The 57,671-nt window shown below is 63.8% G+C and carries 50 protein-coding genes and 2 pseudogenes (2 of these 52 running past the window's edge); 35 read left to right on the top strand and 17 right to left on the bottom strand.

Features of this window, described 5'->3' with window-relative positions; genetic code table 11:
* The 8 genes from F6X39_RS19505 to F6X39_RS19540 all read right to left on the bottom strand — a co-directional run.
* Positions 1-225, bottom strand: the beginning of a protein-coding gene (locus F6X39_RS19505) for a polysaccharide biosynthesis tyrosine autokinase (protein WP_187617767.1). Its footprint begins 2,022 nt before the window's first position; only the first 225 of its 2,247 coding nucleotides appear in the window; its start codon is at positions 223-225; its stop codon lies beyond the left edge, outside the window.
* Positions 226-736: 511 nt separating this feature from the next.
* Entirely contained in the window at positions 737-2,809 is a 2,073-nt protein-coding gene (locus tag F6X39_RS19510; protein WP_187617768.1) for a hypothetical protein, read from the bottom strand.
* A gap of 24 nt (positions 2,810-2,833) precedes the next feature.
* Complete coding sequence (locus tag F6X39_RS19515) at positions 2,834-4,261, bottom strand: lipopolysaccharide biosynthesis protein (protein ID WP_187617769.1); 1,428 nt, start codon at positions 4,259-4,261, stop codon at positions 2,834-2,836.
* Between the two features lie 141 nt (positions 4,262-4,402).
* The gene (locus F6X39_RS19520; RefSeq protein WP_222945261.1) at positions 4,403-5,554 is read right to left on the bottom strand and encodes a glycosyltransferase; all 1,152 of its coding nucleotides are present in this window, start codon (positions 5,552-5,554) and stop codon (positions 4,403-4,405) included.
* Positions 5,555-5,604: 50 nt separating this feature from the next.
* Complete coding sequence (locus F6X39_RS19525; RefSeq protein ID WP_187617770.1) at positions 5,605-6,474, bottom strand: glycosyltransferase family 2 protein; 870 nt, start codon at positions 6,472-6,474, stop codon at positions 5,605-5,607.
* Positions 6,437-7,075, bottom strand: coding sequence for a putative colanic acid biosynthesis acetyltransferase (locus F6X39_RS19530; protein ID WP_222945262.1), 639 nt, complete (start codon positions 7,073-7,075; stop codon positions 6,437-6,439). Before F6X39_RS19530 ends, F6X39_RS19525 begins: the two co-directional genes overlap by 38 nt.
* Positions 7,076-7,141: 66 nt before the next feature.
* Complete coding sequence (locus F6X39_RS19535; RefSeq protein WP_187617771.1) at positions 7,142-8,692, bottom strand: GMC oxidoreductase; 1,551 nt, start codon at positions 8,690-8,692, stop codon at positions 7,142-7,144.
* Entirely contained in the window at positions 8,682-9,497 is an 816-nt protein-coding gene (locus F6X39_RS19540; RefSeq protein ID WP_187617772.1) for an aldo/keto reductase, read from the bottom strand. Before F6X39_RS19540 ends, F6X39_RS19535 begins: the two co-directional genes overlap by 11 nt.
* A gap of 638 nt (positions 9,498-10,135) precedes the next feature.
* Between F6X39_RS19540 and F6X39_RS19545 the strand changes: the two genes are divergently transcribed.
* The 6 genes from F6X39_RS19545 to F6X39_RS19570 all read left to right on the top strand — a co-directional run bounded on the left by F6X39_RS19545 (position 10,136) and on the right by F6X39_RS19570 (position 15,030).
* Positions 10,136-11,389 carry a glycosyltransferase WbuB gene (locus F6X39_RS19545; protein ID WP_187617773.1) on the top strand — a complete coding sequence of 418 codons (1,254 nt, stop codon included), beginning with the start codon at positions 10,136-10,138 and terminating at the stop codon, positions 11,387-11,389.
* A gap of 93 nt (positions 11,390-11,482) precedes the next feature.
* Positions 11,483-11,698, top strand: coding sequence for a hypothetical protein (locus F6X39_RS19550; RefSeq protein WP_187617774.1), 216 nt, complete (start codon positions 11,483-11,485; stop codon positions 11,696-11,698).
* A 424-nt stretch (positions 11,699-12,122) separates the two neighbouring features.
* Positions 12,123-12,335 (top strand): hypothetical protein, encoded by a 213-nt coding sequence (locus F6X39_RS19555; RefSeq protein WP_187617775.1) that lies wholly within the window; start codon positions 12,123-12,125, stop codon positions 12,333-12,335.
* Between the two features lie 120 nt (positions 12,336-12,455).
* Positions 12,456-13,361, top strand: coding sequence for a GlxA family transcriptional regulator (locus F6X39_RS19560; RefSeq protein ID WP_316251702.1), 906 nt, complete (start codon positions 12,456-12,458; stop codon positions 13,359-13,361).
* A 224-nt stretch (positions 13,362-13,585) separates the two neighbouring features.
* Positions 13,586-13,888, top strand: a complete 303-nt coding sequence (locus tag F6X39_RS19565) for an ArsR/SmtB family transcription factor (RefSeq protein ID WP_090806305.1) — start codon at positions 13,586-13,588, stop codon at positions 13,886-13,888.
* A gap of 83 nt (positions 13,889-13,971) precedes the next feature.
* Complete coding sequence (locus F6X39_RS19570; RefSeq protein WP_187617777.1) at positions 13,972-15,030, top strand: alkene reductase; 1,059 nt, start codon at positions 13,972-13,974, stop codon at positions 15,028-15,030.
* 91 nt (positions 15,031-15,121) lie between these two features.
* On the opposite strand, the gene F6X39_RS19575 is transcribed toward F6X39_RS19570, so the two are convergent.
* Positions 15,122-15,649, bottom strand: coding sequence for a GNAT family N-acetyltransferase (locus F6X39_RS19575; RefSeq protein ID WP_187617778.1), 528 nt, complete (start codon positions 15,647-15,649; stop codon positions 15,122-15,124).
* Positions 15,650-15,799: 150 nt separating this feature from the next.
* Between F6X39_RS19575 and F6X39_RS19580 the strand changes: the two genes are divergently transcribed.
* The 4 genes from F6X39_RS19580 (at position 15,800) to F6X39_RS19595 (ending at position 19,045) form a co-directional block, all read left to right on the top strand.
* Positions 15,800-16,447, top strand: coding sequence for a VTT domain-containing protein (locus F6X39_RS19580; protein WP_187617779.1), 648 nt, complete (start codon positions 15,800-15,802; stop codon positions 16,445-16,447).
* A 120-nt stretch (positions 16,448-16,567) separates the two neighbouring features.
* Complete coding sequence (locus F6X39_RS19585) at positions 16,568-17,020, top strand: MarR family winged helix-turn-helix transcriptional regulator (protein ID WP_187617780.1); 453 nt, start codon at positions 16,568-16,570, stop codon at positions 17,018-17,020.
* Positions 17,021-17,065: 45 nt separating this feature from the next.
* Complete coding sequence (locus tag F6X39_RS19590) at positions 17,066-17,632, top strand: isochorismatase family protein (RefSeq protein ID WP_187617781.1); 567 nt, start codon at positions 17,066-17,068, stop codon at positions 17,630-17,632.
* A gap of 63 nt (positions 17,633-17,695) precedes the next feature.
* Entirely contained in the window at positions 17,696-19,045 is a 1,350-nt protein-coding gene (locus F6X39_RS19595; RefSeq protein ID WP_187617782.1) for an MFS transporter, read from the top strand.
* A gap of 40 nt (positions 19,046-19,085) precedes the next feature.
* On the opposite strand, the pseudogene F6X39_RS36890 reads toward F6X39_RS19595, so the two are convergent.
* Positions 19,086-19,350: pseudogene (locus F6X39_RS36890) on the bottom strand (LysR family transcriptional regulator); the annotation flags it as partial.
* A gap of 230 nt (positions 19,351-19,580) precedes the next feature.
* Between F6X39_RS36890 and F6X39_RS19600 the strand changes: the two are divergent.
* Together F6X39_RS19600 and F6X39_RS19605 are read left to right on the top strand one after the other, a co-directional pair.
* Entirely contained in the window at positions 19,581-20,984 is a 1,404-nt protein-coding gene (locus F6X39_RS19600; protein WP_187617783.1) for an MFS transporter, read from the top strand.
* A gap of 149 nt (positions 20,985-21,133) precedes the next feature.
* Positions 21,134-21,250: pseudogene (locus F6X39_RS19605) on the top strand (type II 3-dehydroquinate dehydratase); the annotation flags it as partial.
* 37 nt (positions 21,251-21,287) lie between these two features.
* Here F6X39_RS19605 and F6X39_RS19610 read toward each other — a convergent pair.
* Positions 21,288-22,367, bottom strand: coding sequence for a hypothetical protein (locus F6X39_RS19610; protein WP_187617784.1), 1,080 nt, complete (start codon positions 22,365-22,367; stop codon positions 21,288-21,290).
* Between the two features lie 119 nt (positions 22,368-22,486).
* On the opposite strand from F6X39_RS19610, the gene F6X39_RS19615 reads away from it, so the two are divergent.
* The 3 genes from F6X39_RS19615 to F6X39_RS19625 all read left to right on the top strand — a co-directional run bounded on the left by F6X39_RS19615 (position 22,487) and on the right by F6X39_RS19625 (position 25,348).
* A complete protein-coding gene (locus F6X39_RS19615; RefSeq protein WP_187617785.1) occupies positions 22,487-23,392 on the top strand; it encodes a LysR substrate-binding domain-containing protein in 906 nt (301 codons plus the stop codon).
* A 98-nt stretch (positions 23,393-23,490) separates the two neighbouring features.
* Positions 23,491-24,165: an HAD-IA family hydrolase gene (locus tag F6X39_RS19620; RefSeq protein ID WP_187617786.1), complete on the top strand. Its 675-nt coding sequence runs from the start codon at positions 23,491-23,493 to the stop codon at positions 24,163-24,165.
* 34 nt (positions 24,166-24,199) lie between these two features.
* On the top strand, positions 24,200-25,348 hold the full coding sequence (locus F6X39_RS19625; RefSeq protein ID WP_187617787.1) for a DSD1 family PLP-dependent enzyme: 1,149 nt from the start codon (positions 24,200-24,202) through the stop codon (positions 25,346-25,348).
* 9 nt (positions 25,349-25,357) lie between these two features.
* Here the strand turns inward: F6X39_RS19625 and hpaR are convergent, their stop codons facing one another.
* The gene (hpaR, locus tag F6X39_RS19630; protein WP_018424961.1) at positions 25,358-25,765 is read right to left on the bottom strand and encodes a homoprotocatechuate degradation operon regulator HpaR; all 408 of its coding nucleotides are present in this window, start codon (positions 25,763-25,765) and stop codon (positions 25,358-25,360) included.
* Positions 25,766-25,956: 191 nt separating this feature from the next.
* On the opposite strand from hpaR, the gene F6X39_RS19635 reads away from it, so the two are divergent.
* The 7 genes from F6X39_RS19635 to hpaI all read left to right on the top strand — a co-directional run bounded on the left by F6X39_RS19635 (position 25,957) and on the right by hpaI (position 31,972).
* On the top strand, positions 25,957-26,730 hold the full coding sequence (locus F6X39_RS19635) for a fumarylacetoacetate hydrolase family protein (protein WP_187617788.1): 774 nt from the start codon (positions 25,957-25,959) through the stop codon (positions 26,728-26,730).
* Positions 26,727-27,485 (top strand): fumarylacetoacetate hydrolase family protein, encoded by a 759-nt coding sequence (locus F6X39_RS19640; RefSeq protein WP_187617789.1) that lies wholly within the window; start codon positions 26,727-26,729, stop codon positions 27,483-27,485. The genes F6X39_RS19635 and F6X39_RS19640 overlap by 4 nt, the downstream gene beginning before the upstream one ends.
* A 40-nt stretch (positions 27,486-27,525) precedes the next feature.
* Positions 27,526-28,983 carry a 5-carboxymethyl-2-hydroxymuconate semialdehyde dehydrogenase gene (gene hpaE / locus F6X39_RS19645; protein ID WP_187617790.1) on the top strand — a complete coding sequence of 486 codons (1,458 nt, stop codon included), beginning with the start codon at positions 27,526-27,528 and terminating at the stop codon, positions 28,981-28,983.
* Positions 28,984-29,065: 82 nt separating this feature from the next.
* Positions 29,066-29,929, top strand: a complete 864-nt coding sequence (gene hpaD / locus F6X39_RS19650; RefSeq protein WP_187613085.1) for a 3,4-dihydroxyphenylacetate 2,3-dioxygenase — start codon at positions 29,066-29,068, stop codon at positions 29,927-29,929.
* A gap of 19 nt (positions 29,930-29,948) precedes the next feature.
* Entirely contained in the window at positions 29,949-30,347 is a 399-nt protein-coding gene (locus F6X39_RS19655; RefSeq protein ID WP_187617791.1) for a 5-carboxymethyl-2-hydroxymuconate Delta-isomerase, read from the top strand.
* A gap of 7 nt (positions 30,348-30,354) precedes the next feature.
* A complete protein-coding gene (gene hpaH, locus F6X39_RS19660) occupies positions 30,355-31,158 on the top strand; it encodes a 2-oxo-hept-4-ene-1,7-dioate hydratase (RefSeq protein WP_187617792.1) in 804 nt (267 codons plus the stop codon).
* A gap of 10 nt (positions 31,159-31,168) precedes the next feature.
* Positions 31,169-31,972 (top strand): 4-hydroxy-2-oxoheptanedioate aldolase, encoded by an 804-nt coding sequence (gene hpaI / locus F6X39_RS19665; RefSeq protein WP_187617793.1) that lies wholly within the window; start codon positions 31,169-31,171, stop codon positions 31,970-31,972.
* Positions 31,973-32,008: 36 nt separating this feature from the next.
* Here hpaI and F6X39_RS19670 read toward each other — a convergent pair whose 3' ends face one another.
* Positions 32,009-34,330, bottom strand: coding sequence for a bifunctional diguanylate cyclase/phosphodiesterase (locus F6X39_RS19670; RefSeq protein WP_187617794.1), 2,322 nt, complete (start codon positions 34,328-34,330; stop codon positions 32,009-32,011).
* A gap of 998 nt (positions 34,331-35,328) precedes the next feature.
* Here F6X39_RS19670 and bcsD point away from each other — a divergent pair.
* The 10 genes from bcsD (at position 35,329) to F6X39_RS19720 (ending at position 52,519) form a co-directional block, all read left to right on the top strand.
* The gene (gene bcsD / locus F6X39_RS19675; RefSeq protein ID WP_090806351.1) at positions 35,329-35,784 is read left to right on the top strand and encodes a cellulose biosynthesis protein BcsD; all 456 of its coding nucleotides are present in this window, start codon (positions 35,329-35,331) and stop codon (positions 35,782-35,784) included.
* Between the two features lie 146 nt (positions 35,785-35,930).
* A complete protein-coding gene (gene bcsP / locus F6X39_RS19680; protein WP_187617795.1) occupies positions 35,931-36,668 on the top strand; it encodes a cellulose biosynthesis protein BcsP in 738 nt (245 codons plus the stop codon).
* Positions 36,665-37,453 (top strand): cellulose biosynthesis protein BcsQ, encoded by a 789-nt coding sequence (gene bcsQ, locus F6X39_RS19685; protein ID WP_187617796.1) that lies wholly within the window; start codon positions 36,665-36,667, stop codon positions 37,451-37,453. Before bcsP ends, bcsQ begins: the two co-directional genes overlap by 4 nt.
* Positions 37,450-39,657, top strand: a complete 2,208-nt coding sequence (bcsA, locus tag F6X39_RS19690) for a UDP-forming cellulose synthase catalytic subunit (RefSeq protein WP_187617797.1) — start codon at positions 37,450-37,452, stop codon at positions 39,655-39,657. The genes bcsQ and bcsA overlap by 4 nt, the downstream gene beginning before the upstream one ends.
* Positions 39,658-39,660: 3 nt before the next feature.
* Positions 39,661-42,225: a cellulose biosynthesis cyclic di-GMP-binding regulatory protein BcsB gene (gene bcsB / locus F6X39_RS19695; RefSeq protein ID WP_187617798.1), complete on the top strand. Its 2,565-nt coding sequence runs from the start codon at positions 39,661-39,663 to the stop codon at positions 42,223-42,225.
* A 19-nt stretch (positions 42,226-42,244) separates the two neighbouring features.
* Positions 42,245-43,432, top strand: a complete 1,188-nt coding sequence (gene bcsZ / locus F6X39_RS19700) for a cellulose synthase complex periplasmic endoglucanase BcsZ (protein WP_187617799.1) — start codon at positions 42,245-42,247, stop codon at positions 43,430-43,432.
* Positions 43,423-48,141, top strand: coding sequence for a cellulose synthase subunit BcsC-related outer membrane protein (locus F6X39_RS19705; RefSeq protein ID WP_187617800.1), 4,719 nt, complete (start codon positions 43,423-43,425; stop codon positions 48,139-48,141). Before bcsZ ends, F6X39_RS19705 begins: the two co-directional genes overlap by 10 nt.
* 573 nt (positions 48,142-48,714) lie before the next feature.
* Complete coding sequence (locus F6X39_RS19710; protein ID WP_187617801.1) at positions 48,715-51,375, top strand: response regulator; 2,661 nt, start codon at positions 48,715-48,717, stop codon at positions 51,373-51,375.
* Positions 51,376-51,770: 395 nt separating this feature from the next.
* Positions 51,771-52,097 (top strand): transposase, encoded by a 327-nt coding sequence (locus F6X39_RS19715; RefSeq protein WP_090806367.1) that lies wholly within the window; start codon positions 51,771-51,773, stop codon positions 52,095-52,097.
* A gap of 155 nt (positions 52,098-52,252) precedes the next feature.
* On the top strand, positions 52,253-52,519 hold the full coding sequence (locus F6X39_RS19720; protein ID WP_184036397.1) for a hypothetical protein: 267 nt from the start codon (positions 52,253-52,255) through the stop codon (positions 52,517-52,519).
* Between the two features lie 28 nt (positions 52,520-52,547).
* On the opposite strand, the gene F6X39_RS19725 is transcribed toward F6X39_RS19720, so the two are convergent.
* From F6X39_RS19725 to F6X39_RS19735, 3 genes are read right to left on the bottom strand one after another with little or no spacing between them, the layout of a single operon-like run.
* Positions 52,548-53,921 carry an ATP-binding protein gene (locus F6X39_RS19725; RefSeq protein ID WP_187617802.1) on the bottom strand — a complete coding sequence of 458 codons (1,374 nt, stop codon included), beginning with the start codon at positions 53,919-53,921 and terminating at the stop codon, positions 52,548-52,550.
* Entirely contained in the window at positions 53,918-54,631 is a 714-nt protein-coding gene (locus F6X39_RS19730; protein ID WP_187617803.1) for a response regulator, read from the bottom strand. The genes F6X39_RS19725 and F6X39_RS19730 overlap by 4 nt, the downstream gene beginning before the upstream one ends.
* A gap of 27 nt (positions 54,632-54,658) precedes the next feature.
* Positions 54,659-54,952: an EF-hand domain-containing protein gene (locus F6X39_RS19735; RefSeq protein ID WP_187617804.1), complete on the bottom strand. Its 294-nt coding sequence runs from the start codon at positions 54,950-54,952 to the stop codon at positions 54,659-54,661.
* Positions 54,953-55,200: 248 nt separating this feature from the next.
* On the opposite strand from F6X39_RS19735, the gene F6X39_RS19740 reads away from it, so the two are divergent.
* Positions 55,201-55,491 (top strand): hypothetical protein, encoded by a 291-nt coding sequence (locus F6X39_RS19740; protein ID WP_187617805.1) that lies wholly within the window; start codon positions 55,201-55,203, stop codon positions 55,489-55,491.
* A 316-nt stretch (positions 55,492-55,807) separates the two neighbouring features.
* The gene (locus F6X39_RS19745; RefSeq protein ID WP_187617806.1) at positions 55,808-56,086 is read left to right on the top strand and encodes a hypothetical protein; all 279 of its coding nucleotides are present in this window, start codon (positions 55,808-55,810) and stop codon (positions 56,084-56,086) included.
* Here F6X39_RS19745 and F6X39_RS19750 read toward each other — a convergent pair.
* Entirely contained in the window at positions 56,075-57,325 is a 1,251-nt protein-coding gene (locus F6X39_RS19750) for an arsenic transporter (protein WP_187617807.1), read from the bottom strand. The genes F6X39_RS19745 and F6X39_RS19750 overlap by 12 nt on opposite strands.
* 276 nt (positions 57,326-57,601) lie before the next feature.
* Between F6X39_RS19750 and F6X39_RS19755 the strand changes: the two genes are divergently transcribed.
* Positions 57,602-57,671, top strand: partial view of a cytochrome b gene (locus tag F6X39_RS19755; protein ID WP_187617808.1) — the 5' end (the start) only. The gene runs 494 nt beyond the window's last position; 70 of the gene's 564 nt are visible here — the first part of the coding sequence; its start codon is at positions 57,602-57,604; the stop codon falls past the right edge of the window.

The following is a 57,671-nucleotide window of genomic DNA, read 5'->3' on the forward strand; positions in this document are numbered from 1 at the left end:
TTCGGCTTCGGGAGAACTGGACGCGGGTGTGCCAATCTGTATGAGCGCATCGGCCCGGTACAAGGTCGGATGCATCAGGCCGTACAACAATCCCAGCGCGAGAACGCCGAGCGCAATCATGCCGATTAGACGCCAGCTCTCGCCGATTGTGCGAAGGTAATCCGAGATGGAGATCTCGTCGCCCTGCAGCGGATCATCGCGCGTGATCTGTTTCCTTGAGGCCATGGTTTCTCGGGTGGAGTGCTTTGCGCCCGCCAGCGGGATAACGCCAGGGGCAACCAGTTACGGAAGCGACGACGCATTGACCGTGCGTCCATTTAGACAGGTACGCTGCTACTACTTCAATGACTGAAATTCGAGAACGCGGAACATTCGCCGCCGTAGTCTATTTTAGATAAGCCTGCTGCTTGCGCCGTGTCGAGACCGAAATCGCCAAGATGTTGTCGGGCACGATAGGACGGTCGTTTAGAATGAAACGATCCACTGGCCAGTAGCGTGCCCCCTGGTGTCGTGAGTTGGAAATTCGTTTCATTAATTGGTTTTGCTGCCAGCGGTGACGAAGTGCTGCTTGAAGAGGCGTTCAGATTCTCGCAGGCCGTCCTCCGTCAGCACCACGGATTTTTCGCCAGCGTCTGCTGCTTCATTTTGTTCTGCCTTCCTTATTCACTCCGATCTATAACGCTCGGAGTAGCTCTGCGGTGGACTTGATCAGCTTTGCCCCAGATGCGGGGTCCGTCTAAGTCTCGAACGGCCGGTTGCCGATCATCACGACGTGGTGTGCGCCATGGACAGTAGCTCGTAGTTCCAGCATGTTCCGCGGACTTACAGCAAAACGCAGGACATCGCTTCCCGACACGAGCGTTCCAACCGGAGCGCTCGTACTATTACGCGAAAGCTGCAGCAGATAGAGACCGGACGACGCGCTCTCTACGTGGTTCGCATCGCGTGACACCAGCACCATGACTGCATGCCCTTCTTCGTTCTTCGGGCAGGAAATCTCAGTGTCGAAACTGCCGCCATCGAAATGCACGGTGTAGAGGCCCAATCCACCGATCCGATGCCTGGCATCCTCCAATGCGCGAAGCGCTCCACTGCGTATCGTCACATCGTCGGTGAAAGTGGTGGCAGGCAGGGTGTAGCGAGGCTGCGGTTCTTTGAAAACACAGTCCGATGACTGGACGGATCCGACAGGGCCGTCAGATCGAACGACCGAAACGCCGAAAGACTGCTGGATGTTGACACCGGAAACGCAGGATGAGACGTCGAGTTCTCCTATGAACGCCGGGACGAGGACATCATGACCAAGGTAAGGATCGTCCCATCCAGCGCCAACGGCACCGGTTCGCTTGCGATGGTCGCGATAGCCGACGCGTTCCATATAAACGCCGTTGAAGACAGCCGATTGGCATGCATCAACCAGCACCGCTGGACGCGGCGAGTAAGCGTGCGTTATTTGCATGAAGACATTGCTATTCGAAGGGCGCGCATAGCGCGCCATGACGCGTATGCAGAATCCGCAAATGCCCCGATAGGGATACGCCCTCGCCGGTGACGCGGCATTGGTCGGCGCGCTGAGTCTGCGCTCGTTGTTGATTGACTTGAAGAACGTGGCATCGAACCATTGATCGATCTTGCGCTCATCGTCGCCATAGACGCGGTCATAGATGTTACGTACGTTGATGATGGTGCACTTGTCCGCGAAGCCGCCTCGTTCGTTGTAGTCGTCGTTGCGATCGACCCATTGCCCTCCGACAAGAACAGGGACGCCCGTGCGCAGCGCCTCGATATTGCTGAACGTGCACTGTTCCAGCACAGCCGCATAGATACCCACCCCGCAGCCGACAAAGTGAAGTCTGTCAAAGATGCAGCCTGCGAGCGTCGCGGACAGGGCGCCAAAAGCCATGAAGCAATCCACGCATGTCAGATTCTCGAGCCCTGCATTCATCGCCGTGTCGAATTGATCGAGCAAGCCGAAAGTGACTGGCTGCGACGCGTCCGCCATGCCGTACCGATAGTTGCCCTTCACCACGGCGTTATGCCCATATAGTTTGACCCCCGGCCATACGCCTACGCAATAGGGCTGTCGCATGGGAGGCTCAGACGGGAGTCTCCCGCCTTTTCCCTGCTTAACCGTGCCATCGTCGTGACAAGGGATGGCCAGCGTTCCGCGCGCGGCGGCAAGGTAGAACGTGCCGTTATCAAGCACAACGCACTGAGTCCGACCCGTCGATGCATAGAGCGATCCTGCGAAAGCGACGGCGCGATTGATCGCGTCACCGTCATCCGTCGTGCCGTCACCGCGTGCACCGAACCATCGGGCATGGATGTCGCCCTCGAATACGCGCTTCCAACGCTTTCCGCTCTTCGAAACCAGCACTGTGCCACCATTGTCCCGGCTCAAGACGTCGGTAGGATCGAGCCAATAATATGCAGCATCCAAATCGCGTTCGCCCGCAGCGTGCTGAAAAACGAGCAGTCTCGTAAGCGGTCCGCCGTAGTCACGCAAGCTGGCGTAGCCCTGAATCGGACCTTTCGCAAGCACAAATTCAGCGAGGTGTCGGATTTCGGTGTATGCGAGCGAAGACCTGGTGACTATCACCCTGTCGTCGGGCGACAAGTCGCTCACGGGCTGCATCGAGGTCGAACCGCTCTGCGTGTGCGACGGCTGCAGTCCCGATGCCTGCCGCTGCGCCGCTTGTGCAGATGCGCCAGACAGGCCGAAGCACGCGGCCATGATTCTCCTCAAGGCTCCACGTCTGTTTTTGAGCGCGTCCCCCGCCAACCGCAACTTTTCCTGGAAGTCGGCCATACGTTCAGAAGGTGGGTGTGACAGTCACGAAAGCGGACCGAGCGACGCGTGCGCAAGAATCCGCTTCCTGCAGAGGCCGACATAGACGCCATAGTCGGCGATGATGCTCGCAATGATGGACGACCAGACCACCCATTCCACTGTGCCGAACTTCAAGAGCAGACATACCTTGAGCGGAATGGATACCGCGCTAAAGATCAGCACGGCAAGCAACTGGGGGCGTAATTCGCTCATTCCATTCAGAAAGATGGTGAAAGCGTTTCCCATTGCTTCGACCACCGCCAGCATCCCCGCCGCGCACAGCAATGGGAAAGGTACAACCAGGTGATTGCCCGTCCAAACCTTCAGAAGCCAGGGGGAAGCCGCCAGAATCAGCGCGCTTGTCAGCACCGCGATGCCGCCCGTGACGCCCATGGACACCTTCAGCGTGTGCCTGATGAACATCTTCTCACCGCGCGAGTGGGCGTCGGCATAGAGACCCCAGAGCGGCCCCGACAGCATGGCCATCCCGACGGTGATCGCCTGGAACAAGCGCTGCGCAACGGCCAGTCTCGCCACTTCCTTCGCGCCGAGAATGTTTGAAACGATCAGGGGATCGCATGCGCTGCCGCATATCATGCCAAGTTGAAGAATAAGGAACATGCCGCTCGTCCGCAGTAGCAGCCTCGAGTCTTGCCACCCCGTTCCCAGCCATATGCCGCGATGAACTCTAAAAATCCGCTCCCGGCGAAGACGCCAAACGAGAATCAACGTCGTGCCGACCTGCATGCCATAGGTAGAAAGCACGAGATACGGCAACGGTGCGCGATAGCGGTTGCAGAGATAAAGAAGCGGTAGCGAGAAAAAGTATCCGATCGCAGCAGCGATATGTGGCTCCCATGCTCGCTGAAGACCATAAAAAACCTTTCTCACGCCGCTTAGTGGGATGTTCACGCAAAACAGCGTGATGAAAACCACGGTTGACTCCACCGCTTCTCTTGTGACGTCTGCCGATTCGATCTTGAGCAGCCTTTGGAAGTCCAGCAACCTCACGGCACCAACGAGCACAGCCCCAGCGGCTGCGCCGATCACCACGAGCAGCAGTACGCCGCGAGTCGCAATCGTCTGCAGTTTCTCTTGATCGCCGCTCGTTTTCGCGTCCGCAACCAGGTTGACGAGGCCGTTCGCCACGCCAAGGTCAAGCACCGACAACATCACTGCGAGGCTTGATATTGTCATCCAGATGCCAAAGCGCTCTTGCCCGAGATACGGAAGCGTCAAAGAGACCGAGAGCAGCACTACCGCAAAGCCCATCGCGGCACTCACCGCATTGCATGCAGCGGAACGCGCGGCGCGCACATAGCGATCCCTGTCGCGCCCTTCCGAGGCTCCGATACCAAACGGCAAGCGACGAAAACAGAGCCGCAGGATGGAGACCGGTGCGCGCACGAAAAAATTATCTGCAAGCGGCATTGGAGCGTGTGATCCTCTGACGCTGCTCTTCCGCGAATGAGATGTCCTGGAAGGGGCAGCAACGGTTGAGCGTAAAATCGCGCTGACGAACTCAACTTCCTGCGACAGCCATCCTGCACGCGTGTGTTAAAGCAGAAATGCTTACGCTACCTGCTTGTTCATCAACGCGATATAGTTCTGCGCGACTCTGGAGATATGAAACCGATTGTTGAAACACTGCTTTGCCGAACATTGCATCGCAACCTTCTCGTCGTCCGGCAGCATTGCCCATTGCGTCAGAAGGCGGGTGATACCCTCTCGCGTGTCGTCGTCCACGAACCCGGCTCCATCGGCAACGACCTCTTGCCAGATTCCAACCTTGTCGGTCAAGAGCACCGGCACGCCGCACGCTAGTGCTTCGGCCACCACGACGCCGAAGTTTTCCTGATGCGAGGGCAAAACCATGACGTCGGCTGCGCGCAGCAGGGACCACTTGTGCGCCCCCGTTACCATGCCTGGCCAGCTAACACGATCCGCGATGCCGAGCCGCACGGCCTCGCGACGCAATCTCGCCCCGAGTCCATGATCATCGGGGCCTGCGACGACGAGGCGATAGTCGGTGCTCAGGTTCTGGAGATCGTGAAACGACTGGATTAGCAAGTCGCAGCCCTTCTTCTCGTGAATTCGCCCGAGAAAGAGGATAATCTTGCCCGGCGTCGCTAGCGAATGCCGCTGCGCAACGTCCAACGTTTCCGTCGAAGGTGGCGGTGCCGTGCCAATCATCATCATCAGCTCCTTCGCCCTGTACAGCGGAAACGCCAAGCGCGCCAGTTCGCGCTCACTGTCGGTGGTGAAGAGAACCCCCTTCGCATTGCTGATGACATGACGCTCCACAAATATCCAATAGACTAGCTTCTTGGCATGTTTCAACGGGCGGCCGATGTTGAACCATGGATCGAGCATGCCGTGCGGCATCACGAAATATGGGATCTTTTGCGGAAGAAGCGAGAGAACGGCCGCCGCGCTGTGGAACTGCCATATGCCGTCTACGATAATTGCATCGTACTGGTTCGCATGCTGTCTCAGCCACCCGACAAGCCTGAAGTTGAGCGCGTATTTGCCAGCGTGGTGGCCTAGCCTCACAACCAGATCGAAAGCATTGTCGTCCGATTTGTCAGCATCAATAGATGAGTCAAGACAGACAATGTCGATAGTGTGTCCGGAAAGCCGGAGCTCCGTCGCGAGCCGTTTGAGCGCCTCAGCAGGACCACCATATCTTCGCTCGATTGACGAGATAATGTGAAGGGTTCTCAAGGCGAAATCTCCGGCTGACACTGAGATTCATCATAACGCGCATGTGCGGTTCAACTCTTCAATTCTTCGCTTAACGTAGGGCGATCGACTTGCGTTCTCGCCGCCCTCATCTTCTCCCTGACTTTCAGAACGATAAAGTACTCATAGACCGACTGCAGCGTCGCATACACCAAGCCAGGGTGTCCGTCGAGGAAGCCTCGACGAACGAAGTAAAGTAGAACGAACTTGATCACCGGGCGGCATGGAAGTTGGTAGAACAGGCGCTTTTGATGATAGCGGCGAGTCTGGAAATCGGCCGCAAACAGCGCCTTGGAAAGGCTGAACTTGTTGCCGTTCGCCTTATTGCGAAGGAACTGATCTGCTTCCAGCGAACTGTAGGCGTTATGCCGTGAAAGCCAGTGCGATAGCCCCTTGCTGAAAGGGAAGTGATCGAGATAGCCGTCGAGCCGGCCAGTCTTGCCATCCACCACGGTGACGGGATTGACGAGCCGTTCATAGTGGATATGCTGGGGCCTGAAAAGCCGAACGAAGTACGGAGAAGCCTGCACGTGCCTGAGCCACCTGTCATTGAAGAAGTCGCGGCGTCTAATCTGAAACGCCACCGCATCGCCGGCGTTCGAAACCGCCGTTTCAATCTCCGGTACGAGCAATGGGGGAACGCGCTCGTCGGCATCCAGATACAGCACCCATTCGTGCTTGAATGGGATGTTTTTCAATCCCCAATTCTGGTGAGTGGACCAGTCGTCAAATGGTCTGGAGATCACGTTCGCGCATACCGAGCGAGCGTACGCGACGGTCCCGTCTGTGCTGAGCGAATCAAATACGTGGATGTCGTCGGACCACCCGATGACGGTCTCAAGACAACCAGGCAAATCCTGTTCTTCATTCTTCGTCAGCACTAGTACAGACACTTTGCTCATTGGGCTCTCCGTGCTTGACTCTAAGAGAAATCTTCCTTGCTGGCATGCCGGCATACACAGTCCATTCATCCAGCAGACTCCGCGTTACCACTGATCGCGCGCCTACAACCGCTCCCGGCGCGATACGAATGCCAGGGCAAACGAAGACTTCAGAGCACACCCACGCGTCCGATCCCACAATAATCGGCTTTGCAGTTAGCTGAAACATCGGATGGTTGTAGTCGTGACTTCCTGTACAGAGCTGCGCGCCCTGCGATATCGTGCAACGCTCACCTAACGTGATGCGTTCGATCGAATACAAGTTCACTCCATTGGCAACGCCTGTAAAGTCGCCGATCGAAAGATTCCATGGCGCCCAGATGCGCACACGCGGATAGACGTGAACACCTGCGCCTATAGTGGCCCCGAATAGTCGCAGAATCCAGCGACGCCACGCATGAAAGACACGCGGCGTCGGCACAAAGAAAACGATGTAGATGACGCCCCAAAGAACCCTCAGAAATCTGTTCGACAACGAAAATGAAGGTCCCTGTCTCGAATTCACGCCTTTCAGGATGATGCTGGGATGAACGCCTTCCCGGTTGATTGCATCTTTAGGCATAGACTCCTCTCTCAACGGACCATCGTAGCGTCCACACGGCTCAATACCCGCGGTTGGCGGAAAGCATCAAGCTTTTGGCGGCGTGCTGCCGGCAGCGTGCTGATTGACACATCGCATCCCCAGCAGCAGGAGCATCATAGTCGGATTCGCCCCACCTCCCGTCGGCAAGACTGACGTGGCAAGCAGCTGGACATTCGCGACACCGAAGAGGTTGAGGTTTTTGTCCACCACGCCATCGGCGGGGCAAGCACCCATGCGAGTCGAACCTGTCGGATGGAAGATGCCTTCTGCGTTATCGATGTTGGCCCAGATTTGCTGTGGCTCGATCGATTTCCATACGCCAAGCGAGGCGAATTTGCTCGTTCTCCAGGTTCTTTTAAATAGTTCCGATGTCTCGATTACGTTTTCTTTGTCTTCCGTGGACAACCTCCAGTTGATCTCAGCGAGTGGCAAGCCGAAGCGGTCGCAGCACGTATCGCTGAGAGTGATACGATTGTTGGGAGATGGAACCTGCTCAACCACCGCATGGACAATCAGGCGCGAGTGGGCGGGAAACAGTAGACGTTTATTCACGAGCCTCCACCACATGGCGCGCGCAAGCCAGGGGGTATTCGCAATCAAATCGAACATTACTCGTGGCGGCGGTGACTTACGACGCTGTACATTCCGGAATATGTCCCGTAGCACATCAAAGCCACCGGGTTTCTCAACCTCGAACCCGATGTGGCAGAAACCTGGCGGCAGATGCCGCCGCGCCTCCGCTTGTGGCGCTAGCTCGAAACGAATATTGCGCATTGAACCGGCGGCGCCGAATCGAAAGCCGACGATCTTGTTTAGCAAAGCGCTTTCGGAGGCGACGATTTCCGCTACTTCTGCGGAAATATGATCCGTGAAGTTATGACCGAGCGCAGACGTAAGGGCGGAGACGGCTCCATTGTTCTGACGGTCGATGAGCAATGCCAGACGGGTTGTTTCGATCGCGCCAGCGGCGACGATGAGCTTCCTCCCCGAGATAGCTAGCCTGTCACCATTTTGCGATACCGCTTCCAGTCGGACGCCTTCAGTCTGAGTTTTGATTTTGACGACATGAGCATTCAACCAGACCTGAAGGTTGGCTGCCGCAGCGACGTCAGCGTCCAACAACGCCGCTACATTGCGCTTCCGGAATTCTGGCCACTTGGCGAGACGATTGACATGGGTGCCACCGAGTTCGAACGGAAAGGAGACGTCGGAATACGGACCCGGTTCCAGGGAGAATAGCCGCTCGACGTCACCGATGAAAGGAGTTAGTTCATCGAGTGAGATCGGCCAGTGGGCATTGCAGAGATCAGAGTTTTGGAAGGGAATGAGGGCACCGCCCCATCGCATCGAGGTACCGCCCAGGCATCGGAAACGTCCGTGCGAGGCACCCTTGTAGAACATCCCCTGCTGGACGACTTCATTGAGCGGATGCGTGTCCTCTTCCTGGCGCAATCCGCCGGTTTCCAGGCAGATGACGGTTGCGCCTGTCTTCCGCGCCAGTAGTACGCTGATCGGTAGGCCGACGGTTCCCGCGCCGATGACTATGAAATCGGCTGCCCGCGATATCGCGCCCTGCCCGCCCAGGTCATTGAGCATCGGCCGTTTCCTCCACGAGCCGGGCATATTGCTGCAGCCTGGCCAACTGCTTCGTGCTCACGATGATTGCGCCATTGGTATTGCGAAGTAGTGCCCGACGCAGAACCTCTGTCACGGACAGCGGCGACCCCTCCTTGCGGGACGCGGAGACATAACCATAAGTGATCTGGAAGGGCTTGCGGTAGCAGGTCAGTACATCAGCCTCGCGACCGGTGAGACTGTCGTGGACCTGAATGAAACGGGTCAGTTCGGAGCCGGCAGCGAGGAACGGTTCGACCTTATCCGTAGTTAGCGCGAGGCCGAAAGTACGGACCGTTCCGTCGCGTAGGAGACTCTCGAGCCATTTCAACCATTCATCAGTATTGAGCAGGGAAAGTTCAGGCTCGTGCAGCGCGTAGATGTCGATAGAGTCACGCTTCAGACGACGCAAACTGCCCTCGAGTGTTCTCTTCGCTCGGGCGACTGAGAAATCCACCGTTGGACCCGAGATGGTCTTTATGAAGCGCCCTGTCGCCTTGCGAACAAAAACAGCGGCCCCGCTTTGCTCCTCGCCGCCGGGCGAATAGATACCGACTTTGGTGGTGACAGAGACCTCCGGTCGTGCTTTGAGAACGTGGCCAAGATCGCGCTCGGCCAAGCCAAAGCCATAGTAGGGGGCCGTGTCGAAATGGGTGAACCCGGCGTCCACCGCAGAGAATAATAGTCGTCGTCTTGCTTTTTCTGAGCCACTGTTGAAAAGACTGGCGGTGCCGAATATGAATCTCGAAAGTACGATGGGAGTCCCGGTCAACTGAACGCTTTGCACGATTAGCTCCCGCTAAATGCACGTCAAGCCCGCGCCTTGAATTGAATGACGAGAATGTTCTACCGACGATCAGCGTTACCGCGGCGATAAGACGTCAGTTCCTTAGTAAGGTCTGTGCGTAGTCCGCCAGAATAACCGTGTCAGTATCCATGGCATGGTTGTACGAGCTCTCCGTCAAGGCCGCTGTATATCGAGCACTGGATGGGTTAGCACAGCGTGTTCACGCGATCGCATGTGGCGAACTTGAATCTCGTCGACGTGAAAGGAATATAAGCGCCGCGCCCCTGATGCCCCCCGGTCAAGACGGAAATTGGCAAGAAGTTGTCGGCTTTCGCCCACCGCGAGTGGGAAGAGACCGGCACCAGGCCTCCTGCGCCCACACGACTTGCGATCATATGTCCTGGCTGGCGAAGCCCATCTAGGCGAGGCACGACAAGCATTTGTCCGACCGGGCAATTGGATATCTGCGATCTTCGAATCAGGAAGGCGAACGCGCAGCTTTGACACAACGCGAATACGAATGCGACTGCGAGCAAGCCACGGAACGATAGCCTCCATCAGAGTCCGAACGCATGGGTCGTACATTCCCGTGCCCAACGCAGACTTGATCCTCTTTTTCCCAAGATGTGGATTACTCAATGAAAGTGCTGATAATCTCGCTCAACTATGCCCCAGAGGTGACAGGGGTGGGAAAGTACTCCGCGGAGCTTGCGGAGTGGCTCGCATTACAGGGGCACACGATACGCGTGATAACCGCGTCTCCATACTATCCTGAGTGGCGCATCAAGGCTGGCTATAACGCGTTGACGTACTCGACTGAGCAAATCAACAACGTTTCCGTCATACGTGTTCCCTTCTGGTGCCCCAAGCGCCCGTCGGGTCTGAAGCGCGTGCTACATCTGATGAGCTTCGCGGTCTTCGCGAGTCCGGCCGCTCTGTGGCAGATCGCGTGGCGTCCGCACGCCGTGTGGCTCGTAGAGCCACCTTTGTTCGCGTCTCCCGTCGCGTTGTTCGCCGCCCGCGTCGCCAGCGCCTCATGTTGGCTTCATGTACAGGACTACGAAGTCGACGCAGCGTTTCGACTGGGCATACTGAAAGGCCATGTCGCAAGAAAGCTGGCTTTGCGCGTGGAAAGATGGTTGATGTCACGCGCCGACGTCGTCTCGACACCCTCCGCAGCGATGACACGGCTCGCCGTGCAGAAGGGGGTCTCCTCGGAAAAAGCTTTCACCTTTCCCAACTGGGTCGATACTCAACACGCGCATCCAAACAGCTCGGACAACCCCTATCGCGCGCAGCTCACCATCGGCCACGGAGCGCTGGTCGTCCTCTACTCAGGCAATCTCGGACTTAAGCAAGGTCTGGAAATCATTGTCGACGCTGCAAAGCTTCTCACGTGGCGCGCGGACATCATGTTCCTGATCTGTGGCGCTGGACCAGCAAAAGATGTCCTGCTCGAAAAGGCCCGTGACGTACCGAACGTCAAGTTTCTCGGGCTGCAACCTAAAGAGCGGTTCAATGAATTGCTATCGCTTGCGGACATACACGTCCTTCCGCAGCTTGCGGGCGCCGCGGATCTCGTCATGCCTTCGAAGCTTGGCCCAATGCTGTCGAGCAGCCGACCGGTAATTGCGACTGCGAATGAAGGTACCGAGTTATGGAGCGTCATCAACTCGGTCGGCGTCGCAGTCGAGCCCGGCTCTTTCACGGCATTGTCACACGCCATCCTTCGTCTCGCCGACGACCCGTCGCTTCGTGAGCGCCTTGGCACCCTCGGACGGCAATACGCCGCATCCAATTTCTCGAAAGAAACGATTCTTCTCCAGTTTGAGGCACGGCTTCGCAGCTCAGTTCTCGGCAAACGAGACCTCGGAGACCGCGCGACGACGTAGGCCCACTTAACAGTCTTCGGATCCGGTGCTAGCGCAAATGAGCGAGATCCAGCTTGCTTCGTAAGCCTCACAAGGTATCGTAAGGAGGCAGGGATGAATTCAGAAGGGCTTAGTGCTGACCTTCCCGTAGACTGGACGGATGAGGAGTCGGAGTTCTTTATGCGTGCAGTGGAGGCGATCGCACTGGCCTACAAAGAACAGACCATCACGCTTGAAGAGGCCGGAGACCGGATTTGTATGGTTGCGGTCACGAGACTCGGTGAAGCCATGGGCATGAATGATTCAATCAGATGTATTAGCCGGGACTAGATCTGGAGCGGCTTCGCCTTGCAGCGCTTTTCGTCCACCCAGACGTCAATACCAAGACTTTTGCAGACCTTCCCTACTAATTCACCAAGGTAGGCGGCCAGTTGAACGCGCCGTAGTTTCATTAAGTCAAAACTTAGCCCTGTCCGGCCGATAAACGTTGAAAGTAATTGGTGGGATTTTTTTTCACGCGGTAAGTTATGGCGTGTAACGATATTTACGTGGCATACCTCCTCATTATCTCGCCAGTTTATCTTCAAAGTCTAATATATGAAGAATACACTTGAACCAGGAATACCGATATATGGGAATCCCGATATCGTTATACGAAACGGGAAGTCGATGCTTGTTATTACTATTTTATTTCTGATTACCGGGGTTGCTGCCCATATTGCAGTGACGCCTCCGCTATTTTGAAGCGGACACCTTGCATCTCGACATTGAGGCAAGGCCGCTGCATTTTCCGCTGACAGTCGTTTTTATCGCGCGCCGCAACCTGGATGCCGGGCTTGCACCACCGCCCTTCGGCAACGTATTTTTCTCGCCTGAAACCTTGTCGATTAAACCGGCGAGAATAAATCTGAAAACGAGAGAATCAAAGTCCGACGACACATGGAAATCCTGTCGTCTTTCCGTGTGACCAATAGAAACCTGCCGAACTGGAGGCCGCATGACGCCAACCTTATCTGACGCGCTAGCACCGCTTGATTGTCCGAGACAGGACATTCGGTCTGTTCAGTGTTCGACAATCGTGAAGCACGTGGCGATTATTTTGTATGACGGATTTTCGTTGCTGGACGCCGGTACGCTCGCCGAAGCTCTGCATGTCGCTAATGAATTACAATCTCAAAGTTCGAATCATTCCGTGACATATCGCGTGAACCTCATCTCGGCTGGCGGTGGAGGGGTTGCGTGCTCGTCATCGATGATGGTTTGGACAGAGCATTTTTCCACGCGCGATTTCGATCGTCTCGACAACCTCTTCATTCCCAGCGGAAGTGGTGTCGCGCACGCCTCCGTCGACGACAACCTCATTGATCTGTTGCGACTGGTTTGTGCAAGAGGCGTCAGTGTCACCGCGATCGGGAATGGGCACATGGTTTTGTCGGCTGCCGGCGTGGCGCGGTGCGATTGGCCTTCGATGAAGCATGATATCCGTCTCCGATCGTTATCCGCGAGCGCTGCGGAGCATGATCGCGATCAGGCCTTGGTGACCTCGCTCGCACTGCTCAAGACGGATCTGGGAGCGGAGTTGGCCGCGCGCGTGGCGGACCGTCTCGGTTCGGATGGCGGGCGTACATTGGCCCCCGCGTTCGAAGAGATGGATGCAAAGACGCTCGCCGAGAAAGCACGTGCGTCGGCGCGTTGGATCGTCCAGAACTGCGCGAAGCCCATATCGGTGGGCGATGCGGCGCGCACGTCTTCGATGAGTGAGCGCAATTTCCTGCGTCTGTTCAAACGGGAGCTCGGTGTTACGCCTTCAAAGTACCTTCTTGGTGCGCGGCTCGATCTTACGTGCAAGCTGCTCGCCAACAGCGATCTTCCGGTGGACAAGATCGCTCGTAGAACCGGTCTTAGCAACGGAGAGAGACTGTCGAAACTTTTCCGTAAAGAGCTCTCGATGTCGCCTACTGAGTTCCGGACGCAGAGTCGACGAAAGAGTTGACGTACGAACAGCAATCCAGATGCGCAAGTGTGGAGTCACGTCAAGCGCAGTTTAGAGCGTTGCTCCGAAAATGCGGACTTTTTGTATGTCGATACCTATCGCCCCACCCGCAGTAGTGTTTTCACCCATATCGTTAAATTCCGATATATGATTCGTTCTGTAGCGATGCATGTCGCGCACGCCATGCGGCGTGCCGGTTGCCGAATCACCTGAAAACCATCCACATGACGCCCGATTTCGACGCGATCCACAAAGCGCTGGCCAACCCGGTCCGCCGGGAGATTCTCGGCTGGCTGCGTGAGCCGCACGCGCATTTTGCCGATCAGGAGTTGCCGCTCGACCACGGCGTGTGCGCGGGCAAGATCGACTCGCGCTGTGGTCTGTCGCAGTCCACCGTGTCGGCGCACCTGGCCGCGTTGCAGCGCGCGGGGCTCGTCACGTCGAAACGGGTTGGTCAATGGGTGTTTTTCAAACGCAACGAGCCCGTCATTCAGGCGTTCCTCGAATACATGAACGCGAAGCTCTGAGCGCCGCATTCGCATCGCCGCGCTTCCTTTTTCACGCAGTTTTTTGAGGCTCGGGCCTTGCCCGCCGCCAAAGGTGAACTCTTATGCCGACTCTTTTCGATCCGCTGCAAATTGGCGATATCACGCTGCCGAACCGCATCATCATGGCGCCGCTCACGCGTCAGCGCGCCGAGGAAATCCGCGTGCCGAACGCGTTGATGGCGCGCTACTACGCCGAGCGCGCGAGCGCCGGTCTGATCCTCAGCGAAGCGACATCGGTCACGCCGCAAGGCGTCGGCTACGCCGAAACGCCGGGCATCTGGTCGCAGGAGCAGGTCGAAGGCTGGAAGCTCGTCACGCAGGCCGTGCACGACGCGGGCGGCAAGATCTTCTTGCAGCTCTGGCACGTCGGCCGTATTTCGGATCCGGTGTTCCTGAACGGCGAGCTGCCGGTCGCGCCGAGCGCGATCGCGGCGGGTGGTCACGTGAGCCTCGTGCGTCCCGAGCGTCCGTTCGTGACGCCGCGCGCGCTCGAGCTCGATGAAATCGCCGGTGTCGTCGAAGCGTTCCGCAAGGGCGCGGAAAACGCCAAGGCCGCGGGCTTCGATGGCGTCGAAGTGCACGGCGCGAACGGCTATCTGCTCGACCAGTTCCTGCAGGACAGCACCAACAAGCGTACCGATGCCTACGGCGGCCCGATCGAAAACCGCGCGCGTCTGCTGCTCGAAGTCACCGACGCGTGCATCAGCGTGTGGGGCGCAAACCGCGTCGGCGTGCATCTCGCGCCGCGCCGCGACGCGCACACGATGGGCGATTCCGATCCGGCCGCAACGTTCGGCTATGTCGCGCGCGAACTCGGCAAGCGCAAGATCGCGTTTATCGCGGCACGTGAAGCGCTCGGCGACGACCGCCTCGGCCCGCAGTTGAAGGAAGCGTTCGGCGGCCCGTATATCGCGAATGAGAAGTTCACCAGGGAAAGCGCGCAGCAGGTGCTTGACTCCGGTGAAGCGGATGCGGTGGCCTGGGGTCAGCTGTTCATCGCGAATCCGGATCTGGTGCGCCGCTTCGCTGAAGATGCGCCGCTGAACAAGCCGGTCCCGGCGACGTACTATGCGCGCGGCGAAGTCGGCTACACCGATTATCCGGCGCTCGAAACGGTGTAATCGGTAGCGACAGCGGGCTCATGTCCGCTGTATGAAATGACAAAGCGGCGGGCGTGACTGAATTCCAGTCACGCCCGCCGCTTTTGGTGCGCTAGACAAGCTCGCGCCGCATAAACACCCGTTTCGATTCATCGAGTCCGCGCGCGATATGCGCGTCGCGCCGCGCGAGCAACGCCGCGTCGAGCTCCGACGTGTCGAGATCGCGAAACCCGAGCCGCCGGTAATACGGCGCATTCCACGGCACGTCGCGATACGTCGACAGCACCAGCTGCGTCACTTGTCGCGCGCGCGCGATTCGCGCGACCTCTTCGATCAATGCCGCGCCGATGCGCCTGCCCGCGTGCGAGCTCAGCACATCGAGTTCCTGAACGTAGATGCGCGTCGGCTGCGGCTCGAACATCACGAAGCCCGCGCAGATCGTCTGCTGGTCCAGCGCGACGATGATCTCGCGCGCTTCGATCTTGCGCTCGACGACCTCGCGCGCCATGGGCGGCGCGTCGGCAATCCCGGTCATGCCGACGCTGACGAAACGCTGGCCCGCTTCGAATTCGATGGCACGAATCGTTTCGGCATCGTGCAAAGCGGCAAAACGGAAGGTGATGGCGGAATCGTGCGACATGGCGTTGCGTCCGATGAAGACCGCCCGAGTTTGACATCGGCACCGCAACATCGACAAGCGGCATATGGCATAAACTCGCGCAGGCGCCCTGCACGCACGCTCGCGGGACTACACTCATCACATCCGAACGCCACCCGAGGCCACGCCAAGATGAACCTGATGAACGTGCTGCAGATCGCGCTGCACCTCGACCAGCACCTGAGCGCGCTGATCGTGCAGTTCGGCACGGCAATCTACGCACTGCTGTTTGTCGTCGTGTTCGTCGAATACGGTTTTCTGCCGCTGTTCTTTCTGCCCGGCGATCCGCTGATCTTCATCTGCGGCGCGCTCGCGGCCACCGGCGCATTGAACGTGTGGGTCATCGCGCCCGTGCTGTTCGTCGCGACGGTGGCCGGCAGCAGCGTCGGGTACGCGATCGGCCATGCGGTCGGCGACAAGGTCTATACCCGCAACTACTACTGGCTCAATCGCGATGCGCTGCGCCGCGCCCACGTGTTCAGCGAGACGCGCGGCCGCCTGACCTTCCTGCTGTCACCGTACATCGCCGTGGTGCGCACGTTCGCACCGTTCGCCGCGGGCGTGTCGCGCATGACGTTCTCGCGCTTCGTCACGTTCGTCACCGCCGGCGCGGCGCTGTGGGTCGTCTCGCTGATCGCGGGCGGCTATCTGTTCGGCAACGTGCCGGTGGTGCGCGAGCATCTGAGTTCGCTGGTGTTGCTAGGCCTCGCGCTCGGCGGTGCGATGCTCGTCGGCGGAGCGGTATGGCGCTTTTTCAACCGGCGCGTGCGGGCGCGCTGAGGCCATCGCGGCGACGACCCGGCGTACGGCCTCCCGCCACCTCAAAACTTGACCCGAGCGAGATACGAAGGTAACCTTATCAGGAAACCTTCACATCATGACATCGCACGAGTTCACCGCATGACCCAATCCCCTCCCTCAGTTACGCCGGAAGACCTTCATACGCTCGCCGAAGATCTGCGCGTATTGGCGAGCAAGCTGCGCCGGCGTCTGCGCGAAGAATCGCATGTCGGCGACTTCACGCCGTCGCAGGTGCAGGTGCTGAACTTGCTGGAACGCGAAGGCCCGGCCACCGTCACCTCGCTCGCGCGTGCGCACGGCATGCGGCCGCAGTCGATGGGAGAAACGCTCGCGGTACTGAAAGCCGCGGGGCTCGTCAGCGGCACGCCCGATCCTAACGATGGACGGCAGACGGTTCTGTCGCTGACACCCTCCTTTCGCAAGAAGGTCAAGGCAAGCCGCGCGGCACGCGAAGACTGGCTGTACCGCACGATTCAAACGCGTTTCACGGCAGCCGAACAGCAACAACTCGCGACGGGCGTCGATCTGCTGAAACGCCTCGTCGATTTGTAACTCGCGATTCGCGCACACGCGTCTCGCCACTCGCAGGAGCACTTCATGGCACTCACGACTCTCGACGCCAAAACCGCACTGGTCGTCGTCGACCTGCAGCGCGGCATCGTCGCGCTGCCCACCGCCCCCCATCCGGCCAGCGAAATCGTCGAACGCTCGGTTACGCTGCTCGATGCGTTCCGCCGCCACGGCCTGCCCGTCGTGCTCGTGAACGTCACCGCCGGCGCACCGGGCCGCACCGACCAGGGTCGCCACTCCGCCGACTTCCCGCCCGGCTTCGCCGACCTTCTGCCCGAACTGAAGCAGCAGCCGTCGGACCATCTGGTCACGAAGCGCACGTGGGGCGCCTTCACGAACACGGACCTGGCCGCGTATCTGCAACAGCAAGGCGTCACGCAAGTGGTGCTCGTCGGTGTCGCGACCAGCATCGGCGTCGAATCGACCGCGCGCTTCGCGAGCGAGGCGGGCCTGAACGTCGCGCTCGTCGTCGACGCGATGACCGATCTGAACGCCGACGCGCACACCAACAGCATCACGCGCATCTTCCCGCGCCTCGGCGAAACCGGCACGACGCGGGAAGTGCTCGATCTGCTCGAACGTTCGCGTGCTTAAAGCCTGAATTGAAGCGGTCCGCTACCCGCATGCGGCCCACCCCGCGTTGAGGAAACCCCTGCCGTGAGCACCACGTTCCGTTCGCTGCGCATATTCAACTATCGTGTCTGGGCGAGCGGCGCGATCGTCTCGAACATCGGCACATGGATGCAGCGCACGGCGCAGGACTGGCTCGTGCTCACCGAGCTTACGCATCACAACGCGACGGCGGTGGGCATCGTGATGTCGCTGCAGTTCGGACCGCAGATGCTGTTGCTGCCGCTCACCGGCTACGCGGCCGATCACTTCGACCGCCGCAAGCTGCTGTTCGCGACCCAGGCGGCAATGGGTACGCTGGCGCTCGCGCTCGGTCTGCTCACGGTCACGGGGCTCGTGCAGCTATGGCAGGTCTACGTATTCGCGGGCCTGCTCGGCTGCGTGACCGCGTTCGATTCCCCCGCACGCCAAACCTTCGTATCCGACCTCGTCGGCGAACGCGATCTCGCGAATGCCGTCGCGCTGAACTCCACGTCGTTCAACGCCGCGCGCATGCTCGGGCCAGCGGTCGCGGGTCTGTTGATCGCGTCGGTGGGCAGTGGCTGGGTGTTTCTGATCAACGCGCTTTCGTTCGTCGCCGTGCTCGGTGCACTGCGCATGCTGCGGCTGGACCAGTTACATATCAAGCCGCGCAATGTGCGCTCGCGCGGCAGCTTCGTCGAAGGCTTCAAATATGTCTGGACACGCCCCGATCTGAAGGCAGCGCTCCTGATGCTGTTCCTGATCGGCACCTTCGGCCTGAACTTCCCGATCTTCATCTCGACGATGTCCGTCACCGCGTTCCGTGCGGGCGCGGGCGAGTACGGCGTGCTCAGCTCGACAATGGCGATTGGCTCGGTCACCGGCGCTCTGCTCGCCGCGCGCCGCGCGCGGCCCACCATGGGGTTGCTGCTCGGCGCCGGCGCGATGTTCGGCGTCGGCTGCACGGCGGCTGCGCTGATGCCGAACTACGTGCTGTTCGGCATCGTGCTGATCGCGATCGGCGTGTCGACGCAGACCTTCACCACCTCGACCAATAGCCTCGTGCAACTGACCACCGAACCGGCCATGCGCGGCCGCGTGATCGCGATCCTGCTCGCGATCGCGCTCGGCGGCACACCGCTCGGCGCGCCGGTGGTCGGCTGGGTCGCCGACCGTTTCGGGCCGCGCTGGGCGCTCGGCGTCGGCGCTGCATCGGGCTTCGGCGCCGCGCTCGTCGGACTGGTCTATCTGATGCGATACCGGCAACTGCGTTTCTATCGCGAAGGCTGGCGCCTGCGTTACAGCATCGAAGATCCGCGGCCCGTCACGGCCACCACGGTCATTCCCGACTCCGTAACGACGGTTCAGCGTAGCGAGCTGGACGAGGTGGAAGAGGATACGGCTTCGAGCGTGTAAAAGCGCAAGCGTGTGAGCACCGGATCCAGGCAGGCGCAGCTCAGCGTCCGCCCACGCCGCGCGTCGCCAGTTCACACGGTCCGTGCGTCAGCTGCTCCCTGAGAAACTCGATGCACACCTGAATCCGCGCCGACGACGACAAGCGCTCGGCCGTCACCGCCCATACTCCCGTATCCCGCCTTCGCCCACTGCACGACGATGTCGCTCAGATTCGACGCGACCGTGCCCGTCACCTTCGCGCTCCTTTCGCCATGCGGCCCGCTCAGGCGCCAGACCCCGAAGCGGTCGTCGCGGCCGCGAAACAGTGGGGCAAGGGGCAGTCGCTTGAAGCCGGTTTGAATGCAATGCCCGGCGCACTCAGGCCGTGGTTAACCCGGAGTGCGCCGCGCCAGCTCGTGACACGCGTCGATCCATCCCGTTGTGCCGCACCGCGGCAACGAGACCAGGAAAATCCTGGCTTGCGCGGCGCCCGTTTAAAGGCGCCAATGATTCAGCCGTAGAAGCTGACAAAAACATTTCCCATTCAGGAGGCGTCATGCAAACGAACGCATCGGCAAGCAGCGGGCATGGCTCGCAGGCGCGCAAGGCTACCGCCAGCGGCTGGATCGGCTCGGCACTCGAGTACTACGATTTCTTCATCTATGCGCAGGCCGCCGCCCTGATCTTTCCTCAGCTGTTCTTCCCTTCCGGTAATCCCAAGATCGCGATCGTCGCATCGCTCGCAACCTACGGCGTCGGCTACGTCGCGCGGCCGATCGGCGCGGTCGTGCTCGGGCACTGGGGCGATACACACGGGCGCAAGAACGTACTGCTCGTCTGCATGTTCCTGATGGGTCTGTCGACGATGGCGGTCGGTCTGCTGCCGACCTATCAGCACGTCGGCTTTCTCGCGCCGGTGCTGCTCGTCGTGCTGCGACTGATCCAGGGTTTCGCGGTCGCTGGTGAAATCTCGGGCGCCAGTTCGATGATCCTCGAACACGCGCCATTCGGGCGACGCGGCTTTTACGCGAGCTTCACGCTGCAAGGCGTGCAGGCCGGCCAGATTCTGGCCGCCGCGGTCTTCCTGCCGCTCGCCTATTTCATGAACGACGCCTCGTTCAATGCGTGGGGCTGGCGCATTCCGTTCCTGCTCAGCGCGGTCGTGCTGATCGCCGGGTACATCATCCGCCGCGAGGTCCACGAAACACCCGCGTTCGAGAAGGAGGACGCGAGCGGCGGCGTGCCGCGCTCGCCGATCGTCGAAGCGTTCAAGTACAACTGGGACGACATGCTGCGCGTCGTGCTGTGCTCGCTGATGAACGTGATCCCGGTCGTCGCGACGATCTTCGGCGCGGCGTACGCGGTGCAGCCGTCGTACGGCATCGGCTTTTCGAAGAGCCTGTATCTGTGGATTCCGGTGATCGGCAACATCGTCGCGGTGCTGGTGATTCCGTACGTGGGCAATCTGTCCGACCGGATCGGGCGGCGTCTGCCGATCATCGTCGGCTCGCTCGGCGCAGGGGTGCTGTCTTTCGCGTATCTGTACGCGATCAGCATCCACAACGTGCCGCTTGCGATGGTGATGTCGATCCTGATGTGGGGCGTCATCTATCAAGGCTACAACGCGATCTTCCCGAGCTTCTATCCGGAACTGTTCCCGACCCGTTCGCGCGTCTCCGCGATGGCGATCGGCCAGAACATCGGCACGACGATCACCGCGCTGCTGCCGGCGCTGTTCGCCTACGTCGCGCCGCCGGGATCGCACAACGTGCCGCTGACGATCGGCGCGATCACGTTCGCCATCACGATCGTCTGCGCGATCGCCGCATGGAGCGCGCGTGAGAACTTCCGTGTGCGGCTTGGCGACCTCGGCGCAAAGAACGTCGTGCCGCTCGACAAGCTCAGCTACGACGCAATGCGCGCGCAGAGCATGGCCGACGCGAAAAAGGCCGCTGCTTGAGCCCGCTTGCCCTTTAACGCGTCTTGATCAGGACTTTCAGGGAACCCGCTCATGAACCGCACCCGGATCGCCGTCGCCGGCGGGGGCACGTTCGGCTCGCTCGCGGTACCGACGATGCGCCTGAAGACCTACGCCAAAGCCGCGGACCGCGCGAAGCGTTCCGGCATCAGTCGGTGTTCGCGGAGATCGTCAAAGGACAGATTTGCGGTTTCGGCGTGGACAGCTATCTGCTCGGGCTGCGCGCGGCGGTATCGGCGGCGGGCTAGCGACGGGAACGCGCCGCGCGGCGCTGGCCTCGCACGGCTAGCGCCATGTTTCGGTCAACTCGTTGGCCAGCACCATCTTCTGGCGCACCGCCTCGACGAAGGCCGCGTCGATGCCCGCCTGCGCCTTCAGGAATTTAAGCGCGGCGGAATGCACGGCGCGCAACGCGCCGCCGTCGATGCCCGTCATACGCGCCGCGCCGCGGCGCGTTTCCTCGACCAGATCGCGCGCGCTCGTGAAGTCGGGCGACAAGCCGCATTGCGCGTCGAACGCGGCGCGCAGACCGGCCGCGTAGTCGCGCGACTCGCCGAGCCGCTCCATATCGATCAGCAAATCGACGCCCTCGCCCATGCGCAGCGCGCAGAGGATCCACAACGCAATGAACGCGCGATACGCGTTGTCGCTGTCCACCGTGCGCGCGAATTGCTCGCAGGCGACGGCATACGCGTCATCGGGCATCGACGGTAGCGGCGGCAGGCGTACGCCGCACACGCCGATCGCTTCGCGCACCAGCGGGTCCATCTGATTCAGACCGAGCACGCGAAACGGCGCGGCGACAAAGAATGCATTGCTCCACTGCTGCCGCAGCATCCAACCCGATGCGAACTGCGATGCGGGATTGCGCAGCACGCCCACGTGCAGCGCCTCGGCAAACGCGCGCTTCAGCCACGGCAGACGACCGCCCGTGCGGCAAAACTTGAAGACGGGCACGCGGCCCTGCTCGATCGTGTGCTCGCTCAGCGCACGCAGATAGGCCTGCAGTGACGGGAATGTCGCATCGGGATCGCGCGTAAAGCGATCGATGCTGAAGCGCCGGTCGTAACCCGCCACGCCGCGCGCATCTTCGCGCAGAAACGGGCGGTATTCGTCGAAGTATGGTGCGGCGAGCGGCGGGTGCCCCGAGGTCAAGGTCGGCCGCGAGGCGGGCACGTCGGCGGGTTTGAGATCGGCGAGCACATTGCTGAGCGGCTCGTAAAAACCGGCCGCGCGCTCGTGTTCGCGCAGCCGCGACCACACCCACGTGCCCGCGCTGCGCCAGCCCGTGTGCAGAAAAACCGCCTGTTTCAGTGGAGTATTGGGCGTGGCGTCGTACGCGGACGACTCATGAGGCAACGGCATGGGACTTCTCTTCCAATGATTGGATCAATAGACTGGAAGCGCCACTTTACCCTGTGATCGATCCGGACGCATTATGCTGCGAGATTCCCCGCTCCCGCCATTGCACCCAGCTCGCATCCATGAACGATTCGGCCGATATCCGCTTCCTACTCACGCTGCGCGCGAGCGGCAGCCTGATCGCCGCCGCGCGCCGACTCGCGCTGTCGCCGTCGGCGGTCACGCAGCGCCTGCAGCAACTCGAAAAGAAGCTCGGCATGCAGCTCGTGAACCGCAGCGCGCGCCGCCTGCAATTCACCGACGAAGGCCTGCTGCTGTGCGAGCGCGGCGCCGAACTGATCGAACAGTTCGACGCGTTGTTCGACGATCTGCAAACGCGCCGCGGCGGCCTCGTCGGCACGCTGAAGATCAATGCGCCGCTCGGTTTCGGACGACGCCATCTGGCGCCGCTGATCGGCGAGTTCCAGCAGCAGAACCCCGACATCGACGTCGCGCTGACGCTGTCCGACCGGCCCTTGACCGAAACGCTCGATCGCTTCGATATCGTCGTGCATATCGGCGAGCTGCCGCCGTCGAACCTGGTCGGCTATATGATCGCGCCGAACGCGCGCTTCGTCTGTGCGGCGCCCGCGCTCGTCAGGCGAATCGGCCAGCCCGAATCGCCGGATGCGTTGAGCCGGCTGCCATGCATCGTGCTGCGCGAAAACAATGAGGACGTGTCACTGTGGCAGTTCAGCAAGGGCCGCACGCGCCGCGGCGTGCGCGTGTCCGCGCATCTGAGTTGCAACGACGGTGACGTGATCCGCCAATGGGCCTGCGAGGGACGCGGCGTGATTCTGCGCTCCGAATGGGACGTCGCCGAGGATCTTGCGAAGGGCAAACTCGTGCGTCTGCTGCCGGGCTGGAAAGCGCCGGACGCGAACGTGATCGCGCTCACGCATCCGCGGGCGGGACTGCCCGCGCGCACGCGCCATTTCATGCAGTATCTGCAAGGCCGCTTCAGGCCGTTGCCACCGTGGCGGCAGTGATTCAGTCCATCTGAATCTAACAGTCAACCTATCTGAACGCCGAAGTACTATCGAAAACCTATAATTGACTCATCCTCAACAGCCGGCCCCATGCAATCATGACTGCCGCCGCCCATTCCACCGACACCCCCGCCTACCCCGACGCGGTCCTGTTCGACCTGCTAACCGCCCTGCTCGACTCGTGGACCTCATGGAACCGTGCGGCAGGCTCCGACGAAGCGGGCCGCGCATGGCGTGCCGCCTATCTGCGTCTGACATACGGCTGCGGCCGCTACGTTCCCTACGAACAACTGGTGCGCGAGGCCGCCACGCAAGTCGGTTTGTCCGAATCGGCCGCGAACGCGCTCCAGGCGAACTGGCTGAACCTGACGCCGTGGCCCGGCGCGCTCGGTGCGTTGCGCGCGCTCGCGCCGCACTGCAAGCTCGCGGTCGTCACCAATTGCTCGACGCGGCTCGGCTCGCAGGCGGCCGCGCTCTTGCCCGTGCGCTGGGACGCGATCGTGACCGCCGAGGAAGCCGGCGTCTACAAGCCGGACCCGCAACCGTACCGCCTCGCACTCGACAAGCTCGGCGTCGAGCCGCGCCGCGCCGCCTTCGTCGCCGGCTCGAGCTATGACATGTTCGGCACCGCGGCCGTCGGCTTGCGGACCTACTGGCACAACCACGTCGGCCTGCCGCTCGTCAGAGGAGCGCAGGCGCCCGAGGTCGAAGCGGCATCGCTCGATGGGCTGGTGCCGTGGCTCGCAGGCTTTGGCCGCGATCGTCGTCACTGAATCTCCAACCTCACCCCGCTCCTCAGGTGCAAACATGAAACTCGAACAGATCGAAACCCCGGCCGCGCTGATCGACGTCGCGCGGATGCAGAAGAACATCGCGCGGATGCAGGGGCGGATGAATGCGCTCGGCGTCGCGTTCCGGCCACACGTGAAGACCACCAAGTGCATCGACGTCGTGCGCGCGCAGATCGCCGCCGGCGCGCGCGGCATTACGGTGTCGACGCTGAAGGAAGCGGAAGCGTTCTTCGCGGCCGGCGTCGACGACATCCTGTACGCCGTCAGCATGGTTCCGTCGAAGCTGCCGCGCGCGCTCGCGCTGCGCCGCCAGGGCTGCGAACTGAAGCTCGTGGTCGACAATCCGACCGCCGCCACGGCGATCACCGCGTTCGGCGACCAGCACGGCGAAACGTTCGAGGTCTGGATCGAGGTCGATACGGACGGACATCGCTCGGGCATCCAGCCCGAACAGCAGACGCTGCTCGACGTCGGGCGGATTCTGCACGAGAACGGCGTGAAAGTCGGCGGCGTGATGACCCATGCGGGTTCGAGCTACGAGTTGAATACGCCTGAGGCGCTCGCCGCGCTCGCGGAGCAGGAGCGCGCGGGCTGCGTGCGCGCCGCCGAGCGGTTGCGCGAAGCGGGCATCGAATGCCCGGCCGTCAGCGTCGGTTCGACGCCGACCGCGCTCGCCGCGCGGCATCTCGACGGCGTCACCGAGGTGCGGGCCGGCGTCTACGTGCTGTTCGATCTGGTCATGCACAACGTGGGCGTTTGCACGCTCGACGACATCGCGCTTAGCGTACTCGCGACCGTGATCGGTCATCAGGAAGACAAAGGCTGGGCGATTCTCGACGCGGGTTGGATGGCGCTAAGCCGTGATCGCGGTACGTCGCGGCAGTCGCACGATTTCGGCTATGGGCAGCCGTGTTTGCTCAATGGCACGTTGCTGCCGGACTATGTCGTGAGCGGCGCCAATCAGGAGCATGGGATTCTTGCGGCGGTTCCGGCCGATGCGCGAGCCGATGCACAGACCGACGACATCGCGCAGCGCTTTCCGATCGGTATGAAACTGCGCATCCTGCCGAACCACGCTTGTGCGACCGGCGCGCAGTTCCCCGAGTATCACGCGGTTGCGCCGGACGGCAGCAGCGTCGAATGGCAACGATTTTACGGCTGGTAAGTCAGCGCGTCACTCATCCTCTTCCGACAACCCCGCCAACAGATCGTCGACCGCGCGATACACGCGCTCGACGATCTCCGGTCCCACCTTGCGCTCGAGCTCGCGATAGTGCGCCTCTAGATCCTTCGAAATCACGCGCACCAGTTCGACGCTCGTATCGGTCAGCGACACGAGCACGCGCCGCTGATCCTCAGCGAAACGTTCTTTCGTCACGAGTTCCATGCTCTCCATGCGCGCGAGCACGCCGGCCATGCTCGGGCTCGAAATCGTGCAGATGTCGGAGATGTGGCGCGGCTCCATCGGGCCGTGCTCGTTGAGCGCGCGAATCACTCGCCATTGCTGCTCGGTGAGTCCATGCGCGGTGATCAACGGACGAAAACGCTCCATCATTTTTTCGCGGGCGCGTAACAACAGCATTGGCAAATTGCGGTGCAAAACTCGGGTGGACGCAGCGGACATGGCGGCAAGGAATCAGAAAAAAACAGCTGTCGAAGCTTACGGGAAAACCCGCGATCATCCGGCAGCCTATTGACCGTCGATGATATCAAGCGAGATACTACTAACATCTTAGTGTTTTCGCAAAACTTTCGCCACGAGGCTGCGCATTTATGTTTGCCCTTGCCGATCATCTGCTGCATCCCGAAGGCGACGCGCTGCCTCGCGACGTGGACGCGCACACCGCGGCCGCGTTGCTGGCACGCGGCGTTGCGTGTCGCGCGCCGGTCAGCGGCGCCGTGTACGGCACCCTGCTGAACGATCGCGCCGCCTTGAACGCGCTGGGCGACGCACTGCATGCGGCACCGTACAAGGCACCGCCGAAAGCGCCGATTCTGTATCTGAAGCCGCGCAACACGCTGGCCGGGCATCGGGCGCGCGTGGTCGTGCCGGATAACACGCTCGGCGTCGAGGTTGGCGCGTCACTCGGCATCGTGATCGGCCGTACCGCGACGCGCGTCGGCGTCGAGCGCGCGGCGGACTACATCGCCGGCTATACGCTGGTCGGCGATCTGAGCGTGCCGCATACCAACGTGTATCGCCCGAACGTGCGACTGCACGCATGCGACGGCTTCTGCGTGATCGGACCGGCGCTCGTCGCCGCGCGCCACGTCGCCGCGCCGGATCGGCTCGACATCGCCGTCTCGCTGAACCGCGCCGAACCGTTCACGGCAAGCACCGCAACGTCGGTGCGCAACGTCGCGCAATTGCTCGTCGACGTCACCGATTTCATGACGCTGAACGCGGGCGACGTGCTCACGCTCGGCGTCCGGCACGGCTCGCCGGTCGCGCACGTCGGCGATACGGCCACGCTGTCGATCGGCACGCTGCCGCCCTTGACCATATCGTTCATCGGCATGGATCAACGAAACGGAGAACCGTCATGATGCGCGGCCGCGTCGCCTATGCGGGAGCGTTTCACGAAGCGTATCCGCACGAACAGGGTGTCCGCCTCGCCGACGGCCGCGTGCGTCGCGAGGACGAAGTGGTCTGGCTTGCGCCGATCGAAGTCGGCACGATCTTCGCGCTCGGCCTGAACTACGCCGAGCACGCGAAGGAATTGCAGTTCAGCAAACAGGAAGAACCGCTGGTGTTTCTGAAGGGGCCCGGCACGGTGCTCGGCCATCGCGGCGTCACGCGTCGCCCCGCCGATGTCACGTTCATGCACTACGAGTGCGAGCTCGCGGTCGTGATCGGGCGAACCGCGCAAAACGTCGCGCGTGAAGACGCCATGCAGCACGTGGCGGGCTACATGATCGCGAACGACTACGCGATTCGCGACTACCTCGAAAACTACTATCGCCCGAATCTGCGCGCGAAGAATCGCGACGGCGGCACGGTGCTCGGCCCCTGGTTCGTCGACGCCGCCGACATCGCCGACGTCACGCAGCTCGAGCTGCGCACGTTCGTCAACGGCACGCGTCAGCAATGCGGCAATACGCGCGATCTCGTCACGGGCATCCGCGCACTGATCGAATACCTGAGCGGCTTCATGACGCTCGCGCCCGGCGACGTGATCCTGACCGGCACGCCCGAAGGCGTCGTCAACGTCAACACGGGCGACGAAGTCGTCTGCGAAATCGACGGCCTCGGCCGTCTCGTCAACACGATCGCCTCGGACGCGGACTTCGGCCGCGCCTGATCGACAGCAAAAACCCACCGAACAGCGAAAGGACAAGGCAATGCCGATCGACCATCTGATCAACGGCGAGGCGTGCACCTCGAGCGACTATTTCGAAACCGTCAATCCGGCCACCCAGGAAGTGCTCGCCGAGGTCGCACGCGGCGGCGCGCAGGAGATCGATGCGGCCGTGCAAGCGGCCAAAGGCGCCTTCCCCGCCTGGGCCGCGAAACCCGCCGCGGAACGCGCGAAGCTGATCCGCAAACTCGGCGAGCTGATCACGAAGCACGTGCCCGAAATCTCGGAGACCGAAACGAAGGACACCGGCCAGACGATCTCGCAGACGCGCAAGCAACTGGTGCCGCGCGCGGCCGACAACTTCAGCTATTTCGCCGAGATGTGCACGCGCGTCGACGGCCACACCTACCCGACCGACTCGCATCTGAACTACACGCTGTTTCATCCGGTCGGCGTGTGCGCGCTGATCTCGCCGTGGAACGTGCCGTTCATGACGGCCACCTGGAAGGTGGCGCCCTGCCTCGCGTTCGGCAACACCGCTGTGCTGAAGATGAGCGAGCTGTCGCCGCTGAGCGCCTCGATGCTCGGCAAGCTCGCGCTCGAAGCGGGCATCCCGGCGGGCGTGCTGAACGTCGTGCACGGCTATGGCAAGGAAGCGGGCGAGCCACTCGTCGCGCATCGCGACGTGCGCGCGGTGTCGTTCACCGGGTCGACCGCGACCGGCAATCGCATCGTGCAAACCGCGGGCCTGAAGAAGTTCTCGATGGAGCTTGGCGGCAAGTCGCCGTTCGTGATCTTCGACGACGCCGACTTCGAACGCGCGCTCGACGCCGCGGTGTTCATGATCTTCTCGAACAATGGCGAGCGCTGCACCGCGGGCTCGCGCATTCTCGTGCAGCGCTCCATTTACGCGCGGTTTGCCGAGCGCTTCGTCGAGCGCGCGAAGCGTCTGACGGTGGGCGATCCGCTCGCGGACAGCACGATCGTCGGCCCAATGATCAGCGAGGGGCATCTCGCCAAAGTGCGCAGCTATATCGAACTCGGCCCGAAGGAGGGTGCCACGCTTGCGTGCGGCGGGCTCGATACGCCCGAGTTGCCAGACGCCTTGCGTCACGGCAATTTCGTCACGCCGACCGTGTTCGTCGACGTCGACAACCGTATGCGCATCGCGCAGGAAGAGATCTTCGGACCGGTCGCGTGCCTGATTCCGTTCGACGATGAAGCCGAGGCGATCCGTCTCGCCAACGATGTTTCGTATGGTCTGTCGAGCTATCTCTGGACCGACAACACGGGCCGCGCGTTGCGCGTGGCGGCCGCCGTCGAAGCCGGCATGTGCTTCGTGAACAGCCAGAACGTGCGCGATCTGCGCCAGCCGTTCGGCGGCACGAAGGCGTCGGGTGTGGGCCGTGAAGGCGGGACGTGGAGCCACGAAGTGTTCCTCGAACCAAAGAACGTCTGCGTGTCGCTCGGCTCGCATCATATTCCGCGCTGGGGCATTTAATCGCGACGTCAAACGAAATTGCTAAAGCATGGGACCGGAGTAAGAGCTGACGCTCTAACTCCGCTCGACACTGGAGACCGCGATGGGCAAACTCGCGTTGGCAGCAAAAGTTACACACGTGCCGTCGTTGTATTTATCCGAGCTCGACGGTCCGCACAAGGGTTGCCGTCAGGCCGCGATCGACGGACACCATGAAATCGGCCGACGCTGCCGCGAACTTGGCGTCGATACGATCGTCGTGTTCGACGTGCACTGGCTAGTGAATAGCGAATACCACATCAATTGCGCGCCGAAGTTCGAAGGCGTGTACACGAGCAACGAGCTGCCGCATTTCATCAGGAACATGCCGTACGCGTATCCGGGCAATGTCGGGCTCGGTCAGCTGATCGCGGACATCGCCAACGAAATGGGCGTGAAAAGCCGCGCGCACAGCGAGACCACGCTCGAGCTCGAATACGGCACGCTGGTGCCGATGCGCTATATGAACGGCGATCAGCACTTCAAGGCGGTGTCGGTGGCGGGCTGGTGCATGTGGCACGACCTCGCGACCAGCGCGCGTTTCGGCCTCGCGGTACGCAAGGCCATCGAAGAACGCTACGACGGTACCGTGGCCATTCTCGCGAGCGGCTCGCTGTCGCATCACTTCGCGAACAACGGCACCGCCGAGCAGTTCATGCACAAAGTCTGGAGCCCGTTCCTCGAACAGATGGATCGCAGCGTGGTGCGCATGTGGGAAGCCGGCGACTGGAAGACCTTCTGCGACATGCTGCCGCTCTACAACGAGAAATGTTGGGGCGAAGGCGGCATGCACGATACCGCGATGCTGCTCGGTGCGCTCGGCTGGGATCGTTACGACGGCAAGGTCGAAGTCGTCACGCCTTATTTCGGCAGTTCGGGCACCGGCCAGATCAACGCGATCTTCCCGGTCACGCCGCTACCCGTCTGACACTCGCGAAGGGATCGCCATGCCTCACTTGACACTCGAATACAGCGCCAACCTCGCGGACGCGCAACGCCTCGGCGATCTATGCAAAGACCTCGCGCAGTGCCTCGACGCGCAGCGCGATAACGGCGAGCGCGTCTATCCGCTCGGCGGCATCCGCGTGCGCGCGCTGCGCTGCGACCAGTACTGCATCGCCGATGGGCGGCCCGACGCCGCATTCCTGCACGCCAATCTGAAGATCGGCGCGGGCCGCCCGGAGGCCGTCAAGAAGGCGACCGGCGACGCGCTGTTCGCGCTGATCAAGCAGCGCTTCGCCACTGAGTTCGAACGGCAGGGGCTCGCGTTGTCGCTCGAAATCAACGAGTTCAGCGAAGCGGGCACCTGGAAGCACAACAATCTGCACGCGCGGTTCAAGGGCTGACATCATCATGCTAGACGAACAAACCATTCGCGACCTCGCCGCGCAACTCGATCACGCGGAAAAGACCCGCACGCAGCTGCGCCATTTTTCCGCGCAGTATCCAGAGATGACCGTACTGGACGGCTACGCGATACAACGCGAGTGGGTCAAGCTGAAACTCGCCGAAGGCCACGTAATCAAGGGCAGGAAGATCGGCCTGACGTCGCGCGCGATGCAGCGCTCGTCGCAGATCGACGAACCGGACTACGCGCCCCTGCTCGACAGCATGTTCATCGAAAGCGGCCAGGACATTCGCGTGGATCGCTTCATCGCGCCGCGCGTCGAAGTGGAACTCGCGTTCGTGCTGAACAAACCGCTGAAGGGCCCCGGCGTCACGCTGTTCGAGGTGCTCGACGCGACCGCGTACGTGAGCCCGGCCGTCGAAATCATCGACGCGCGCATCGAGCAGTTCGATCGCGAAACACGCGCGCCGCGCAAGGTCCATGACACGATCTCCGACTTCGCCGCGAACGCGGGCGTCGTGCTCGGCGGCCGGCCGGTGCGTCCGCTCGACGTCGACCTGCGCTGGGTCGGCGCGCTGCTGTACAAGAACGGCGCGGTCGAGGAAAGCGGGCTCGCGGCGGCGGTGCTCAACCATCCGGCCACCGGCGTCGCGTGGCTCGCCAACAAAATTGCTCCGCATGACGAATCGTTGAATGCGGGCGACGTGATCCTGAGCGGCTCGTTCACGAGCCCGGTTCCCGCCCGCGCGGGCGACACGTTCCACATCGACTATGGCCCGCTCGGCGGCATCGGTTTGAATTTCATCTGAACGCATCAACATGTCCTTGCCGAACAACCCCTTCAAGTGCGCGCTCGCCGAAGGCAGACCGCAGTTCGGCCTGTGGGCCGCGCTCGCCGACGCCTACGTGACCGAGCTGCTCGCCACCGCCGGCTTCGACTGGCTGCTGATCGACAACGAGCACGCACCGAACGACGTACGCAGCACGCTGTCGCAATTGCAGGCGGTCGCCGCGTATCCGTCGCATCCGGTCGTGCGGCCGGTACGCAGCGACGCCGCGCTGATCAAGCAGTTGCTCGACATCGGCGCGCAAACGCTGCTGCTGCCAATGATCGACACGGCCGCGCAAGCGCTCGATGCGGTCGCGGCCACCCGTTATCCGCCGCAAGGCATTCGCGGCGTCGGCAGCGCGCTCGCGCGTGCGTCGCGCTGGAATCGCGTGCCCGACTATCTGGACAACGCCGCCGACGAACTGTGCGTGATCGTGCAGGCGGAGACCGTGCAGAGCCTCGACAATCTCGTGGAGATCGCGCATGTGGATGGCGTCGATGGCGTGTTTTTCGGGCCCTCGGATCTGAGCGCGTCGATGGGATTGCTCGGCAAGCCGGGCGACGCGCGCGTGCGCGACGCGATTCGCCACGGCATCGACACCGTGCGCACCGCTGGCAAGGCAGCGGGCGTGCTCGCCCCTGATCCCGCGCTGGCGGCCGGATATCTGGCGGCGGGCGCGACCTTCGTCGCGGTCGGCACGGACACCGGCTTGCTGAGCCGCGCGGCCGCGGACCTCGCCGCGTCGTACAAGGACCTGGCGGTGAGCGCGCCGCAGGTCAAAGGCGGGTATTGAAGCGAAAGCCTTTGAAGCGAAAGCCTTTCACTTCCCCTACTCGCCCGCCGGCCAAGGCAAGCCTCGCGCCGACCAATCTAGCTCGACCCCCATCACACAGCGCCCGCTCGCCAGCTGCACGGCAAGTGTCACTGCGATGCACGGCCGCCCGCTCGCGAGCGACAGATAAGGATTACTGGTGACCGCCTCGCCGGGCAGCAGCACCGCATTGCGGAAGTACGGCCGATGATCCCAGCGCGCATCGCGCGGATTCGCGACCGGCTGCAGCGACGCGGCGTCCTCGCACCACGCCGGCCCACGCACCTCGTGACCGATCTGGCGGCCGGTGTCGTCGAGGATGAAACAGCTGATGCAACGCCCGAAGGTGGCGAGCAGCGCGAACGCGTCGTCCATCATGGCGCCGGCGCGCAAGCCGTCGGCCGCGCGCCGCAGTTCGAGCCGGTACGGCTCCATTTCGGATTCGAACAACGCATGCTGATGCGCACGGCCCTGCGCGATCACGTCGAACGCATCGTCGATCTGGCGATGCACCGACTCGGGCGGCGCGATCTCTGCCGCGGGCCGCCCTAGCAGATAGCCCTGCGCGAAATCGACATTCGACTCGACCGCGAGAATCAGCTCGTCGGCCGTCTCGACGCCTTCGACGACCACCAGCATCCCCGCCTGGTGCAGCAGCGACACGAGTTTCGGCAGGATCGGCTGCTGCGTGCCGTACGTGGTCGCGCGAATCAGCTCGCCGTCGAGCTTGACGAGGTCCGGCCGGATCCGCAGCAGCCGGTCGAGATTCGACTGGCCCGCGCCGAAGTCGTCGACTGCGATCAGGAAGCCGTGCTGGCGATAGCGCGCCGCCGCGCGCGACATCTCGTCGACGCTGCCGCCATGCGATTCGAGAATCTCCAGAATCACGCGCTCGGGTTCGAGCCCTGCGACGCGCACGATCTTCGTCAACTGGTCGGCGTAGCCTTCGGCGACGAAGGTGGACGGCAGGATGTTCAGGAACAGCCACGCGTCGCCGGGCAGCGCGCGACGCGCGTTGCCGAGATGCACCGCGTGGCTCGCGCGGTCGAGCGCGCCTTCGTCGCTCGACGGCTTCGGCGCGAACATCACGACCGGCGGCACCAGCGTGCCGTCGTCATGCTCTCCGCGCAGCAGCGCCTCGAAGCCGACCTGCTTCTGATGCGATAGGCTGTAGAGCGGCTGAAAGTGCGAGATCAGATAGAAGTCTTCCCAGCGGTAACGCGCCGCGTTGGCGCTCGGGTCGCCGAACGGTGACTGCAGCGCGTCGAACGGCAGCGCGCGCGCCGCGCAGACACGGTTGCGGCCCGTCTGCTTCGCGCGCAGCAACGCTTCGTCGGCGCGATCGAGCAGCATCATGAAGCTTTCGCCGCGCCGATGCTCGGCGACGCCGAAGCTCGCGGTCAGATGGCCGTCCGGCCGTTCGATCGCGGCGATGTCGAGGCGCAGCCGCTCGGCGATCTGCAGCGCGCCGGTGAGATCATCGTCGAGCAGCAGCGCGAATTCCTCGCCGCCGATGCGGCTCACGCTTGGGTAGAGCGCAACCGCGTCCTTCAGCACCTGCGCGACCTGGAACAGCGCATGGTCGCCGACCGCATGACCGAAGCGGTCGTTGAGCGACTTGAAGCTGTCGATGTCGAGAAAGATCGCGCTGATCTGCGCCCCTGGCGCCAGCGTCTCGAGGCGTCCCTCCGCGTGCTTGACGAACGAGCGACGATTTTGCAGGCCGGTCAGCGGATCGGTCGCCGCGAGTTGCGCGAGCTGGCTCTCGAGCAGAAAGTGATTGCGCCGGAAACGGTAGAAGCCGAAATGGAATACCACCGCCGTCGGCGCACCGATCGCGATGACCCACGTCCACACGGCCGCCTCGACCTCGGGCGCATGTGCTTTGCCGCGCAGCAGCGCGATGGCCGCCGCGTAGAACACCACGCTGCCGGTGACGAAATGCGCGGGCGTGAGCCATAGCGGCGCCGCGCAGATCGGTATCACCACGAATGCGGGCAATAGCCACGGCAACGGATGCGCGAGGCCCTTCGCATTCAGCACGAGCCCGGCGATCAGCACCAGTTCGTACGCGACGCCGATCGCGCCGAACAGCGCCGTCGACTTCGCGCGCGGGATCGCCAGCACCAGCAGCGCGAGCAGGAGCGCGCACAGCAGCCGGTACGCGAGCGGCCCGGCCGGTGCGCCGACCAGTTCGCGCGCCGTTACCATGCACAGGAACGCAACCACCGTGAAGCCCATCGTCACGAGGGAAAGCGGCCGCTGATGGTCGAGCGAGCGCCGGTGAAAGCGCTCACGCATGCTTGGCTCGGGCAGGTGCTGCGTTGGGATGGCAGACATAGATGGCTGATCAGGGTTTCCGGTCACTCCGCCAATAGTTATCGGCAAACGTTCGATAAACATTTATGGCTAACGTAACACGACGTATAAATTCGGCGCCTGCGTGCTTGAAAGTCGTGCTGCTTCCCACAGTGCGATCCGGCGATCCGGCCACCGGCCGGGCCGCGCTACGCCGCCATCACCCGATCGCGCCCCGCAGCTTTCGCCGCGTACAACGCACGGTCGGCGCGCGCCATCATCTGCGCAAGCCGTACATGGCGCCGCGCGTCGTGTGGCCGAGGCACAGCAGCAGCGCCGCTGTCGCGAGAAAGTAGAAGCTGTAGCGCGGCCGGTTGGCCGGGGTCCGGTCAGCATCAGCAGCCCGAGCACCCCATAGAGGCTCGCGTGATGGGCGGACATCAGCGCGACGCGCGCATTGAAGTTCGGCGCGACGAAGGTCCAGTAGACCATGCCGATCAGCACGAACAGCAGCCCCACATAAGCGGGCCACGGCCGCGAGCGCGTTGGCGGCGATCCAGTAGTTGACACCGCACGGCCATCGCCATTGCGTCCGCCAGAATCGTGACCAGCAGAATAGTGAGTAGATTGAGCATTGCAAATTATTTGAATCGAACGCCGCGCCGATCTTTCGCGCGACTCACCATCCGCCAATGCATGATTAAAAGACTAAAGCTCAAAGCAGGCCGGATTGCCGGCTAATACACATATGGTTCCGCAAGCCTTTTCGCGCGCCAGGCGAAGATTAACCTTTCAATTTCTTTTAAGCAGCAAAAATTACGCAATTCATGTGTATCGAGTGCGCGTTTATTAACATATAAGCCGAGCAATGGAAAGTGGCTAAAAGCCTGTGTCTTAAGTAGACTTCTCATGATGTGTGCCGGGCACCCTAGACAACCCGGCAGAAATGACGTAATCGGCGCCCGATTGCCGAACGACTCCGATGCTCAATGGCTGTCACGTTCGCGATGTGCAACGGGCCGCGACCACTTCCGGAAAACATGGTCCCAATTCTCAACTATCTGCTCGAACGCCAAATCTCGCCGCAATGGCGCGGCATGCTGAGCGCGCTGGCGAGCGAGTTCGAAGCGCAAATCGGACACGACGAGCTGCGCCAGCTGATGCATCGCGTCGGCAGCCGTTTCGCGCTCGCGTATCCGCTGCCCGCCTGCGCATCGACGGCCGAGCTCGAGCAGGTGTTGAATTCTTACTGGCATCAGATGGATTGGGGTTACGTCGCGCTCGCCGATGAGGCGGAGTCGCTGCGCATCATTCACTATTGCGCGCCGCTGCCCGCCTTCGGCGAATCGGCGCTCGCCTGGACGCCGGCATTTCTCGAAGGCGCCTATCAGACGTGGTTGAGCGCGTTGGGCGCGCAGGGTTTGTCGGTCGTGCAGACGAGCGCGTTCGGCGAGGACAGCTCGCTCGAATTCCGCCTCGGCCGTCACCCCGCCTGAGCACCAGCGGTTCTGCACGCGTACGTGCGAACGAGCGTGCGACGGCGATACAGCCGCCACGCAGAAGCAGGAAAGGCAGTTCAAATAGACAGCACCCCGAGCAGTCGGTTTGGGGCCATGCACGGTATGTAACAGACGACGGCATCATGAGTTCATCGAGCGACATCGAAAAACTGTTCGAGCAATTTGGCGGCGACGCCAACGCGTACCAGGAGATCGGCCGCGAGAACGACGCGCGCACCGCGCGCACTCGTTGGCCGCTGCTCGTGACGCTCGATCTGACGCAACCGGTCATTCCGGCAATCGGCCAGCTTCGCGACGCGAAACCACAGCCGCCGAAAAGCGTGGCGCCACGGGCCGCCGTCCACGAGGACACGACACCGAAGGACATGGCATCCGTGACGCGCGCGAAGGCACCGCTGTTCACGCGCCCGCACCGGCGTGACATTCCACCGGTACCTGTGGCCGCAGCCCAGCCCGCGGCGCCGAGCGGCGCGTCACGCTTCCGCACGGCCGACGAACTCGACGAGGCGGCCGCGCAAACGATTGCGCCTGTCGCGCCAGACAGGACACGCCCCGCCGCGCCCGCCGCGCCCGCTGATGGCAGCGCGAGCCCGGCACCGGCATCGTCGATGCCACCGCCACCAGCGCCGCAACCCACCTATACGGCCCAACCCGCGCAACCGGCCCAACCGCCGTCGATCCTCGGCAAGATGTTTGCAGCGCAAACCCCGAGCGCGCCGCCGCAAGCGGCCGCGGCCGCGTCGCTGAACTCGGTGTTCGACCGTCTGCGCGGCACGTCCGCCCAAGGCACGCAAGCACCCGCCGGCACCGCGCGCGGCGGCTTCGCCTCGTGGCTCACCAACGGTCCGCGTCGCTCATGAAAGTCATTGCCGTGGTGTCCGCCAAAGGGGGGGTCGGCAAGACCACCCTCGCCGCCAATCTCGCCTCCGTGCTCGCCAACAGCGGCCGGCGTGTGATTGCACTCGATCTCGATCCTCAGAACGCCCTGCGGCTGCACTTCGGCGTGCCGCTCGACAGCATCGACGGCCTGTCGCGCGCGACTCTGTCGGGCAACCCCTGGCAAACGGTGATGTTCGACGGTATCGACGGCGTGACCGTGCTGCCGTACGGCGCGCTGCTGGAGGACGACCGCCGCCGCCTCGAGGCGCATATCGACCAGCATCCGCAATGGCTCACGCAGACGCTGCAGCACCTGCGGCTCGATGCGTCCGACATCGTGATCGTCGATACGCCGCCCGGCTCGTCGACCTACGTGCGAACCGCGCTGAGCGCGGCCACCTTCGCGTTGAACATCGTGCTCGCCGACGCCGCGTCGTACGCGGCGATCCCGCAGATGGAGCGGCTGATCGAAACCTACGCGGCGCCGCGCGCGGACTTCGGCGGCGTCGGCTACGTGATCAACCAGATCGACCAATCCCGCCAGTTGACCAAGGACGTGCTGAAGGTGCTGCGTCAGATGCTCGCCGGCAAGGTGTTCCCCGGCGTGATCCATCTCGACGAAGGCGTCAGCGAAGCGCTCGCCTGCGACACCACGCTGATCCATTACGATCCGCTGAGCCAGGCCGCCGCCGATTTCCGTGCGTGCGCCGCCTGGCTCATGGTGGCGCTCGACGCGATCGCCGCCCAGCCAAGGAACGTCGCATGAGCAGTCCAGCCTCCTCGCGCGAGCCCGAGGGCGGCGAGCCGTCGCGGTTCCAACGCTTCATCGACGCAAGCTTCTGGAACAGCCGCATCGTCACCGGGCTCGTCACGATGCTCGCGCTGTACATGCTGTACTTCGTGTTCACGGTGCCGCTCGAGTTCTATCAGCAGCTGACCTTCGCGACCCTGTGCTTCGTGCTCGCGCTGCTGTTTCGCCGTCGGCCCGGCCGCTACGCGACGATGGTGATGATCATGCTGTCGATCGTCGCGTCGGGCCGCTACATGTACTGGCGGCTGACCGAAACGACGTACTGGGAGCATCCGCTCGACGCCACCTGGGGTCTGCTGCTCGTGTCCGCCGAGCTCTACGCGACGATCGTGCTGATGCTCGGCTACTTCCAGACCGCGTGGCCGCTCAAGCGCAAGCCAATGCCGCTGCCCGCCAATCGCGACGAATGGCCGACCGTCGACGTGTTCATCCCGACCTACAACGAGCCGCTCGCCGTCGTGAAGCCGACCGTCTACGCGGCGCTCGCGCTCGACTACCCGGTCGACAAGATGTCGATCCACGTGCTCGACGACGGCCGCCGCGCCGAGTTCAAGGCGTTCTGCGAGGAAGTCGGCGTGAACTGGACGATCCGCACGCACAATCGCCACGCGAAGGCCGGCAACATCAACGAGGCGCTGAAGATCACGAGCGGCGAGTACCTCGCGATCTTCGACTGCGATCACATCCCGACCCGCTCGTTCCTGCAGATCGGCCTCGGCTGGTTCCTGCGCGACAAGCTGCTGTCGATGCTGCAAACGCCGCACCACTTCTTCTCCGCCGACCCGTTCGAGCGCAACCTCGGCACTTTCCGCAAGGTGCCGAACGAAGGCGAGCTGTTCTACGGCCTCGTGCAGGACGGCAACGATCTGTGGAACGCGACGTTCTTCTGCGGCTCGTGCGCGCTGCTGCGCCGGAGCATGGTCGACGAGATCGGCGGCATCGCGGTGGAGACCGTCACCGAGGACGCGCACACCGCGCTGAAGCTGCACCGCCTCGGCTACACCACCGCGTATCTGGCGATTCCGCAGGCCGCCGGCCTCGCGACCGAAAGCCTGTCGGGCCACATCGGCCAGCGCATCCGCTGGGCGCGCGGCATGACGCAGATCTTCCGCATCGACAATCCGCTCACCGGCAAGGGGCTGAAGATCGGCCAGCGGCTGTGTTACCTGAACGCGATGATGCACTTCTTCTACGGCGTGCCGCGTCTCGTGTTCCTGACCGCGCCGCTGTCGTATCTGTTCTTCGGCGCGCATGTGATCGAGGCGGCGGCCAGCACGATCGCGATCTACGCGCTGCCGCACATGATGCACGCGAGCATCACCAACTCGCGGATGCAGCGCATGTTCCGCCATTCGTTCTGGGCCGAGGTGTACGAGTCGGTGCTGGCGTCGTACATCACCGCGCCGACGCTGCTCGCGCTGATCAACCCGAAGCTCGGCAAGTTCAACGTGACGGCCAAGGGCGGCGTGATCGAGAAGAGCTACTTCGACTGGTCGATCTCGCGACCGTATCTGTTCCTGCTGCTGCTGAACCTGCTCGGCTTCCTCGCGGGTCTCGTGCACATCTACATGAACTGGCACGTGCGCAGCATCGTCGAGACCACACTGCTCAATCTCGCGTGGACCAGCTACAACATGCTGATCCTCGGCGCGAGCGTGGCCGCCGCGAGCGAGCGCCGCCAGATCCGCGCGGTGCCGCGCGTCGCGATGAAGATGCCGGTGATGCTGAAGTTCTCGACCGGCCGCACGCTCGCGTGCGAAACGATCGACTACTCGGAAGGCGGCGTCGGCATCGCGCTGCCCAGCACCATCGAAGTGCCGATGCAGGAGCGCGTGACCGTGTCGCTGTTCCGCGGCGACGAAGAGTACGCGTTCCCCGCCACCGTCAGTTTTACCGGGCCGGGACGCGTGGGGCTGCGCTTTTCGTCGATGTCGCGCGAACAGGAGTACGAGTTCGTCAAAACCACCTTCGCGCGCGCGGACGCGTGGACCGGCTGGGCCGAGGGACGTGAGACGGACACACCGCTGCGCGGTCTGTCGCACGTGCTGAAGGTCGGCGTGCGCGGCATCGCGGGGCTGTTCGAACATCTGTACGACGACTTGCGCAGTTCGATCAAAAGCCGTCCCGCGGACGTCAAGAAGCTAAAAACGAAAGACTGATCTATGGGCTACCGGATGGCCACGGACCATATCGAACGCCCGGCACACGGGCGCAACAGCATTGGACCCCAATCGCGCCTGTTTGCTTGTCACGGCTTGCGACACTCGCGGCGAATCATGCGCGGCGTCGCCTGCTGGCTCGCGCTGCAGACCGCGCTGGCGTCGTTCGTGCCGCTCGCTGAAGCGGCCACCCCTGCCGCCGCCGAAGCCAAACCGGCGTCGGACGCGGCGGCACCCGCCGGCGCGCCGCCAACCCCGCAAGTCGCGACCGGTGTCGGCAACGTGCCCGCGCCGAGCGCGGCGGTGCCGTTCGATCCGAACGCGATCGCCCAGGGCCAGCTCGCCACGCCGACGCCCGCGCTCGCGGCGGCGTCGGTGAAGGCGCTCGGCATGCGCACGCCGACCACCGCCGAGCCCGGCACGCTGGTGCCCGGAGGCCGCCGCCAGACGCTGACGTTCGCCGACTTCGGCGCGCTCGACCCGCTGCAATTGCGCGGCGTCGACGGACAGAACGGCATCGTGTTCTCGGTGCGCGGCGACGAGGTCGTGACCGGCGCGACGCTGCATCTGATCTACAGTTATTCGCCCGCGCTGTTGGCGAACCTGTCGCAGCTGAAGGTGCTGGTCAACGGCGAAGTCGCGGCGACCCTGCCGCTGCCGCACGAGCAGGCCGGCATGCTGGTCGCGCGCGAGATCACGATCGATCCGCGCTTCATCACCGACTTCAACCACCTGAACCTGCAGCTGATCGGCCACTACACGACGGCCTGCGAAGACCCCGCGAACTCGTCGCTGTGGGCGACGATCAGCAACGCGAGCTCGCTCGACCTGACCTACTCGTCACTCGCGACGAAAGCGGAGCTGGCCGCGCTGCCGCAGCCGTTTTTCGACCGCCGCGACGTGCGCCGCCTCGAGCTGCCGTTCGTGCTCGCGCAGAAGCCGGGCAACGGCACGCTCGAAGCCGCCGGCATCGTCGCGTCGTGGTTCGGCTCGCTCGCCGGCTACCGCGGCGCGGTGTTTCCCACCCAGCTCGACAACGCGCCGCTGTCGGGCAACGCGGTCGTGTTCGCGACCAGCGACCAGCATCCGGCCGGCGTGACGATTCCCGAGATCACCGGGCCGACCATCGCGGTGGTCGAGCGCGACGCGAACGCGCGCGGCAAGCTGCTGCTCGTGCTCGGCCGCAACGAGGCCGAGCTGAAGACCGCCGCGAAGTCGCTCGGGATCGGCCATAGCGCGCTGTCCGGCGCGAGCGCCACGATCACGTCGCTGAACGAAATTACGCCGCGCGTGCCGTACGACGCGCCGAACTGGCTGCCGACCGACCGCGCGGTGCGCTTCGGCGAGCTAGCCGATCCGAAAGACCTGACCGTGTTCGGCTACGACGCCGACGCGGTGCGCATCAACATGCGGGTGCCGCCCGATCTGTTCATGTGGCACACGCGCGGCGTGCCGATCGATCTGCGCTACCGCTACACGGTGCGGCCGGCGCGCGACCGCTCGTCGCTGAACATCAGCGTGAACAACGGCTTCGTGCAGGCGCTGCCGATTCCGGCGCGCCCTGTGTCGGTGTTCGACCTGAGCCGCTACTTCAACCTCATCATGCCCGACGGCACCGCCGACGCGCGCCGCAACATCCGCATCCCGCCGCTGCTGATGACGCCGCGCACACAGCTGCGGCTGCACTTCTACTACGACATCCCGAACACCGGCGAATGCGCGGGCCGCCTGCTGCAGAACGTGGTCGGCGCGATCGATCCGAACTCGACGATCGACCTGTCGTCGTTCCCGCACTACATGGCGCTGCCCGATCTGGCCGCGTTCGCCAACAGCGGCTTTCCGTTCACGCGGATGGCGGACCTCTCCGAGACCGCCGTCGTGCTGCCGGACGACCCGGACGCGAGCGACTACAGCCTGTATCTGCTGACGATGGGCCGGATGGGCGAATCGACCGGCTATCCGGTCTCCGGCGTGACCGTCGCTCATGCGGCCGACGTCGACCGCCTCGCCGACAAGGACCTGCTGGTGTTCGGCGCGCCTGGCAAGCAGCCGCTGTTGCAGCGCTGGTCGAAGTCGATGCCGTTCTCCAGCGACGGCGCCGCGCACACGTTCCAGCTCACCGACCTCGTGTTCAAGCTGCGGGACTGGTGGCACGGCGAGCGCGGCGTCGAGCGCACGCCCGCGCGTGCCGATCTGACGATGGTCAGCTCGAACGGCGCGGCGCTCCTAACCGGCTTCGAGTCGCCGCTGCAGCGAGGCCGCAGCGCGGTTGCGCTGATCAGCGCGGCCGGCCCGTCGGATGCCGATCTGTCCGCCGCGCTGCTCGACGCCGACGTGCTGCCGAAGATTCAAGGCGCGATGGCCGTGATCCATGGCCGCGCCGTCACCATCACGTCGAACGGCACCGCATACTACGTGGGCCGTCTGTCGCCGCAGGAGTATCTGCGCTGGGCACTGTCGTCGCATCCGCTGCTGCTGTTGCTCGGCGGCGTGCTCGCCGCGCTGATCATCGCGGCCTTGTGCTACCGGACGCTTCGCGCGATCGCCGCGCGTCGGCTGAAGGACTGATGGAACGGATATGACTCGAATGCGGTTTCGGATCAACAGAAGAACCTCTTTTGCGCTGGCGCTCGGTATCGGCATGACGGCGTCGGCCACTCTGGCGGGTTTGAGCGGCGCCGCTCAGGCCGCGCAGAACGGCGCTGCATGCGGCGACTGGGTCGCCTGGCAAAGCTTCGTGCAACGCTTCGTCCAGGCCGACGGCCGCGTGATCGATTACTCGACGCCGGCCCAGCAGACCACCTCGGAAGGCCAGTCCTACGCGCTCTTTTTCGCGCTGGTCGCCAACGACCGCGCGACCTTCGACAAGCTGCTCGGCTGGACCCGCGCGAATCTCGCGGGCAACCAGTTCGACGTCCAGAACCTGCGGCTGCCCGCATGGCAATGGGGCAAGAAGCCGGACGGCTCGTACGGCGTGCTCGATCCGAATTCGGCATCGGATTCCGACCTGTGGATCGCCTACGATCTGCTGCAGGCCGGCCGCCTGTGGCACAACCCCGCCTACACGCAACTGGGCCAGGCACTCGCCGAGCGCATCGCGCGCGACGAAGTCGCGAATCTATCTGGCCTCGGGCCGATGCTGCTGCCGGGGGCGCAGGGCTTCAGGAACGGCAACGTCACGCGTCTGAATCCGAGCTATCTGCCGCTGCCGGTGTTGCGCGCGCTCGCGCACGAGGTGCCGGACGGCCCGTGGGCCAAGCTCGCCGACAACGCTTATCAGTTCGTCAAAACCGTGTCGCCGCAAGGCTTCGCGCCTGACTGGGCGGCGTGGCAGAACGGTCGGTTCGTCGTCGATCCGAAGAACGGCGACGTCGGCAGCTACGATGCGATCCGCGTCTATCTGTGGGCCGGCCTCGCTTCGCCCGCCGATCCGCTCGCGAAGCCGTGGCTCGGCGCGCTCGGCGGCATGCTCGCGAAGGTCGCGCAGAACGGCTTCCCGCCGGAGAAGGTGTCGTCGACCACCGGCGCGTCGAGCGGCGAAGGCCCGCTCAGCTATTGGGGCGCGCTCGCGCCATACTTCAAGACGCTGGGCGACGAGCACGGACTCGGCCTCGCGCGCACGCGGCTCGCCGCGCTCGACGCCAACGTTCCGGGCCGTGAGCCGGTGTACTACGATCGTGTGTTGGGTCTGTTCGGCACGGGTTTCATCGATGGCCGCTATCGCTTCGATGAAGCCGGCGGTCTCGTGCCCGCCTGGAGGACCGCATGCGATTGAACGCCCTCGCCGGGTCGCTGCATATCGCGCTGCATATCGCGCTGTCCGCCGGCGCGGTCTTGTGCGCGGCCGCGGCCGCCCCCGATGCGCTCGCGCAGGCGAGCAAAGATCCGCTGACCGTGCTGATCGATCAGGGCAAGTACTGGCAGTCGCATCAGCGCGGCGACCTCGCCGAGCAGGCCTGGCAGAAGGTGCTCAGCATCGATCCGAAGCAGCCCGACGCCCTGTTCGGCATGGGCATGGTGCTGGCCGACCGGAAGGACGGCGCCGGCGCGCAGCAGTACCTCGCGCGGCTGAAGGCGGTCGCGCCGAATTATCCGAATCTCGATGAGCTCGGCCGCCGCCTCGGCGAAACGAGCCCGCGCGACCAGACCATCAGCGAGGCGCGCCGGCTCGCGCAAGCCGGTCAGAGCGCGAGCGCGGCGCAGGAGTATCAGCGCGCGCTGGCCGGCAAGCCCGCCACGCCCCAGTTGCAGCTCGAGTATTACCAGGCGCTGTCGGCGACGCCGCAGGGCTGGGACGAAGCACGCCGCGGCCTCGAACAGCTCGCCCACGACAACCCCAACGACCCGCGCTTCGCACTCGCGTACGCGCAGCATCTGACCTATCGCGACGTCACGCGGCGCGACGGTATCGCGCGGCTGCAAAAGCTCGCCGGCGACACCTCGGTCGGCGCGGCGGCGAAAAAGAGCTGGCGCCAGGCGCTGCTGTGGCTCGACGCGCGGCCCTCGGACGCCGCGCTGTACGAATCGTACTTCCAGACCGCCGGTGAAGATGCCGCCGTGAAGGCGCGCTTCGAATCGATGGTGCGGCAGGACAGCGCGGCGCGCGCCCGCGCGCAGGAAAACGCCGCCGCCGACGCGCGCGGCCGCGTGATCGCCGACGGCTTCGCCGCGCTCGACCGCGACGACCTCGTGAGCGCGCGCGCCAGGTTCTCGTCGGTACTCGCGAACAGTCCTAACGACACCGACGCGCTCGGCGGCATGGGCATCGCCGCGCTGAAGCAGGAGCGTTTCGCCGAGGCGCGCAACTACCTCGAGCGTGCCTCGCGCGGACCGAATCCGGCGCGCTGGAAAACCGCGCTCGACAGCGCGACCTACTGGACCTACACGAGCGAAGCGATCGGCGCGCGCAGCAATGGCGAGTTTGCGAAGGCGAAGGCACTGTTCGAGCGCGCGATCGCGCTGAATCCGTCCGACGTGACCGCCCAGGTGCAGCTCGGTGAAATGCTGCTCACGACCGGCGACCCGGCCGGCGCCGAGCAGGCATACCGGATGGCACTGCGCCGCCAGGCCGACAACCCGGACGCGATTCGCGGCCTCGTCGGCGCGCTCGCCGCGCAGGGCCGTGCCGACGAGGCGCTGCGGTTCGCCAATCAGCTGAACGCGCAGCAACGGGCGAAGGTCGGCGGCATCGACCGTTTGCGCGGCGACGCGCAGGCAGCGCAGGCGCGCGCGGCCGAAGCGCGCGGCGATCTCGGCAGCGCGCGCAGCCTGTTCGAAGACGCGCTGCTGAACAAGCCCGACGATCCGTGGCTGCGGCTCGACCTCGCGCGCATCTACGTGCGCCAGGGCGCGGTCGCGAATGCGCGCAGCATGATGGACGGTCTGCTCGCCACGCATCCGGACATGACCGATGCGCTGTACGCGAGCGCGCTGCTGTCGGCGGAAACGCAGGACTGGTCGACCGGTCTCGCGCAGCTCGACCGTATTGCGCCCGCACAGCGCACCGATGCGATGACGACGTTGCAGCATCGGCTGTGGGTGCATCGGCAGGCCGACCTCGCGACGCGCATGGCGAAGAACGGCCGGACGCAGCAGGCCATCGCGACGTTGCGCGCCGCCGAGCCGGTGGCCGGCAACAACCCCGAGCTGATCGGCGTGATCGCCGGCGCGTACCAGCAGGCCGGCGATCCGACCCGCGCGCTCGCACTCGTGCGTGGCGCGATGAGCGCGGCGCCCGGCAACACCGATCTGCTGCTGCAATACGCGAGCATTCTGTCCGCGGCCAACCAGCAGGCCGAGCTCGGCGCCGTGATGCGCCAGTTGCAAGGCATGCAACTGACGCCGCAGCAGCGCACTGACTTCAACAACCTGAATCTCGGCATCGTCATCCGACAAGCCGACGCGGTACGCCTGCGCGGCGATCTCGCGAGCGCCTACGAAGTGATCGCGCCGTGGCTCGCCGCGATGCCCGACAACCCCGACCTGCAGGCCGCGCTCGGCCGCATGTATGCGAGCGCGGGCGACGACCGCAACGCGCTCACGAGCTTCCGTGTCGCGCTGCAGCGCCGCCCCGACGATCTGAATCTGCTGCAGGCGGCGATCTCGGCTGCGGCCGGCGCGAAGCAGTTCAGCTACGCCGAAACCCTCGCGAACCAGGCGCTCGCCCTCGCGCCCAACGACCCGGGCGTGCTCGCGACCGTGGGGCGCATGTATCGCGCCCAGGGCAAGCTGTCGCTCGCGTCGACCTATCTGCAACGCTCGCTGGTCGCGGCCAATACGCCGCTGGCGGCGAACGCGCCCCGCAACGCAGGCACCAACGTGCCGCGCGGCTGGGAAGCGGCGATGAGCCAGATCGGCGCGACGCCGTTGCCGGGCACCAATCCGTTCGAAGGCAAAACGGCGATCGTCCCTTCGGGCGTCGCCGACAATGCCGCGCGTCCCGCGCTTCCGTTCCCGAATACGCAGTCTTCCTCGCCGACGCAGACCGTGCCGAACTATCCGCCGCCCCTTCAGCCCGCGCCGTATGTCGCGCCCTATACGGCGCCCGCCGCGACGCCTTATAACGCGCCCGCCGCACAGCCCGCGCCGGTCGCCGCACCGTACGGAGCGCCCCGCTCCGCCGCCGAGGTCGGCGGCTACGGACAGGAATCCAACGGATCGAGCCAGTCGGGCGCGCCGTTGCAGCCTTATCCGGGACAAGGCCAGGCGCCCGGGCAGCCGATGCCGCGGCAGCAGTACGACGCGGGCTATGCGCAGCCGCAGCCCTATGCGCAGCAGCAAGCGTATCCGCAGCCACAGCCTTACCCGCAGCAGCAAGCGTATCCGCAGCAACCGGCGTACGGGCAACCGGCGTACGGGCAGCAGCCCTACGGCGCGCAGGACGGCTATGCGGCCACACCGTGGCCTATGTCGCCGGCCGCGCGCGAGGCGCAAGCCAACGCCGCGTCGACGACGCCGCTGCCGCACGGATCGACACGCACGAGCACGCAGAAACGCGCAAAGAAGAGCACGGCGAAAACGAGCCAACCCGCGCCGGTCTACGCGCAGCCGCCGCCGCCGTATCCGCAGCAGCAGCAGGGCTACGCGCAGCCGTATCAGCCGTACCCGCCCCAACAGCCCTATCAACCGCAGCCTTACCCGAACCAGGGCTACTACGCGCAGCAGCCGTACATTCCGCAACCGCCGGCCGGCTACGCGCAGCCGTACTACCCGCCCGGCAGCAACGCGCAGAACAACCCGCAGTCGAACGTCGCGAACGCGCAGACGCTCGGCGTCGCCGAGGAGCTTGCGCAGGTCAATCGCGAGCAGTCGAGCACCGTGTCGGGCGGCCTGATCTTCCGCAATCGCGTCGGCGAGGACGGACTGTCGTCGCTCACCGACATCGAGGCGCCGATTCAGGGGCGTATCAAGGCGGGCAACGGTCACGTGGTCGTGACCGCGACCCCGGTCACGCTCGACGCAGGCACCGCGTCGAACAGCACGTCGACGCTCGCGCGCTTCGGCGCGGGGCTTTCGACCGCGTCGTCGAAATCGGCGGCGCAGAACGGCACCAACAACTACGGCAGCCAGACCGCGAGCGGTGTGGGCCTGTCCGTCGGCTATGACAGTCGCAGCATCAGCGGCGATATCGGCGTGACGCCGATCGGCTTGCGCGAGACCAACATCGTCGGTGGTGCGCAATACAACGGCGGCATCACCGACAAGGTCTCGTACTCGATCGCGGTCGCGCGACGCGCGGTGACGGACAGCCTGCTGTCGTACGCGGGCGCGCGCGATGCGGCCGCCGGCCTCGAATGGGGCGGCGTCACGTCGAACGGCGCGCTTGCCAGCCTCAGCTGGGACGACGGCACGAGCGGCCTGTACGTGAACGCGTCGTATCAGCACTACATGGGCACCAACGTGCCGAGCAACAACGCGATCAAGGGCGGCGGCGGTGTCTACACGCGTCTGCTGAAAGACGCCGACCAGACGCTGACGGTCGGCGTGAACACGACGATCATGGGCTACAACCGCAATCTGTCGTACTTCACTTACGGCCAGGGCGGCTACTTCAGTCCGCAGCAGTACGTGATCCTGAATCTGCCGGTCGAATGGTCGGGCCGCGCGGGCCTGTTTACATATGACGTGAAGGGTTCGATCGGCGTGCAGCATTATCGCGAGGATGCGTCGAACTACTTCCCGCTGAACGACGGCTCGACGCGGCAAGGCGACGCGGCGGCCGCTGCGCAATCCCTCGGCAACGGTCTGACCGCCGTCTACCCGGGTCAGAGCAAGACCGGCGTGTCATATTCGATCAGCGGCGTCGGTGAATATCAGCTCGCGCCGCAGCTCGCGGTCGGGGCGACCGCGTCGCTCGGCAATGCCTATGAATATCGCGAGTGGCTCGCGGCCGTGTACGTGCGCTACAGCTTCAACAAGCAGACCGGCTTGCAGCCGTTCCCGCCGGTGCCGTTGACGTCGCAGTATCTGTCGCTGTCCAACTGACGGACGCACTCGTTGGGTGAGGTCGCGGCTTGCATTCGATGAATCGCAAGCCTCGTCGCCCCCGCCCTCACTTTCGTTCGCACTCCATCGCATAGCGCCGGCCATGCTCGAGATAGCCGGCCTCGTGGCTGCTCGCGAGCTCGACGGCGGGTTTGGGGAGTGGATATCGTGTGATGTTTTCCTTCGCCATCGTACGGTGCGTTCCGTTGAACTTCGAAGCTCGCGCAGGAATCGGGGACGACAGCACGATTCGCACCTGACCGTGGGCACGACCACGCCCTACGCGAAGGTATCGAGCCACGCCTGAAATGCGGGCGCTTCTTCCGCTTTCGCCGCGCAGCAAATGCGCCTCGCGGTAAATGTTGCCCGCGCATCGAACGAGGTGCCAAATTGGTACGGTTTCGGACACAGGTGCTTACCCGGCAAAACCCCGAATAGCGTCTGCGATGCATCAACGATAAGGCGTTGTGCCCTACAATATTTGGGGTTCGCGAGGCTGCGCAACGCGCGCGAACCCTCGAAGCTTCGGTCAAGAGCCAATCATTTTCGACGTGATTTCACGTGGAGCGCTGCATGCCTTTTCCGGCACAAGACTGCGGCTGCGCTGGCTGGCGCGGCGAGATGGCGCGACGCATCAGCGAATTCGACTGGCGCGCCACCACCCTCGGCGCGATCGAAAACTGGCAGCGCAGTCTGACCTCGACGGTCCAGATGATGCTCGCCTCGCCCGTGCCGCTCGTGCTGTTGTGGGGCGAGCCCGGCTTCATGATCTACAACGACGCCTATGCGGTCTTCGCGGGCGGGCGGCATCCGTATCTGCTCGGCCGTCCGGTCGAAGACGGCTGGCCCGAAGTCGCCGATTTCAACCATCACGTGATGGTCACCTGCCTCGCGGGCGGCTCGCTGTCGTATCGCGACAAGGCGCTCATGCTGCTGCGCGACGGCAAGCCGGAAGACGTGTGGATGGATCTGTACTACAGCCCTGTCGCAGGCGACAGCGGCGCGCCGGCCGGTGTGCTCGCGATGGTCGTCGAGACCACCGGGCGCGTGCTGACCGAGCGGATGCGCCAGCAAGCCGAAACCGAATTGCACGAGACCAACGAACGCCTGCAGCTCGCTCTGAACACCGGCGCGGTGCTCGGCACCTGGGTGCTCGACGTGCGCACCGGCGAGGTCACGGGCGACGAACGCTTCGCGCGGACCTTCCTGTTTGCGCGCGACAAAGCGTCGAAGGGCGTCGCGCGCGATGCCGTGACGCAGATGATCCACCCCGACGACCAGGCGCTCAACGACCGCCTGACCGCCGAAGCGATCCGCAGCGGCGAGCCGTTTCGCGCCGAGTACCGCATCCGGCGGCCTGACGGCGGCTATATGTGGGTACAGGCGAACGGCCGCTGCCAGTTCGATCAACACGGCGAACCGACGCGCTTTCCGGGCGTGCTGATCGACATTCACGATCGCAAGATCGCCGAACAGCAGCTTCTTCAGTTGACCGAAACGCTCGAGCAGCGCGTCGCCGATTCGATCGCGGCGCGCACGCTCGCCGAGGAACAGCTGCGCCAGGCGCAGAAGATGGAAGCGATCGGCAGCCTGACGGGCGGCGTCGCGCACGACTTCAACAACGTACTGCAGGTGATCAACGGCAATCTGCAGATGCTCGCGGCCGACGCCGACGACGACCCGGTCACGCAGCGGCGTCTATCCGCCGCGACCGATGCCGTCAAACGCGGCGCGAAGCTCGCCGCGCATCTGCTCGCGTTCGCGCGGCGTCAGCCGCTGTCGCCGACCGTGCTGAATCCGCGCCGCCTGCTGACCGGCATGAGCGAGATGCTGCATCGCGCACTCGGCGAAACGGTGCGAATCGACACGGTGCTCAGCGACGATCTGTGGAACGTGCAGGTCGACCGCAACCAGCTCGAAAACGCGCTGCTCAATCTCGCGATCAATGCGCGCGACGCGATGCGCGCCGACGGCGTGCTGACCGTGCGCGCGACCAACCGTACGCTCGACGCCGCGTTCTGCCGCGGCAAGCCGGAGTTGTCGCCCGGCGAATACGTGGAGTTCTCGGTTGCCGACACCGGCTCGGGCATGCCGCCCGAAGTGCTGCAACGCGTGTTCGAGCCGTTCTTCACGACCAAACCCGACGGCCACGGCACCGGCCTTGGCCTGTCCATGGTGTTCGGCTTCGCGCGGCAAAGCGGCGGGCATGTGTCGATAGAAAGCGAAGTGGGACACGGCACCACGGTGTCGCTGTTCTTTCCGCGCTGCTGCGAGGCGGAGACGCCGGAGACCGTCGATGGCACCGCGGCACCGGTCGGCGGCGGCGAAACGATACTCGTCGTCGAGGACGATGCCGACGTGCGGCTAACCGCGGTCGAAATGCTCGCGCAGCTCGGCTACAAGGTGCTGACCGCGTCGAACGGCGACGCGGCGCTCGAATTCATCGACAGCGACGTGCCGATCGATCTGCTGTTCACCGACGTCGTGATACCCGGCAAGCTGAAGAGCGTCGAGCTCGCGCAACGCGCGGCCGCGCGCACGCCACCGCTGCCTACGCTGTTCACGTCGGGCTATACGCGCGACGAAATCGTCCACCACGGCAAGCTCGACGCCGGTATCACGCTGCTGTCGAAGCCGTACCGGCGCGACGATCTTGCCCGTCTGGTGCGTAACGTTCTACGCGCGGGCGCCGCGCGCGCGGACCACGCGGCCGGGATGCGCGAAGCGCGTATCGCCGCATGCGTGCCGCCCGCCGCGTACGAAAGCGCCAACACGTGCGCCACTGCGAAGGGCCCGCGGAAAGCGTCGAACAAAGAGCCGAAGAAAAAGCCGCACAAGCCGATCCAGCCGCGTGCGGCCCACGAAGCCGCGCGCGTGCTGTTCGTCGAGGACGACACCGAATCGCGCGAGGCGCTCGGCGAACTGCTCGGCGCGTTAGGCCTCGCCTGCACCGCGGTCGCGAGCGCGGAAGCAGCGTTGCCGCTCGCGAACACGCAACGCTACGACGTACTGTTGACCGACCTCACGCTGCCCGGCATGTCCGGCCACGAACTCGCGCGCGCGGTGCGGCGCGTGCAGCCGGAGATACGCGTGCTGCTGGTGTCGGGCTACGGTCGCAGCGCGGAAATCGGGGCGGCGATTCCGGGTGCACGGCTACTCGGCAAGCCGCTCGATATCGCGCAGTTGCGACACGAGTTCGCGCAATGGCTCGACCACACCGAAGCGGCGTCCTAAATGCTATGAGGGAGATCAGTGTCAGCTCCTTCAACGTGGTCGCGGTAATCCCCGGCGCGTCGCAGATGAAGGTCAGGAAAGCAACGCTAGGGCCTGTTCACGCTAATAACGGGCTTGCGAACGTGCCTTTGCGCGCGTAGTGCAAGGAGAGAGGAGCGCCGTTTGGCCGAGCCAAACAAGCGACGACCGACGCCGCAATACGGGCGCAAAGGCACGTTCCCCTGTATTAAAAAAACCTTCAAGGGGCTGGCCGTTATTAGCGTGAACAGGCCCTAGCATCATCGGACGCGAAGCAATCCGCGGTTCAGCGGGCCAAACCCCGCGTAAATCCGGAATTAGAAGGAACCGCCCAAACCGTAAGATCGACATAAACCGGTCAGTCAGGTGTTCGCGGCATGCTAGATCTTCCTCTTTCCGATGACGCCTGGGCGCGCATCAGTCATCTGTTCAAGCAGGACCCGAAGAAACGTCTGGGCCGGCCCGCGCGTCCTCCGCGCGAGATCCTGGACGCGATTCTGTGGGTCGTCACGCGCAACGAGAAATGGCATCGGCTGCCCGGCACGTTTCCGCCGTCGCAGACATGCTACATCAGGTGGCTGCAATGGCGCCGCACGGGCTTGATGAGCGCGATTCTCGACGAGCTCGGCCTGAGCGGCTGCGCGCTTGCATCGGCGTCTCGCGCGGATTCGGCGCCTCCGGCGGGGTCGACTGCCGACGCCTGAAATCGCGGCCTGGAATGGCATATATTGTTGGTAAGGATGAGTACCGCAACGGCGCGGCCCCGATCTGCATCAGCCGCGCGGGTGCGGGTATGATGCCGGGCGCGGTGCCCGCCGCACCCGCTTCCGATGCCGCATTTTTTGCCACGAGAACCATCATGCCTGCCCAACACGACGAAGCACCCGGCGCTCACGACACGACGGACAAGCCGAAGCGCAAGACGCTGTCCATGTCCGTGCGCAATCTCCTGATGGTCGCCATTGGCGTCGTGATGTTCACGATCGTGTCGGGCGTCGTGCTGTACAACCCGATCATGTACGGCGACGAGATCCCGAACTTCGGCATCATCCTGATGCTGACCGTGCCGGTCATCGCAGGCGTCGCGTTTCGGGTCGGGCTCGACGCGTGGCTCGATCGCGAGTGAGCGGCAAGAACGCCACGTCCTCATCCCATCATGCCGCCTCGACCGGCAATACGACCCACACTTCGAGGCCGCCGCCGTCGCGCGGATGAAACTGCAGGCCGCCGCCGTGCAGCCGCGCGATCCGATCGACGATCGACAGCCCCAGCCCCGTGCCGCCGCTATGCGCACGCGCATTGCGGCCGCGCTGGAACGGCGCCTTCAGCTTCTCCAACTCCTCCGCCGTCAAACCTTTACCGCGATCGCCGACCGCAACCGTGACCGCGTCCTGCGTCGCCCACGTGCGCACCGCAAGCCCGCTGCCGCCGTAGACGATCGCGTTCTGCATCAGATTCATCAGCAGCCGCATCATGCTGATCGGCCGATATCGAACGGCCGGCAAGCTGCCCAGCGACAGGTCGAACTCGTGCCCGAGCCCAGCGAAGTCGCCCGCGAGCCGTTCGATCAGCGCATTCAGATCGCCGGGCTGCGCTTCCTCGCGCTCGCCGCTGCCCGCGTAATCCATGAACTGCTGCAGAATCGTCTCGATCTGATCCAGATACGATTCGGCGGCGATGACGAAACTGCTGTCGGCCCCCTGCGGCATCGCCATCGCCATCGACAGGCGCAGCTTCGTCAACGGCGTGCGGATGTCGTGCGAGATGCCCGCGAGCATCAACGCGCGCGTCGCTTCGGCGTCCTGTAACGCGCGCGTCATCTGATTGAAAGCGCTGCCCACGGCGGCGATTTCGGCGGGGCCGTCGGTGGGCAGCGGCGCGGGCAGGTCGCCGGCGCTGACGCGCCGCGCCGCTTGCGTGAGCTCGTGCAATGGTTCGTTCAGGTGCAGCTGGATCGCGTAGCCGGCGAGCGCGGCGAGCACGCCGAGACCCAACGACAGGAAGATCGCCGCTTCGAGGCCGCTGCCCTGCGCGTCCTCGGGAACCGGCAGCGCGATCCAGTATGGCGCGCTGGCCAACGAACCGGCCGCGTGGTCGGACCCGGCAGCCGGCGCATGCATGCGAATCCACAGCCGCTGCGCGCCCTCGGTCTGCCACCGCACGGGCATATCGGCGGGCAGATGCTTCTGCAGGCTGTCGATGAAAACGCCGCGCTGATAGGTGCTGTACACCCGCAACAGATCGTGCGGCGGTGTGTCGGTCGCTTCGGGCGGCAACTGCTCGCGCGCGTCGAGACGCGCGGTCAGCGCCGCGCGCGAGGCGGGCGGAGTGGCCGCGAGCAGGTTGTCGAGCGTCGTCACGTAGGTCGCGAACACGGCCGCCGCGCGTTCGACGCGTGGCCGCTGCACGTAATGCAGCAGCACGACGATCGAGCAGATCTGGCTCAGCATCACGAGCGCGATCAACAGCGCGATATTGCGCGCGAGCAGCGTGCGCGGCAGCAGTGTGCGCGACAGTGAGCGCATCATGATTCGAGATCGGCGACGAGCATATAGCCGACGCCCCAGACGGTGCGAATGAAACGCGGCTTCGACGGATCGTCCTCGACGATCTGCCTCAGCCGCAGCACCTGTACGTCGATGCTGCGATCGAGCGCGTCATGGTCGCGCCCTCGCGCACGCGCGAGCAGGTTGTCGCGGCTCACCGCGCGATTCGGCGACGACGCGAGCGCGACCAGCAGCAGCATCTGCGCGGAATGAATCTCGAGCGGCTCGCCCGCGCGCGACAACTCCTGCTTGCCGATGTCGAGCGTGAAGTCGCCGAAACGCACGCACTGCGACGTCAGCGTGACGTCGCCCGCGGCCATCTTCTGGCGGCGCAGCAACGCATTGATTCGCGCCACCAGTTCGCGCGGCAGAAACGGTTTCGCGAGGTAGTCGTCGGCGCCGGTTTCGAGGCCGGTCACGCGATCGAGCGGATCGCCCTTCGCCGTCAACATCAGGATCGGCAAGGTCTGCCCTTGAGCGCGCAGCTTCGCGCAGATCTCGAGGCCGTCCTCTTCGCCGATCATCAGATCGAGTATCAGCAGGTCGAACGGCTCGCGCTCCAGGTAGCGATTCAGGCGCTTGCCGTCCTCGGCCGCGCGCACGTCGAAGCCATGACCGCGCAGAAAGCGCAGCAGCATGTTGCGCAATTCGGCTTCGTCGTCGAGCACGATGATCCTGGCGGGGCGTTCCATCCGAAAGCTCCTCGATAACCGAGCCGCTCAGTGTGCGGCCCCGCGTTCCTGCATGAATGCCTCGATCTGCGGGAGCGTGATGTAGCCGGCCTTCTGCGTGTCGATCTCGTCGAAATGACGCGCCAGCATCGGCATGCCGGCCGCTGCCTGGTCGCGGGTCAGCTTGCCGTCGTGGGTGGTGTTCGCGCTTGAAAAACGCGTTTGCAACTGCTGCTCCATGCGCTCCATCCGCTGCTGGCTGATACCTTGCGGCGCGGCGGCCTGAGCGAACGCGACGGTGGACGCGCAGCACAGCAGCACGGTGGCGAGCAACTTCTTCATGACTGACTCCTTCGGTTGGAACATCGACCGTCGCCTGCCTGGGGTGCCGCGAGCCGTTTCGATGACAGGCCGAATTGTTGGTCAGACGCCGCGCGATCGCAATTCGAGAATCATGTCGAATCATGTCACGGCGCCGGGTGCCGCTGCAGCTTGACATCGAATGAAATGAGTTCGCGGTTTCGTTTTGCGGGTCTGCTGCGTATCGTTCCGTCTGCCGTTCGTCGGCATTCACGTATCAGGAGTCCCAAATGACTATCCGTCTCGCCTGCGCCTCGACTTTCACCGCCATCGGTCTCGCCTGTTCTTCCGCTGCCTACGCGCGAGTCGTCGTGTATCTGCCCGCCGCCGTGGTCTACGCGCCACCGCCGCGGCCGGTCTACTACCCGGTGCCGGTCAATCCCGTGTACGTATCGGCACCGCCTGTCGCCGTGCCTGTGGCGGCCGCGACCATCGTCGCGGCGCCGCCCGCGCTCAACTATGCGGTGGTGCCCGCGCCGACGGTCAGCTATGCGCAACCGGTCGTGATCGCGCCGCGTTGAAAGCGCGCGCCGGGCCGTCGCGCGGGCGGTTTCGATCGCCCCGAGACCGACCCACGCCGTTGACTCAGCATAGGACACGCGCCTCGCGGGCACGCCTGGTGAATTCCCGTTGTCCCGTTGAAAGGTGGAGCGCCGCGTAAAGCTTGCATGGAGTTTGCCGATTCTTACCATCGCGCACCGCGCCAGGCGCGCGCCCGATGTGGCGCTCTGCGCCGGCACGGCTGATATTGACTACATATAGGCGGGATGGAACGGACCTTGCGATCCCTGTCAGGTTCGCGCGCCCCTATCCCACCTTCTTTCCTGGACCTTTGTGATGAGCTACCAAGATATCGACAAGGAAATCGCCCACCTCGAAGTCGTTTTCAACGCACTTTCTGGGCGCGACCGTTTTCCGTTGTCGTACTGGCATCGTCGGCTGCATGCGTTGAGCCGTTCGTCGATGGTGCCCGCGCAACGCCAGCGCGTCGCCCACCTCGAAGCAAGGCTGCGCTCGGTCGGCGCGCGACTGGACCAGCTCGCCGGCGCGACGCGCGTCGGTTCCGGCACAAGCCCGCTGATGGCGGGCGGGTCCGGCATCCGTTCAGCCAGTTAATATCCGCGCCCCAAGCGCCAGCACGAGCGCGGGCACCATCACCAGCGCGCCGACTTTCAGAAACTTCATGAAGCTGACGTCTTCGCCTTCGCGGCGAATCGCGTTGAGCCACAGGATCGTCGCGAGCGAGCCGGTGATCGACAGGTTCGGCCCGAGGTCGACGCCGATCAACAGCGCGTCGATCACACGCTCGGGGCTATGCGCCTGCATCACGGTCGAACTCGCGATCAAGCCGGCCGGCAGGTTGTTGATCAGATTGCTGAGGAACGCGATGCTCGCGCCGGCCCACCCGGCCGCTTCCATTTCGTTGTGTTCGGTCGCGCGGCGCAACGCACCCGCGAACAGGTTGATCACACCGGTGTGATCGAGCATCTCGACCAGCACGAACAGCCCGGCGACGAGCGGCAACACGTTCCACGAAATTTCGCGCATCATCGGCAGCGGCGATTTGCGCTCCTTGATCAGCACGACGAGCGCGGTCAGCGTGCCGAGGATCGCGGTCGGCAGGCCGAGCTGGATGTCGTAGGCGGAGACCGTCAGCAGCGCGCCGGCCGTCACCGCGATGCCCGCGAGCGCGACGCGCCCGCTCGCCGACAGCTCGACCGCGTCGAGATTTGCCTCGCAGACGCCAGCGAGCGCCTCGCGTTGCGTCCAGCGCAGCATCACGAAGGTCGCGGCAATCGACAGCACCGACGGCAGCGTGAAGCGCAGCATCCACGGTCCCAGCGGCGGCGTGTGATTGCCGTACAGCACGATGTTGGCCGGATTCGAAATCGGCAGCACGAAGCTCGCCGCATTGGCGACGAACGCGCAGACGAACAGCAGCGGCAGCGGCGGTGTCTTCGCTTTCTTCGCCGCCGCGAACACGGCGGGCGTCAGCACGACGGCGGTGGCGTCGTTGGAAAGAAACGCGGTGATCACCACGCCGAACAGATACACGAGCACGAACAGCTTGCGCGGCGAACTGCGCGCATGATTGACAGCGAGCACCGCGACCCAGTCGAACAGCCCTTCGCGGCGGCCGACTTCGGACAGCAGCATCATGCCGAACAGGAACAGATAGACGTCGGTGCCCTTGCCGATCGCTTCGACCGCGAGATGCAAGGGCAATAGGCCGAGGGCGACGAGCAGCACCGCGCCGGCGACGGCCCACACGGCTTCGGGCCATTTGAACGGCCGTGTGATCACGCCGGCGGTAGCGAGCGCGGCAATACTCCAGGAAAGAAAAACGGAATTCACGGCTTAACGCCCGGATAATGGGTTATGTCCGTGGCTGCGCAAAGCGCGCAACCTTGTTGTTCGGGGCAACAAATTACCACAGCGGTACCACGGCGAGCGCTCCATAGCAGTGTGCGTGCCTTCATGCGCGGACCTTTCAGCGCGCATGCCTCTCTCGACACGATTGACATCACCGCGACAACGATCTGTTCCCGCCCATCCGCCTATTCAGTTTGAATGGGCATCCCTACTATCCGCATTCTCACGCGGCTTCTCGCGAGCAACGGATAGAACACGATGCAAACACACGCTTGCGCTCCCACGCGTTACCACGGCGCGGCGATCGCGCTGCACTGGCTGGTCGCCG

Origin of the sequence: Paraburkholderia sp. UCT2, from assembly GCF_014397665.1 — a bacterium.
Classification (GTDB): Bacteria; Pseudomonadota; Gammaproteobacteria; order Burkholderiales; family Burkholderiaceae; genus Paraburkholderia; species Paraburkholderia tuberum.

Bases quoted from the DNA above. Each gene is read 5' to 3' on its own strand.
- F6X39_RS19510 (WP_187617768.1), bottom strand. From the start codon at position 2,809: ATGGCCGACTTCCAGGAAAAGTTGCGGTTGGCGGGGGACGCGCTCAAA.
- F6X39_RS19515 (WP_187617769.1), bottom strand. From the start codon at position 4,261: ATGCCGCTTGCAGATAATTTTTTCGTGCGCGCACCGGTCTCCATCCTG.
- F6X39_RS19525 (WP_187617770.1), bottom strand. From the start codon at position 6,474: ATGAGCAAAGTGTCTGTACTAGTGCTGACGAAGAATGAAGAACAGGAT.
- F6X39_RS19530 (WP_222945262.1), bottom strand. From the start codon at position 7,075: ATGCCTAAAGATGCAATCAACCGGGAAGGCGTTCATCCCAGCATCATC.
- F6X39_RS19535 (WP_187617771.1), bottom strand. From the start codon at position 8,692: ATGCTCAATGACCTGGGCGGGCAGGGCGCGATATCGCGGGCAGCCGAT.
- F6X39_RS19545 (WP_187617773.1), top strand. From the start codon at position 10,136: ATGAAAGTGCTGATAATCTCGCTCAACTATGCCCCAGAGGTGACAGGG.
- F6X39_RS19550 (WP_187617774.1), top strand. From the start codon at position 11,483: ATGAATTCAGAAGGGCTTAGTGCTGACCTTCCCGTAGACTGGACGGAT.
- F6X39_RS19565 (WP_090806305.1), top strand. From the start codon at position 13,586: ATGACGCCCGATTTCGACGCGATCCACAAAGCGCTGGCCAACCCGGTC.
- F6X39_RS19570 (WP_187617777.1), top strand. From the start codon at position 13,972: ATGCCGACTCTTTTCGATCCGCTGCAAATTGGCGATATCACGCTGCCG.
- F6X39_RS19575 (WP_187617778.1), bottom strand. From the start codon at position 15,649: ATGTCGCACGATTCCGCCATCACCTTCCGTTTTGCCGCTTTGCACGAT.
- F6X39_RS19580 (WP_187617779.1), top strand. From the start codon at position 15,800: ATGAACCTGATGAACGTGCTGCAGATCGCGCTGCACCTCGACCAGCAC.
- F6X39_RS19585 (WP_187617780.1), top strand. From the start codon at position 16,568: ATGACCCAATCCCCTCCCTCAGTTACGCCGGAAGACCTTCATACGCTC.
- F6X39_RS19590 (WP_187617781.1), top strand. From the start codon at position 17,066: ATGGCACTCACGACTCTCGACGCCAAAACCGCACTGGTCGTCGTCGAC.
- F6X39_RS19600 (WP_187617783.1), top strand. From the start codon at position 19,581: ATGCAAACGAACGCATCGGCAAGCAGCGGGCATGGCTCGCAGGCGCGC.
- F6X39_RS19610 (WP_187617784.1), bottom strand. From the start codon at position 22,367: ATGCCGTTGCCTCATGAGTCGTCCGCGTACGACGCCACGCCCAATACT.
- F6X39_RS19615 (WP_187617785.1), top strand. From the start codon at position 22,487: ATGAACGATTCGGCCGATATCCGCTTCCTACTCACGCTGCGCGCGAGC.
- F6X39_RS19620 (WP_187617786.1), top strand. From the start codon at position 23,491: ATGACTGCCGCCGCCCATTCCACCGACACCCCCGCCTACCCCGACGCG.
- F6X39_RS19625 (WP_187617787.1), top strand. From the start codon at position 24,200: ATGAAACTCGAACAGATCGAAACCCCGGCCGCGCTGATCGACGTCGCG.
- hpaR (WP_018424961.1), bottom strand. From the start codon at position 25,765: ATGCTGTTGTTACGCGCCCGCGAAAAAATGATGGAGCGTTTTCGTCCG.
- F6X39_RS19635 (WP_187617788.1), top strand. From the start codon at position 25,957: ATGTTTGCCCTTGCCGATCATCTGCTGCATCCCGAAGGCGACGCGCTG.
- F6X39_RS19640 (WP_187617789.1), top strand. From the start codon at position 26,727: ATGATGCGCGGCCGCGTCGCCTATGCGGGAGCGTTTCACGAAGCGTAT.
- hpaE (WP_187617790.1), top strand. From the start codon at position 27,526: ATGCCGATCGACCATCTGATCAACGGCGAGGCGTGCACCTCGAGCGAC.
- hpaD (WP_187613085.1), top strand. From the start codon at position 29,066: ATGGGCAAACTCGCGTTGGCAGCAAAAGTTACACACGTGCCGTCGTTG.
- F6X39_RS19655 (WP_187617791.1), top strand. From the start codon at position 29,949: ATGCCTCACTTGACACTCGAATACAGCGCCAACCTCGCGGACGCGCAA.
- hpaH (WP_187617792.1), top strand. From the start codon at position 30,355: ATGCTAGACGAACAAACCATTCGCGACCTCGCCGCGCAACTCGATCAC.
- hpaI (WP_187617793.1), top strand. From the start codon at position 31,169: ATGTCCTTGCCGAACAACCCCTTCAAGTGCGCGCTCGCCGAAGGCAGA.
- F6X39_RS19670 (WP_187617794.1), bottom strand. From the start codon at position 34,330: ATGTCTGCCATCCCAACGCAGCACCTGCCCGAGCCAAGCATGCGTGAG.
- bcsD (WP_090806351.1), top strand. From the start codon at position 35,329: ATGGTCCCAATTCTCAACTATCTGCTCGAACGCCAAATCTCGCCGCAA.
- bcsP (WP_187617795.1), top strand. From the start codon at position 35,931: ATGAGTTCATCGAGCGACATCGAAAAACTGTTCGAGCAATTTGGCGGC.
- bcsQ (WP_187617796.1), top strand. From the start codon at position 36,665: ATGAAAGTCATTGCCGTGGTGTCCGCCAAAGGGGGGGTCGGCAAGACC.
- bcsA (WP_187617797.1), top strand. From the start codon at position 37,450: ATGAGCAGTCCAGCCTCCTCGCGCGAGCCCGAGGGCGGCGAGCCGTCG.
- bcsB (WP_187617798.1), top strand. From the start codon at position 39,661: ATGGGCTACCGGATGGCCACGGACCATATCGAACGCCCGGCACACGGG.
- bcsZ (WP_187617799.1), top strand. From the start codon at position 42,245: ATGCGGTTTCGGATCAACAGAAGAACCTCTTTTGCGCTGGCGCTCGGT.
- F6X39_RS19705 (WP_187617800.1), top strand. From the start codon at position 43,423: ATGCGATTGAACGCCCTCGCCGGGTCGCTGCATATCGCGCTGCATATC.
- F6X39_RS19710 (WP_187617801.1), top strand. From the start codon at position 48,715: ATGCCTTTTCCGGCACAAGACTGCGGCTGCGCTGGCTGGCGCGGCGAG.
- F6X39_RS19715 (WP_090806367.1), top strand. From the start codon at position 51,771: ATGCTAGATCTTCCTCTTTCCGATGACGCCTGGGCGCGCATCAGTCAT.
- F6X39_RS19720 (WP_184036397.1), top strand. From the start codon at position 52,253: ATGCCTGCCCAACACGACGAAGCACCCGGCGCTCACGACACGACGGAC.
- F6X39_RS19725 (WP_187617802.1), bottom strand. From the start codon at position 53,921: ATGATGCGCTCACTGTCGCGCACACTGCTGCCGCGCACGCTGCTCGCG.
- F6X39_RS19730 (WP_187617803.1), bottom strand. From the start codon at position 54,631: ATGGAACGCCCCGCCAGGATCATCGTGCTCGACGACGAAGCCGAATTG.
- F6X39_RS19735 (WP_187617804.1), bottom strand. From the start codon at position 54,952: ATGAAGAAGTTGCTCGCCACCGTGCTGCTGTGCTGCGCGTCCACCGTC.
- F6X39_RS19740 (WP_187617805.1), top strand. From the start codon at position 55,201: ATGACTATCCGTCTCGCCTGCGCCTCGACTTTCACCGCCATCGGTCTC.
- F6X39_RS19745 (WP_187617806.1), top strand. From the start codon at position 55,808: ATGAGCTACCAAGATATCGACAAGGAAATCGCCCACCTCGAAGTCGTT.